The sequence below is a fragment of the Acidobacteriota bacterium genome (genome assembly GCA_016716905.1).
Taxonomy (GTDB): domain Bacteria; phylum Acidobacteriota; class Vicinamibacteria; order Vicinamibacterales; family SCN-69-37; genus SYFT01.
Map to the genome: position 1 here is coordinate 1436545 of JADJUS010000022.1, position 57177 is coordinate 1493721.

At 65.4% G+C, this 57177-nt stretch carries 52 protein-coding genes and 3 pseudogenes (2 of these 55 cut by a window edge); 16 read left to right on the top strand and 39 right to left on the bottom strand.

Features of this window, described 5'->3' with window-relative positions; genetic code table 11:
• Positions 1-689: pseudogene (locus IPL75_22300) on the bottom strand (2-oxoglutarate dehydrogenase E1 component) (it extends 2154 nt beyond the left edge of the window).
• Positions 690-845: 156 nt separating this feature from the next.
• On the opposite strand from IPL75_22300, the gene IPL75_22305 reads away from it, so the two are divergent.
• A complete protein-coding gene (locus tag IPL75_22305) occupies positions 846-1139 on the top strand; it encodes a hypothetical protein (protein ID MBK9242928.1) in 294 nt (97 codons plus the stop codon).
• An 18-nt stretch (positions 1140-1157) separates the two neighbouring features.
• Here IPL75_22305 and IPL75_22310 read toward each other — a convergent pair whose 3' ends face one another.
• Positions 1158-3563 (bottom strand): ABC transporter permease, encoded by a 2406-nt coding sequence (locus IPL75_22310; GenBank protein MBK9242929.1) that lies wholly within the window; start codon positions 3561-3563, stop codon positions 1158-1160.
• A 75-nt stretch (positions 3564-3638) separates the two neighbouring features.
• On the opposite strand from IPL75_22310, the gene IPL75_22315 reads away from it, so the two are divergent.
• The 3 genes from IPL75_22315 (at position 3639) to IPL75_22325 (ending at position 7414) form a co-directional block, all read left to right on the top strand.
• Positions 3639-4220: a hypothetical protein gene (locus tag IPL75_22315; GenBank protein MBK9242930.1), complete on the top strand. Its 582-nt coding sequence runs from the start codon at positions 3639-3641 to the stop codon at positions 4218-4220.
• Positions 4221-4386: 166 nt separating this feature from the next.
• Positions 4387-4725 carry a helix-turn-helix transcriptional regulator gene (locus IPL75_22320; GenBank protein ID MBK9242931.1) on the top strand — a complete coding sequence of 113 codons (339 nt, stop codon included), beginning with the start codon at positions 4387-4389 and terminating at the stop codon, positions 4723-4725.
• Positions 4718-7414 (top strand): ABC transporter permease, encoded by a 2697-nt coding sequence (locus IPL75_22325; GenBank protein MBK9242932.1) that lies wholly within the window; start codon positions 4718-4720, stop codon positions 7412-7414. The genes IPL75_22320 and IPL75_22325 overlap by 8 nt, the downstream gene beginning before the upstream one ends.
• A gap of 86 nt (positions 7415-7500) precedes the next feature.
• Here the strand turns inward: IPL75_22325 and IPL75_22330 are convergent, their stop codons facing one another.
• The 7 genes from IPL75_22330 to IPL75_22360 form a co-directional block, all read right to left on the bottom strand.
• The gene (locus IPL75_22330; protein ID MBK9242933.1) at positions 7501-8424 is read right to left on the bottom strand and encodes a proline dehydrogenase family protein; all 924 of its coding nucleotides are present in this window, start codon (positions 8422-8424) and stop codon (positions 7501-7503) included.
• A gap of 32 nt (positions 8425-8456) precedes the next feature.
• A complete protein-coding gene (locus tag IPL75_22335) occupies positions 8457-8873 on the bottom strand; it encodes a c-type cytochrome (protein ID MBK9242934.1) in 417 nt (138 codons plus the stop codon).
• Positions 8874-8945: 72 nt separating this feature from the next.
• Entirely contained in the window at positions 8946-11348 is a 2403-nt protein-coding gene (locus IPL75_22340; protein MBK9242935.1) for a DNA topoisomerase IV subunit A, read from the bottom strand.
• Positions 11349-11677: 329 nt separating this feature from the next.
• A complete protein-coding gene (locus tag IPL75_22345) occupies positions 11678-13129 on the bottom strand; it encodes a PQQ-binding-like beta-propeller repeat protein (protein ID MBK9242936.1) in 1452 nt (483 codons plus the stop codon).
• Positions 13130-13149: 20 nt separating this feature from the next.
• Positions 13150-15795, bottom strand: coding sequence for an ABC transporter permease (locus IPL75_22350; protein ID MBK9242937.1), 2646 nt, complete (start codon positions 15793-15795; stop codon positions 13150-13152).
• Positions 15792-16118, bottom strand: coding sequence for a helix-turn-helix transcriptional regulator (locus IPL75_22355; GenBank protein MBK9242938.1), 327 nt, complete (start codon positions 16116-16118; stop codon positions 15792-15794). The genes IPL75_22350 and IPL75_22355 overlap by 4 nt, the downstream gene beginning before the upstream one ends.
• A 403-nt stretch (positions 16119-16521) precedes the next feature.
• On the bottom strand, positions 16522-17598 hold the full coding sequence (locus tag IPL75_22360) for a PD40 domain-containing protein (GenBank protein MBK9242939.1): 1077 nt from the start codon (positions 17596-17598) through the stop codon (positions 16522-16524).
• 54 nt (positions 17599-17652) lie between these two features.
• On the opposite strand from IPL75_22360, the gene dinB reads away from it, so the two are divergent.
• From dinB to IPL75_22380, 4 genes are all read left to right on the top strand, one after another.
• Positions 17653-18732, top strand: a complete 1080-nt coding sequence (gene dinB, locus IPL75_22365; GenBank protein MBK9242940.1) for a DNA polymerase IV — start codon at positions 17653-17655, stop codon at positions 18730-18732.
• 16 nt (positions 18733-18748) lie between these two features.
• Positions 18749-19636 carry a CopD family protein gene (locus tag IPL75_22370; GenBank protein MBK9242941.1) on the top strand — a complete coding sequence of 296 codons (888 nt, stop codon included), beginning with the start codon at positions 18749-18751 and terminating at the stop codon, positions 19634-19636.
• 41 nt (positions 19637-19677) lie between these two features.
• The gene (locus IPL75_22375; protein MBK9242942.1) at positions 19678-20178 is read left to right on the top strand and encodes a winged helix-turn-helix domain-containing protein; all 501 of its coding nucleotides are present in this window, start codon (positions 19678-19680) and stop codon (positions 20176-20178) included.
• A gap of 100 nt (positions 20179-20278) precedes the next feature.
• Positions 20279-20986: a class I SAM-dependent methyltransferase gene (locus IPL75_22380; GenBank protein ID MBK9242943.1), complete on the top strand. Its 708-nt coding sequence runs from the start codon at positions 20279-20281 to the stop codon at positions 20984-20986.
• Here IPL75_22380 and IPL75_22385 read toward each other — a convergent pair.
• The 7 genes from IPL75_22385 to IPL75_22415 form a co-directional block, all read right to left on the bottom strand.
• Positions 20934-22226 (bottom strand): type II toxin-antitoxin system HipA family toxin, encoded by a 1293-nt coding sequence (locus tag IPL75_22385; GenBank protein ID MBK9242944.1) that lies wholly within the window; start codon positions 22224-22226, stop codon positions 20934-20936. The genes IPL75_22380 and IPL75_22385 overlap by 53 nt on opposite strands.
• 1 nt (position 22227) lies before the next feature.
• On the bottom strand, positions 22228-22542 hold the full coding sequence (locus IPL75_22390) for a helix-turn-helix domain-containing protein (GenBank protein ID MBK9242945.1): 315 nt from the start codon (positions 22540-22542) through the stop codon (positions 22228-22230).
• 65 nt (positions 22543-22607) lie between these two features.
• Positions 22608-24314 (bottom strand): hypothetical protein, encoded by a 1707-nt coding sequence (locus tag IPL75_22395; GenBank protein ID MBK9242946.1) that lies wholly within the window; start codon positions 24312-24314, stop codon positions 22608-22610.
• Positions 24315-24347: 33 nt separating this feature from the next.
• Positions 24348-25379: a family 43 glycosylhydrolase gene (locus IPL75_22400; protein MBK9242947.1), complete on the bottom strand. Its 1032-nt coding sequence runs from the start codon at positions 25377-25379 to the stop codon at positions 24348-24350.
• 71 nt (positions 25380-25450) lie between these two features.
• Positions 25451-25990 carry a pre-peptidase C-terminal domain-containing protein gene (locus IPL75_22405; protein MBK9242948.1) on the bottom strand — a complete coding sequence of 180 codons (540 nt, stop codon included), beginning with the start codon at positions 25988-25990 and terminating at the stop codon, positions 25451-25453.
• Positions 25991-26048: 58 nt separating this feature from the next.
• Positions 26049-26891 (bottom strand): glycosyltransferase family 2 protein, encoded by an 843-nt coding sequence (locus IPL75_22410; GenBank protein MBK9242949.1) that lies wholly within the window; start codon positions 26889-26891, stop codon positions 26049-26051.
• Entirely contained in the window at positions 26869-27873 is a 1005-nt protein-coding gene (locus IPL75_22415) for a glycosyltransferase family 4 protein (GenBank protein ID MBK9242950.1), read from the bottom strand. Before IPL75_22415 ends, IPL75_22410 begins: the two co-directional genes overlap by 23 nt.
• Before the next feature lie 19 nt (positions 27874-27892).
• Here IPL75_22415 and IPL75_22420 point away from each other — a divergent pair, with 19 nt between their 5' ends.
• Positions 27893-28927 carry a hypothetical protein gene (locus tag IPL75_22420; GenBank protein MBK9242951.1) on the top strand — a complete coding sequence of 345 codons (1035 nt, stop codon included), beginning with the start codon at positions 27893-27895 and terminating at the stop codon, positions 28925-28927.
• A complete protein-coding gene (locus tag IPL75_22425) occupies positions 28920-30203 on the top strand; it encodes a glycosyltransferase (GenBank protein ID MBK9242952.1) in 1284 nt (427 codons plus the stop codon). The genes IPL75_22420 and IPL75_22425 overlap by 8 nt, the downstream gene beginning before the upstream one ends.
• Here the strand turns inward: IPL75_22425 and IPL75_22430 are convergent.
• From IPL75_22430 to IPL75_22440, 3 genes are read right to left on the bottom strand one after another with little or no spacing between them, the layout of a single operon-like run.
• Positions 30139-30903 carry a glycosyltransferase family 2 protein gene (locus tag IPL75_22430; protein MBK9242953.1) on the bottom strand — a complete coding sequence of 255 codons (765 nt, stop codon included), beginning with the start codon at positions 30901-30903 and terminating at the stop codon, positions 30139-30141. The genes IPL75_22425 and IPL75_22430 overlap by 65 nt on opposite strands.
• A 4-nt stretch (positions 30904-30907) precedes the next feature.
• Complete coding sequence (locus IPL75_22435; GenBank protein ID MBK9242954.1) at positions 30908-31840, bottom strand: glycosyltransferase family 2 protein; 933 nt, start codon at positions 31838-31840, stop codon at positions 30908-30910.
• Complete coding sequence (locus IPL75_22440) at positions 31798-32436, bottom strand: class I SAM-dependent methyltransferase (protein MBK9242955.1); 639 nt, start codon at positions 32434-32436, stop codon at positions 31798-31800. The genes IPL75_22435 and IPL75_22440 overlap by 43 nt, the downstream gene beginning before the upstream one ends.
• A 26-nt stretch (positions 32437-32462) precedes the next feature.
• Here IPL75_22440 and IPL75_22445 point away from each other — a divergent pair, with 26 nt between their 5' ends.
• The gene (locus IPL75_22445; GenBank protein ID MBK9242956.1) at positions 32463-32756 is read left to right on the top strand and encodes a Nif11-like leader peptide family RiPP precursor; all 294 of its coding nucleotides are present in this window, start codon (positions 32463-32465) and stop codon (positions 32754-32756) included.
• On the opposite strand, the gene IPL75_22450 is transcribed toward IPL75_22445, so the two are convergent.
• From IPL75_22450 to IPL75_22495, 10 genes are all read right to left on the bottom strand, one after another.
• Complete coding sequence (locus IPL75_22450) at positions 32745-34052, bottom strand: glycosyltransferase (GenBank protein ID MBK9242957.1); 1308 nt, start codon at positions 34050-34052, stop codon at positions 32745-32747. The two genes, IPL75_22445 and IPL75_22450, sit on opposite strands and share 12 nt — an antisense overlap.
• Positions 34049-34636, bottom strand: coding sequence for a class I SAM-dependent methyltransferase (locus IPL75_22455; GenBank protein MBK9242958.1), 588 nt, complete (start codon positions 34634-34636; stop codon positions 34049-34051). The genes IPL75_22450 and IPL75_22455 overlap by 4 nt, the downstream gene beginning before the upstream one ends.
• Positions 34637-35164 carry a hypothetical protein gene (locus tag IPL75_22460; GenBank protein MBK9242959.1) on the bottom strand — a complete coding sequence of 176 codons (528 nt, stop codon included), beginning with the start codon at positions 35162-35164 and terminating at the stop codon, positions 34637-34639.
• Positions 35137-35718, bottom strand: coding sequence for a CDP-alcohol phosphatidyltransferase family protein (locus IPL75_22465; GenBank protein MBK9242960.1), 582 nt, complete (start codon positions 35716-35718; stop codon positions 35137-35139). The genes IPL75_22460 and IPL75_22465 overlap by 28 nt, the downstream gene beginning before the upstream one ends.
• A 26-nt stretch (positions 35719-35744) precedes the next feature.
• Positions 35745-37085 carry a hypothetical protein gene (locus IPL75_22470; GenBank protein ID MBK9242961.1) on the bottom strand — a complete coding sequence of 447 codons (1341 nt, stop codon included), beginning with the start codon at positions 37083-37085 and terminating at the stop codon, positions 35745-35747.
• Positions 37082-37915 carry a glycosyltransferase gene (locus tag IPL75_22475; GenBank protein MBK9242962.1) on the bottom strand — a complete coding sequence of 278 codons (834 nt, stop codon included), beginning with the start codon at positions 37913-37915 and terminating at the stop codon, positions 37082-37084. Before IPL75_22475 ends, IPL75_22470 begins: the two co-directional genes overlap by 4 nt.
• Before the next feature lie 92 nt (positions 37916-38007).
• Positions 38008-39990: a von Willebrand factor type A domain-containing protein gene (locus IPL75_22480; protein MBK9242963.1), complete on the bottom strand. Its 1983-nt coding sequence runs from the start codon at positions 39988-39990 to the stop codon at positions 38008-38010.
• A 47-nt stretch (positions 39991-40037) separates the two neighbouring features.
• Positions 40038-40553, bottom strand: coding sequence for a hypothetical protein (locus IPL75_22485; protein ID MBK9242964.1), 516 nt, complete (start codon positions 40551-40553; stop codon positions 40038-40040).
• Between the two features lie 252 nt (positions 40554-40805).
• A complete protein-coding gene (locus tag IPL75_22490) occupies positions 40806-41141 on the bottom strand; it encodes a zf-HC2 domain-containing protein (protein MBK9242965.1) in 336 nt (111 codons plus the stop codon).
• Positions 41131-41643 carry a sigma-70 family RNA polymerase sigma factor gene (locus tag IPL75_22495; protein MBK9242966.1) on the bottom strand — a complete coding sequence of 171 codons (513 nt, stop codon included), beginning with the start codon at positions 41641-41643 and terminating at the stop codon, positions 41131-41133. Before IPL75_22495 ends, IPL75_22490 begins: the two co-directional genes overlap by 11 nt.
• An 80-nt stretch (positions 41644-41723) precedes the next feature.
• Here IPL75_22495 and IPL75_22500 point away from each other — a divergent pair, with 80 nt between their 5' ends.
• Positions 41724-42416, top strand: coding sequence for a hypothetical protein (locus IPL75_22500; GenBank protein MBK9242967.1), 693 nt, complete (start codon positions 41724-41726; stop codon positions 42414-42416).
• 26 nt (positions 42417-42442) lie between these two features.
• Here the strand turns inward: IPL75_22500 and IPL75_22505 are convergent, their stop codons facing one another.
• Positions 42443-43051 (bottom strand): discoidin domain-containing protein, encoded by a 609-nt coding sequence (locus IPL75_22505; protein ID MBK9242968.1) that lies wholly within the window; start codon positions 43049-43051, stop codon positions 42443-42445.
• A gap of 322 nt (positions 43052-43373) precedes the next feature.
• On the opposite strand from IPL75_22505, the gene IPL75_22510 reads away from it, so the two are divergent.
• On the top strand, positions 43374-43634 hold the full coding sequence (locus IPL75_22510; protein ID MBK9242969.1) for a thrombospondin type 3 repeat-containing protein: 261 nt from the start codon (positions 43374-43376) through the stop codon (positions 43632-43634).
• 244 nt (positions 43635-43878) lie between these two features.
• Positions 43879-44748: pseudogene (locus IPL75_22515) on the top strand (M23 family metallopeptidase).
• 1295 nt (positions 44749-46043) lie between these two features.
• On the opposite strand, the gene IPL75_22520 reads toward IPL75_22515, so the two are convergent.
• Both IPL75_22520 and IPL75_22525 read right to left on the bottom strand, forming a co-directional pair.
• Positions 46044-46403 carry a PIN domain-containing protein gene (locus tag IPL75_22520; protein ID MBK9242970.1) on the bottom strand — a complete coding sequence of 120 codons (360 nt, stop codon included), beginning with the start codon at positions 46401-46403 and terminating at the stop codon, positions 46044-46046.
• Positions 46404-46414: 11 nt separating this feature from the next.
• The gene (locus IPL75_22525; protein ID MBK9242971.1) at positions 46415-46633 is read right to left on the bottom strand and encodes a ribbon-helix-helix protein, CopG family; all 219 of its coding nucleotides are present in this window, start codon (positions 46631-46633) and stop codon (positions 46415-46417) included.
• Positions 46634-46757: 124 nt separating this feature from the next.
• Between IPL75_22525 and IPL75_22530 the strand changes: the two genes are divergently transcribed.
• The gene (locus tag IPL75_22530; protein MBK9242972.1) at positions 46758-47165 is read left to right on the top strand and encodes a BlaI/MecI/CopY family transcriptional regulator; all 408 of its coding nucleotides are present in this window, start codon (positions 46758-46760) and stop codon (positions 47163-47165) included.
• On the top strand, positions 47162-48223 hold the full coding sequence (locus tag IPL75_22535) for a M56 family metallopeptidase (GenBank protein MBK9242973.1): 1062 nt from the start codon (positions 47162-47164) through the stop codon (positions 48221-48223). Before IPL75_22530 ends, IPL75_22535 begins: the two co-directional genes overlap by 4 nt.
• A gap of 156 nt (positions 48224-48379) precedes the next feature.
• On the opposite strand, the gene IPL75_22540 is transcribed toward IPL75_22535, so the two are convergent.
• The 7 genes and pseudogenes from IPL75_22540 to IPL75_22570 form a co-directional block, all read right to left on the bottom strand.
• A complete protein-coding gene (locus IPL75_22540) occupies positions 48380-48739 on the bottom strand; it encodes a hypothetical protein (GenBank protein ID MBK9242974.1) in 360 nt (119 codons plus the stop codon).
• Between the two features lie 114 nt (positions 48740-48853).
• Positions 48854-51322, bottom strand: a complete 2469-nt coding sequence (locus tag IPL75_22545; protein MBK9242975.1) for an ABC transporter permease — start codon at positions 51320-51322, stop codon at positions 48854-48856.
• A 228-nt stretch (positions 51323-51550) separates the two neighbouring features.
• Positions 51551-51874: an SRPBCC family protein gene (locus IPL75_22550; GenBank protein ID MBK9242976.1), complete on the bottom strand. Its 324-nt coding sequence runs from the start codon at positions 51872-51874 to the stop codon at positions 51551-51553.
• Positions 51875-51885: 11 nt separating this feature from the next.
• Positions 51886-53829, bottom strand: coding sequence for an ABC transporter ATP-binding protein (locus IPL75_22555; GenBank protein MBK9242977.1), 1944 nt, complete (start codon positions 53827-53829; stop codon positions 51886-51888).
• Positions 53830-53870: 41 nt separating this feature from the next.
• Positions 53871-54904: pseudogene (locus tag IPL75_22560) on the bottom strand (IS30 family transposase).
• A 221-nt stretch (positions 54905-55125) separates the two neighbouring features.
• The gene (locus tag IPL75_22565; protein MBK9242978.1) at positions 55126-56394 is read right to left on the bottom strand and encodes a PD40 domain-containing protein; all 1269 of its coding nucleotides are present in this window, start codon (positions 56392-56394) and stop codon (positions 55126-55128) included.
• Positions 56310-57177, bottom strand: partial view of a PD40 domain-containing protein gene (locus tag IPL75_22570; protein MBK9242979.1) — the 3' portion only. It continues 62 nt past the right edge of the window; the window shows 868 of its 930 coding nt (coding positions 63-930); the start codon falls outside the window, past its right edge; the stop codon is at positions 56310-56312. The genes IPL75_22565 and IPL75_22570 overlap by 85 nt, the downstream gene beginning before the upstream one ends.

A 57177-nucleotide genomic window follows, 5' to 3' on the forward strand; every position in this document is an offset into this window, starting at 1 on the left:
CACCAGTGTGTCGAGTCCTTCGATCGAAAAGCGGGTCTTGCCTGGAAACGTCCGGTGCAGGAACCGTTCAAATGCCTCGACGTCGGTGAGGCGCTCAAGCAGGGCAAGCGGATCGATCGGATCGGCCGGCGCGTGATAGCGGCCGGTCTCCACGGCTTCGCGCAACCACTGCCGCTCCTGTGGCACGAAGATGTGCGCGATGTCATAGCCGGTGGTGGAGCAGTAGATCTGCCGCAGTCGCTCCACCACATCCCACATCGTCTCTGCGCCGTCCGCGATGTGACCGCGCATGAGCGAGGCCGGCATCGCGCGGAGGTCGGCTTCGGTGACGCCGTGTGTCTCGGGCAGCAGGGCCGGATCGCCCAGAGGCCGCCCGCCGAGCGGATCGATCTGCGCGGCCAGGTGACCGTACCGCCGGATGGACTGGGCCAGATTGATGGCGCCCACCAGCTTCGCTGGGTCCGGAGTCCAGGGTCCAGGGTCGGGGGGGGGGGGGGCGCGGAGGTGGGTTCTGGGGTCCCGGGGGCCAGGGGTCCTGGGTCCAGAGTGCTGGGTCCAGAGTCCGGCCAAGTGGCGAAAAGGTCGCGGGCAGACTGGTCAACCGACTCGGGATTTTCGCGCCAGCGGTCGAATAGCTCGAGGACGTAGCCCTCGTTCACGCCCGTGAAGTCGTTCTTCGCAGAAGCCATGTGGTGTTTCCACCCGTCAACACCATGCGCTGGACGTGACTGGGGCAGGAATCTCCGATGTTATCACCGCCGAATGACCCCGAGACCCCAGGACTCCTGGACCTCGACTCGTCATGTTAAAGTCTCCCCCGTTCAACAACCCCGAAGGAGGCGTTCATGGTCATTACGAAAGTCAACGCGGTGTCGGTGGCGAAGGTCGCGGCGGTTCTGTACGCGGGTCTGGGTCTGCTGTTCGGTGCGATGTTTTCCCTGATTGGGATGATTGGGCTGACGAGCGCCATGGGCGACACTGAAGGCGGGGCGTTTATGGGGCTGCTCTTCGGCGCCGGCGCCATCATCGTCATGCCAATCGTCTACGGCATCTTCGGGTTCATCGGCTCGTTCATCATGGCGCTGTTGTTCAACCTGGCGGTCGGGATGACCGGCGGCATCGAGATCGAGACCCGGTAGCGGGCTCCGCAGGTTCTTTCAGTCGGCGCGGAGCGCGGTCACCGGGTCCACGCGCATGGCGCGTGATGCGGGTACCCACACGGCCACAACGGCCACAAGCAGGACGGTCGCGGTCACGCCCACGTACGTTTGCGGGTCTTGAGCTGTCACGCCATACAGCACCGACGCCGAGGCTATCGCCAGTCCCCAGGCCAACACCAGGCCAATGCCGACTCCGATCAGTGTGACCTTCAGCCCTTCGCCAAGCACCATCGAGCGAATTTCCCCGGGCGCAGCACCCAGGGCGAGTCGCACGCCGAACTCCTGGCGGCGCTGGCCAACCGTGAAGGAGATCACGCCATAGAGCCCCGCTGCGGCCAGCAGAAGCGCGAGCCCGGCGAACGACACAAAGATGAAATTGATGATGCCGCTGCTCGACGTCTCTTCATCCACGATCTGCGTCAGTGGCTTCGGCTCGGTGATCGCGATGCCGGCGTCGAGGCGCCGCAACACGGCCCTGACATCAGCCAGTCGCGCCGTGGGCGCGTCGGACGCCACCACCGCCGTCAAGGCTGCGCTCGGCGCCTGCTCGAACGGAACAAAGATCTGCGGCGTGCCATCGGTGATTTGCGAGTCGCGCGTGCCTTCAACCACGCCGACGATGGTGACGGCGCTGGCGGCCGCATTGCCGCCGGACAACTGCACCGTGCGGCCAACAGCCGTCTGCGGATCGTTGAAGTACTTTGTCGCCGCCAGCCTTGACACGACGGCCACGGGCTGCCGATCGCCGCGGTCTCCGTCGTTCAAGAGGCGGCCGGCCACAAGTGCAATACCGCTCGTTTCGAAGAACGACGGCGTGACTGCAAACCAGGATGCCCACGGATGTTCACCTTCCGGCGATCCGTCATTGAGTGTGCCGGTAAACGTGCGCGTGACGTCCGGATCGAAGACCGGCAGGTGGCTGCTCAACGCCGCACCGGTGGCCCCGGGAAGCGCTTTTAGCTCAGTGGACACCCTCTGCACGAACTCTCGCCTCGCATCGTCATTCGGATAGCGGTCCTTCGGAAGGTCGAACTTGAACGTGAGCAGGCGGTCAACGTCCATGCCGAGTTGCGTCTGCCTGAAGTTCAACATCGACTGCACCGCCAGAGCCGACACCACCAGCAATGAGAGTGCCATCGCCACCTGCGACACGATGAGGAAGCTGCCGCTTCGCCGCCCCGAGCGCGTGCCGAGGACGCGGCCGCCACGCAGCGTCTCGCCGTTCGCCTGACGACTCTGGGTGAACGCCGGCCACAGGCTGAACATCAGCGGCGTGATGACCGAAAGTGCGCCGTTGAAGACGAGCACGTACCTATCGACTTCCAGCGTCTTGAAGAACTGCTCGAACGCGATCGCATTGATCACACGTAGTCCGAGCATCGCCAGCAGCAATCCAAGGCCGCCGCCCATCAGGCCAAGCACCAGGCTCTCGGACACGAGTGGGCGCACAAGTTGCAATCGCGACGCGCCCATCGCCTGTCGCACAGCCAAATCCTGCCGGCGTCCGACGAGCCGGGCGCGCACGAGATTGGCGAGACTGGCACAGGCGATCAGCAACACAAAGAACACGACCACGCCCATCAGGCCCAGGATGACCCACGTATCACTCGTAGTCATGGCAGAGCGGGAATCAAGGACGGTCACGTCCCAGTCGGAATTCGTGGTCGGATAGGCCTTTGCGAGGCGTGCGGCCAGTTCCTTCATCTCCGCGCCGGCCGACGCGAGTGTGGCCCCTGGAGCCAGCGTGCCGACCACGCTCAAGACACGCTCATCGCGCGGACGAGCGGCGTCGATGGGCAGCGGAACCCAGAGATCGATGAGCGCAAGGTTGCCGATCTCAATTTCAGGCGACATGACGCCGACGATGGTCAGCGTCTGGCCATCAAGCATGAGCGTGCGGTTGATGACGCCGGTGTCGCCGTTGAATGCAGCCCGCCAGAACTGGTGGCTGAGCACGCCCACCGGCGGGCGACCCACCGCGTCCTCTCCATCGAGGAAGAACCGTCCCTGATGGGGCACCAGGCCCCACACAGTGGGCAGGTTCGTCGTTACGCGCATGAGGCTGACCCGGCGCGCATCACCGTGTCCCACCAGTGTGCCGGCGGTGACTTCACGCGCGGCCATCGACGAGAACGACCTGGCCGATTCGCGGAAGTCGAGGAAGTCCGGCATCGAGGTACGGCCAACCGAAATACCGCGCGGGCCATTGGTCTGTCGGAGCCATCCGAGGCTGTCGGGGTCACCGATCGGCAACGGTCGCACGACGAGGGGACTGGCCAGGCTGAAGAGCAGTGTGTTGGCCCCAATGGCCAGGGCGATGGTGACGATGGCGACGACGCTGTAGCCGGGGGAACGAAAGGCGGTGCGGACGCCGATGCGAAGATCGCGCAGTAGACCGTTCATATCAGGACACCTTGGTTAGCACACACCCGAGAATAGACGGCGGGTACCGGGTCGGGTTCCGGTATTGTGAGGGGTATGGAAGCCCTGCGGTCATTCCGGCGCAATGCGGTGCATGTCCGCAAGGCGCTGGAGTTCATGGCTCAGGAGCCGGGACAGGTGGGCGTCGAACGGGGGTACTTGCAGGACGCGGGCCTGATGGAGCGCTACAAACGGCTCTCGATTCCTGTGCGGCGCGCCCTGAACGTCACCGATCGCGCCTCGTTTTCGCAGGCATTGGAGGCACTGGCCGGGCACGACGGGCTTGGGCGCATCAGGACGGCCTGGGAAAAGTTGCAGGCCGAACTCGACAGCACGGTGGGCCTGGGCGGTGGCAAGGTACCGCGCCGCCAGATTCTTTCCGACTGGCTCGACGCCGCGGCGTTTTACGACACACTCGAACGCGACCGGGCCTACGACCGGCTCATCGACCAGTGGGGCAAGGCCGCCGAAGGCATCGGCGCCCAACTGACCGAACAGGCCGCAGAAGTCATCATCCAACTCGACGAAGCCGCGGCCGCCGCGCTCGGAGAACCCGTCATCCTTCCGCCCCCGCCCAAGACCCCACCCCCTCCTCCCGACCCGGACGAGAAGTGGTGGAAGAGACTCCTGAGGATTTAGTCGGGGTCCTGGGGTCCCGGGGTCCGGGATCGCAGTTCCTCAGTTCGCCAGTTCCCCAGTTCCCCAGTTCCCCAGTTCCTAATTTCCCAACTACGCCCGGCAGCGGCCGCCAACCGATCGGCGGCCGATGCCGTCATAGTCTGCGTCGCTACATATAGGCACGCGTATGACATTTTTCAGTCCCGAACTCAAAAAGGGCAGCACCGAGATGCTGGTCCTGTCGCTCATCGAAGCCCGGCCTCGGCACGGGTATGAGATCGGCAAACTCATCGAGGCGCGCTCAAATGGCCGCATCACCTTCGCGCTGCCCACGCTGTACCCGACGCTGTTGCGTATGGAAGGCCGTGGCTGGATTAAGGGCCGGTGGGTGGAGAAACCAGGCGAACGTGAACGCTGTTTTTACCGGCTGACGCCGGAAGGCCGCCGCATTCTGGCGGCGCAGCGCGCGACCTGGCTTGAGTTTGTGGCTGCGGTCAACGACGTCATGGATGCCGGCGATGCGTGACTGGCAGGCGTATGTCCGCGCGCACTTGAACCTGCCCGCGCACTCACCCGAGCGCCAGGCGCGCATCATCCGCGAACTGGGCACGCAGATGGAAGACTTCTATCGCGATGCCCTCGCCGGAGGCCTGACCGAACAGGAAGCTGATATCCACGCGCGTTCGCAGGTGACCGATTGGGAGCGGATTGCGCGCGACGTGAGTCGCGCGGACCGCGTCTATCGGGAGCCCGGATTCGTGCGGCTGGCCAACGCAATGGACGGATCACCCGGGCCGACAGGAGGAGTACTGCAGATGTTTTCCAATGTGATTCGTGACGTTCGCTTTGGCTTGCGTCAGTTGTGGAAGGCGCCGGGATTCTCGGTAGTGGCCATCCTGACCCTGGGCCTGGGCATCGGCTCGAGCAGCGCGATTTTTTCAGTGGTCAACGGCGTCCTGTTGCGGCCCCTGCCGTATCCGGAGCCCGACGCCCTGGTCCGGGTGCATGAGTTGGTGCCTCAGTACGGCCGGTTCTCAGTGGCGCCGGCCAACTTCCTCGATTGGCGGACTCAGAATAAATCGTTCGAGCGCATCGCGGCGTACTCCGGCACCAGCGGCACACTCATCTGGGACGATGGCCCGGAGCGCGTGCAGGGCGCAAGCGTGTCGTGGGACCTGATGGAACTGTTGAAGGTCAGGCCCGCGCTCGGTCCCGGGTTCGAAGAGAAACACGACCGTCCCGGCGGCAACGATGTGCTGATTCTCAGTCACGGCCTCTGGCTGAGGCGCTTTGGCGGCGACCCGGCGGTGATCGGCACGTCGATCACCTTCAGCGGCACGCCCGCGACCATTGTCGGCGTCATGCCGGAGGGCTTCTACTTTCCTTCACGCACGGCGGAGTTCTGGCGACCGATCGCGATCAACCCGTCAGACCCGCCGAGAGGCGCGCATTTCCTTGGCGTGGTGGCACGCCTGAAGGAGGGCGTGACGACCGATCAGGCCGGCGCGGAAATGAAGGGCATCGCTGAACAGCTCGCGAAGCAGTATCCCAACAACAGTGCCAATGAGTCCGCGGAGATCGTGAGCCTGCTCGAGCAGGTCGTGGGTACGATCCGGCCGGCCTTGATGACCTTGCTTGCGGCCGTCGGGGTCGTGGTGTTGATCGTGTGCGCCAACATCGCCAACCTCTTGCTGGTGCGCGCGTCGATGCGCGAAAAGGAAGTGGCGATTCGCACCGCACTCGGCGCCGGCCGCTCGCGACTGGCGATGCAGATGCTGGCTGAAAGCCTTGTGCTCTCGTTGACGGGTGGCGCCCTCGGCCTGCTGCTGGCCTACCTCGCTATTCCCGCGATCCAGACACTCAGCGCAGGCAGCATTCCTCGCGTGGCCGATGTGTCGATCGATGGCTCCGTGCTGGGGTTCACGCTGGTGGCCTCCCTGCTGACCGGTGTGATCTTTGGTCTGGTTCCGGCCTGGCAGGCCTCACGCGCCGGCGCCGGCTCGGCGCTGAAAGAGGGTGGCCGCTCATCGGTGGGCTCGAGTGGCAAGTGGATGCGCAACGCGTTGCTGGTCGCCGAGGTTGCGCTCTCACTGGTGTTGCTGGTGGGCGCGGCTCTGCTTCTGCGCAGTTTCTCGAAGCTGACGAACGTGGACCCCGGGTTCAACCCACAGGGCGTGCTGGCCTTCCAGGTCTCACTGCCTGCGGCCTCGTACGCCGACGACGGAAAGGTCCTGCAGTACTACGACAGGCTGCTGGAACGTCTCGCCGCCACGCCCTCAGTCACGTCGGCGGCGGCGGTCCAGTCACTGCCGATTCGGGGAAGTTATGTGCTCTCGGTCGTCATCCACGGCCAGCCCACGCCCGCACCTGGCGAGGAACCGTCGGCGAACTACCGAGCCATCACGCCCGACTACTTCGCCACGATGGGCATCCCCGTGCTTCGTGGACGTGCGTTCACACGTCAGGACGCCACAACAGGCGCACGAGTCACGATCGTTGACGAAGCGTTCGCCCGGCGGCACTACCCGGGCGAAGAAGCCATTGGGCGCCGAATCGACATCGGGAACGGCACCGACAACGCCGAGATCATCGGCATTGTCGGCAACGTGAACTACACCGGACTCGACGCACTACCGACGCCGACGATGTACATGTCCACCGCGCAGGATTCCTTCAATACCTTGTGGGTGATGGCGCGGACGGAGGGCGACCCGAATGCGCTCTCAGGAACGGTCCGGCAAATCGTGCGCGACCTGGACGGCCGATTGCCCGCCTATTCGATGACGCCGCTGGCCGAGGTGGTGTCTGAGTCGGTGGCCCAGCAGCGGTTCTCGATGCTGCTGATCCTGCTGTTCGGCGGCGTGGCGTTGTTCCTGTCGGCCGTGGGGCTGTACGGCGTGGTGGCCTACACCGTGAGCCTGCGCACACGCGAGATTGGACTCCGGATGGCGGTTGGCGCCAGTCCCTCAGACGTGCTCAGGATGATCGTCGGCGGCGGAATGAAGCTGGCGCTGCTTGGCGTCGCGCTCGGCGTGGGCGGCGCGCTGGCACTGTCGCAACTGGTGAAGGCGATGCTGTTCGAAGTGGAGCCCTCAGACCCGGCCAGCTACGCGGCCACAGCCGCGCTGCTTCTGGTGGTGGCGGCGCTGGCCTGTTACATCCCGGCCCGCCGAGCCATGCGCGTGGACCCGATGGTGACGCTGCAGCAGGAATAGCGAAAACGACCTCTGGAAAACGACCTCTGAGGTAGTTTCCCGTGAGCCAGAGGAAACTACCTCAGAGGTCGTTTTCGCGAGCTTTGCTACCTCTTGAACATGTTCCTGACGACGAACCAGACGTTGGCGGGGCGCTCGGCCAGACGACGCATGTACCAGGGGAACCAGTATTCGCCGTAGCTGATGAGGCAGCGGGTGCGGACACCATTGGCCGCCAGTTGCTGCTGGCGCGCCGTCTGAATGCCAAACAGCATGGCGAACTCGTAACGGTTGGACGCCACCTTGCGGTCGGCAATGACCTTCAGCAACCGCTCCTGCAGGGCGATATCGTGGGTGGCGATGTGCAGCAACGCGCCCGGCTTGAACGCGTCTTCCTGCAGCAGGCGCGCGCAGATCTTGAAGTAGTTCTCGTCCACATCGGACTTCTGCGGAAACGCCACCTCCGCCGGCTCAAGGTATGCGCCCTTGACCATGCGAATGGCTGACCCGAGCGCCACCAGTTCCTCAATGTCTTTTTCGGTGCGGAACAGATAGGCCTGGATGGCGATGCCAATATTCGGCGTCCGCTGGCGCAGGCGCTTGAACAGGGCGATTGTGCCGTCCACGTACGGCGAGCTCTCCATGTCGAGCCAGAAAAACGTCTTCGTCTGCTCGCAGCGATCGATCAGGCGCAGGCAGTGTTTCACGCACACTTCCGGGTCCTGGTCGTAGCCGAGCTGCGTCGGCTTGACCGAGATCTGCGAGTCAATACCTGCGGCGGTGATCAAATCGATCACCTTCAGGTAATGCTCGCAGACCTCGTCGGCCTCACTGATGTGCGCGATGTTCTCGCCCAACCGGGTCAGGATCGTATTCAGCCGCGCAGGCTTGAGGGCTTTGGCGGCCTCAACCGCATCCTCAATCCGTTCACCCGGCATGAACTTCGAGACCGATCGGCGCACAAATCCGGTGCGCATCGCGTTCTCGCGAATCCAGGCGTTGGTTGATGCCCACAACAGGGCTTTTCGCATCACGCTCATGTTCTTGAATCGCTAATCTGGTTTTAGAATCCGCCGGCGCCGGCTGGCGGGGCCGCGAGGGGTTTCAGCGCGCCGCGGTGGCACGAGTAACACGTCGCCTTGCTCGGCTCGCCCGGCTTGACGCCAAGGTGATCGGCATTGATCGCATTCGCCATCTTCAGCATCTTGCGCGCCGTGGCCTTGGCCGGCAGGTCATCCTTGAACCGCTCCTGAGGAGTACCAACGTGGCAGTGCGTGCACTGCACGCCGAGCGCGACGGTGAACGTCCGCATCAGCGCGATCACGTCCTGGCGGGCCATGTCCTTCGGCAGCACCTGCAGGTTCTGCAACGGCGCGGCCTGGCCGCCGCCCTGTCCGCCACCCTGGGCCGACGTCTTCGTTACCGCCACCGCCATCACACAGACGCACATCAGACCCGCTGCCAGCAAAGAACGCATCATGCTTCCTCCAGAAAAAGTTTGACCAGAAGGGCCGTTTGCTGGCCCCGGGGCAAATTGTAAGTCACAAACCGCTCAATTTCGGTCAAGGGGCGCTGGAACTTCGGGAGGAGTCGGCACCACACGCACAAACTGGCCGCGCTGCAGCAACTCCCGGCCCTTGCCTCCCCGGCCCGTGACCTCGTACTTGGTGGTACTGATCGTCTGCTCGGCGCCCCGGGTGGTCTCCACCGTCATCAGGTCGCGGTCGCCCCGCGAGGCCATGAACCCCAACACGCGGTCGTCGTCCTTGTTGAGCTTGATGAGAATGACGCCTCGGCCTGGGCCCGACAGCAGGTTGATGTCCTCGAGTTTGCAGAGCATCGCGCGGGCTTCTCGCGTGGCCGCGATCACGGTCTCGCCACCCGTCACCCGCTCGACGCCGACGATCTCGGCTCCGTCGGCAGCGCGGGCATAACGACGGCCGGACCGGGTACTGGGTTCGGCATACGGCTCAAACGAAAACCGCAGGCTGTATCCATCCGACGACACCGCCAGGGCATGCGACGGCGGCGCGGTCTCGGCGTTCTTCGATGTGATCACGCCCACGACTCTGGGATCGAGACTGACCGACCCCACAATCCGCTCCCCATCCTTGAACTTGAAGAACCGCTGGATGGGCTCGCCGTGGCCCGTGGACGCGGGAATGTCGATGATCCGCGAGGTGTAGGCCACGCCAAGGTTGGTAAAGAACACCACCGATGCCCGCGTACTGCCCGGCAGCACCGCCAGTACCTGATCGCCCTCGCGCACGCGCGTGGACGCCACGTCCTTCACTTCCTTCTGCCGCTTCACCCACCCGTCCCGGGTCACGATGACGACGTTGTCTTCATCGATGATGAAGTCGTCGGCGGTGTACTCAGGCTCATCCACTTCGCCTGTGATTTCGCTGCGGCGCGGGTCTGTTTTCGGATCGCTGTAGGTTTTCTTCACCAGCTCGATGTCCGCACGCACGATCTGCCACAGGTCTGTGTCGCGCCTCAGCAACCCGCTGATCTCTTTCGCACGTTTCCGCTTCTCGGCCAGTTCCTGCTGAATCACCAGGATCTCAAGCCGGGCGAGGCGGTAAATCTTCAGTTCGAGGATCGCGTCGGTCTGTTCGGCGTCCAGTCCGTACTTGGCGATGATCTGCGAAGCAGCGTCGGCCTTGCCCTCAGACTTGCGGACAATGCGGAGGATGTCGTCGAGGGCGTCAAAGACCTTCGCGAAGCCTTCCAGAATGTGGATGCGCTTGCCGAGGGCCGCCAATTCGTGGCTGAGCCGCGCGCGCACCACCTCAAGCCGGAAGTGCAGGAAGTGCCAGAGGATGGCGTGCAGTCCCACGCGATCGGGCTTGCCCACGGCCGGGTTCTCGGTCGGGATCAGGCACGTGAGGTTGACCGGGAAGTTGGATTGGAGCGGCGTGTTCTTGTAGAGATACGCCATCACCATCTGCTCATCGGCATCGCGCTTCAACTCGAGCGCAATCCGCACATCGTCTGTCGAAAGATCCCGGACGTCCACCAGATGGGGCAGCTTGCGCGAGAGCGCCACGTCGGCGATGCGCTCGATGAGCGTGGCCTTGCTCATCGCGTACGGCACGCTGGTGATGAAGATCGTCTTGCCCGTGCGGGTTTCGGGACCTTTTTGCCAGGTGGCACGCATCCGGATGCTGCCCGAGCCGGTTTCGTAGATCTCCCGGATCTCGGCCGGGGTGTTCAGGATCTGGCCGCCGGTCGGAAAGTCCGGGCCTTTGATGTATTTGCAGAGCTGCGCGCTGGTCAGTTCCAGGTCGGCGTCGATCATCTTCACGAGCGCGGTACAGACCTCGCCCAGGTGATGCGGCGGAATATTGGTGGCCATGCCAACGGCGATGCCTGTGGCGCCGTTGACCAGAAGGTTCGGGATTCGGGCCGGCAGGACGACCGGCTCTTCGCGCGTGCCGTCATAGTTCGGACGGAACGGGACGGTGTCCTGATCGATTTCCTGCAGCATCTCATCGGAGATGCGGGTCAGCCGGCACTCGGTGTACCGCATCGCGGCGGCGTTATCACCGTCGAGCGAGCCGAAATTTCCCGAGCCGTCCACCAGCGGGTAACGCAGGGAAAACGGCTGCGCCATGCGCACCAGCGTTTCGTAGAGCGCGCTGTCTCCGTGGGGGTGATAGTTGCCCATCACGTCGCCCACCACCTTCGCGCACTTGCGATGCTTGGCGTCGGCCGTCAGGTTCTGCTGCCACATCGTGTAGAGGATGCGGCGCTGCACGGGCTTGAGCCCGTCACGGACGTCCGGCAACGCGCGCGATGTGATCACAGAGAGCGCGTAATTGAGATACCGCGTCTGCGCAGCATCGTGCAAGGCGACGGGCTCGTCGCCACCCGACGGCGGTCGCGTGATTACCGTGTTATCAGTCGGGGGTGCATCGAATAGTGAAGGAGACTTGGGCGAACGCTTGGCCACGAAGAGATATTAAGACCTCTGAGGTCGATTCGTACAGATCAAGCGAAACGACCTCAGAGGTCCTTGTTTCTTGACGCTATTGAGGAATGAGGATTGAGCGATTGAGGATCGGGATTTTACGGATGGCTGATTGCTGAAGGTCGATGGGAATTTCGGGATGGTCGGGTCCATCGCACCATCAGCGATCAGCCATCCCACCATCAGACCATCCGTCAATCGCCATCCTCGATCCGAGATCAGCGATCCGTGCCATCCCGATCCTCAATCGCTCAATCCTCAACCCTCAATTTCCACCAGAAGCGTCCGGGGGTCGTGAGGCGCAAATTGTTCTATTTCGTGCCGAACGCGTACAGCGCTTCGACGGTACGAATGTAGATCTTGCCGTCAGCAAACGCGGGCGTCGTGTAGGTGTCTTCGCCCAGATCGTTCACGACGAGCGGCGTCAGGTCGCCGCCCGGAGGCAGTACGGTGACGGCACCGCGCTCACTCACGAAATACAAGTGGCCACCGGCGGCAACCGGCGACGAGTAGTACGCGCCCAGGGCACCAGTGAGACGGCCTTGCTTGATCAAGGCGCCGGTTTCGGGATTCAGCGTGGTGACGATGCCGCCGTCATTCACCATGTAGAGCACATTCTGGAACACGATCGGCGATGGCAGTTGCGGCACGGCGCGCTGGTACTTCCAGAGCACGGCCTTCTCGGTCGTGTCTCCCGACCCGCCGAGGCGAATGGCCAGCATGCCGTTCTCGGAATCAAGCGCAGCGCGGTAGTACTCCCACTCGTCCTTGGTCAGGCTGCCATTCAGGTTCAGATCGGCCACCGTGAACCAGAACGCCGCGGAGTACTTTGGAAACTCGGGCTGTGTGATCACGCCGTCCTTGTTGGCATCGGCAATGGGCCACACCTCGTCGGAGGGCGGCACGTTGACCTTGCGACCGGGATCGTTCTCAGGCGCGCCATAACCGTTGATATAGATGATGTCGCCGTGGACCACCGGAGTGGACTTGATCTCAAACGACAAGCCCCGCACCCACCATCGCCGCTCGCCGGTCATCACGTCATATGCCGTCAGCAGGAACGATCCGGGCAGCAGCAACTGGTCGCGCCCGTCGGGTGCTCGCCAGAGGATCGGCGTGGCGTGACCACTCTTGGCTTCGGGCCGGGGCGTGCGCCACAGTTCCTTGCCGGTCCGTTTGTCGAGTGACAACAGGAACGACCCGATGCTCTGATCCACCGCCAGGAGCAACTGGTTGCCGACGATGATCGGGGAGGCACCCATGCCGTAGATGTTGTCGAAGGGCCCGAGCGGCTTCTTCCACAGTTCCTTGCCGGCGGCGTCATACGCCAGCAGGCCGTAGTCTGGGAAGAACACATACACGCGGTCGTTCTCCAGCGCCGGACTTGGCGACGCCGGGTTGTTCCGCTTGTCGAGGATGCGGGTCTTGGTCTCAGGCGCCTGCCGCTCCCAGAGCAACGTGCCCGCCTGACGATCGATCGCCATCGTGAACAGCGCATCTCCGCGGAATGCCGTCAGGTAGATGCGATCGCCCCAGATGATGGGCGACGAGTGGCCCTGCGGCAGCGGCAGCCGCCACAACATGTTCTTTGTCTTGTTGAACTCGGTCGGAAAACCCGAGCCCGTCGCGTGGCCTGAGCCGTTCGGACCTCTAAATCTTGTCCACTCGGTCGGGGACTGTTGAGCAGACACGACGGTGACAGCCGTCAGCACAGCAACTGCGGCGAGCGCCTGAGCGACTCGCCTTGCGAAGAGAGTGTACATAGGGCGAAGTATACGCCGGGTCACTCGGTCCGAAGGACCTCGATCGGGTTGACCGAAACCGCACGACGCGCCGGCACAATTGCCGCACCCACTCCAGCCAGCACGAGCACCGTGGTCACGAACGCCAACACCCAGGGATCGGTGGGAGCGGTGTTGAAGAGCAGCGACGCCGCAGCGAAACCCGCGCCAATGCCGCCGGCCACTCCCAGGGCGGCGCCCCATCCCACTAAGCGCGCGGCCTGTCCCACCACCAGCCCCATCACTTGTCGTCGGCTACCGCCGAGCGCGATCCGAATGCCCATCTCACGGTGGCGGCTCACCACCCAATGCGAGATGAGGCCATAGACGCCAATGACGGCCGCGATGAGCGCGCCCACGGCAAACACACCCACCAGAATCATGGCCAGGCGTTGAGGGAATACTTCAATCGCCATCAACTCCTCCATCGTCTGCACCATGTACACCGGCTGATTCGGATCGACCGCCGCCAGTGTGCGACGCACCTGGGGAAGCAGGGCCGTTGCGTCTCCTGATGCACGCAGCATCAGGAAATACTGGTTGTTCCCCTGCCCTGCCTGCTCCATCGTCGCGAATATTTCGGGACGGACAGCTCCAAGAAGGGATTGGTTCGCCGAGTCAGCGAGCACACCCACCACATCAACCGGCGTGCGACTTTCTCCGACACGAAGCCTGCCGGTGGCCGCGCCGTTGAGGTACCGGCGCGAGAACGATTCGTTGACCAGCACCACGCCGGGCGTGCCTGCTACGTCGCGGTCCGATAACGGCCGCCCCGCTCGCAACGGCGTCTTGAGCACGTCGGATCGATGCGGACTGCCAACCGTGAAGAGCGTGGACACCGGCTTCGCGCTGTCGGCGCCGGCGCTCTCGATCGTGACTGGAACGGTGAAGCCGGTCATGGTGGGCAGTTGATTCGCGGCTGCCGCACTCGTCACACCGGGAATAGCCTCAAGCCTGGTGACGAGGTTGGTGAAGAAGGCCTCTGAAGCGGAGCCGGGATATCGTCTCGCGTCGATCGTCAATCGCATCGTCAACATGTTGGCTGCGTCGAAGCCTGGTTCGATGGCGCTGATTCTGCCGTAGCTGCGGAAGAAGAGGCTTGCGGCGACGAGGAGCGTGACCGCGAGTGCCACTTCACTGACGATGAGGAGGCGGCGACCGCGCTGCCGTGCGGGATTGGCGGTGGCGCGGGTGGAGTCGGCCAGCGACCCGGATTCCGACGAGCGCATGTGCCAGGCGGGAATCACCATGGTGAAGACAGCCGCCGCGATGCCGGCCAACACGCAATACAGGACCGCTGTGCTGTCCCACCGCAGGTCGAAGCCCAGTTGGGTGGCCTGTGCCGGCAACACCGCCGGAAGCCGACCAAGCGTGAAGTACGCGAGGCCTACGCCGGCCGCCGCGCCCGCGCACGCCAGGCCCAGACTCTCGAACATCAACAGACCCACGAGTCGCGCGGGGCTCGCGCCGAGGGCTCGCCTCACAGCGAACTCACGCTGGCGCGTGGCGAGGCGGGCCAGCATCAGGCTTGCGACATTCGCGCACGCCACCAGGAGCACGATGATGCCGGCGCCGAGGAGGACGGCGCCCGCAGGCAGGAGATCGCCGACGACCGCCTCGCTCCAGGGGGCGGCGGCGAGGCGCCAGTCGGCGTACTCGGGAAACTCGGTTGCGTAGTTGGCCTTCGCCCGAGCCGAGACGGTGGCGAGCGCGAGGTCCACATCCTTGAGCGTCGCGCCTTCGCGCAAACGGGCCACTACCGAGACCGGGCGCATGTTCCGCCTGAACTGGGACGGATCGATTCCCCAGGGAATCCACAAGTCCGTGCCGATAAGAGGCGATCCGGCGCCAAGTACGCCGACGATGGTGGTGGGGTCGGTATTCACCCTGACGGTGGCGCCGATGATGCCGGGATCCCCACCGAACAGGCGCAGCCAGATGCGATGCGTGATGATGGCCACTTTCGGTCCGCCCGGGGCCAGTTCTGCGTCCGTGAACCCGCGGCCCAGCGTCATCGGCACGCCCAGCGCAGGGATCGGGTCATGGAGGATCAGTGCCGTGAAGAACCGCTCCGCGACGGTGCCGTTCGAGAGCACGCGATTGCCCAGGTCAAAGGCGCCGAGCTTTTCGATGACGGGTATCGCGCTGAAGTCTTCAACTTCGCCGGGCGAATGTTGTTCGATGAAGTTGGGGTCGGTCCCCAGCGTCGGAAATGCGCCGCTGATGGAGATCAGGCGCGATGGTTCCGGATAGCTGAAGGGATTCAGGACCAGTCCGTTGACCATCCCGAACACCACGCCGTTGGCGGCGATGGCCAGTGCCAGTGACAGGACGGCAATGGCGAGGTAGCCCGGTTGTCGAAGCAACTGCCAAAGGCCGAACCGCAGGTCGTGCAGCATCGCGGACATGAATGACTCCTTGGTCGGGTGTGAAGGCACGGGACGAGCGGTTGTGCCGAGCGGCCAATGCCAGAGGGCGGCCGCGGCTTGACGCCAGTAGCGCCGTCGCGCACGGCGGTGGCCGAACCGAGTGATGTTGGCCTGGAATTGTTCGTCGAGGTCGCCGAGCAGATGTTCTCGAAGCGGATGGGGTGCCCAGTGTTCGACCAGGTACTCTGCGATGCGCGGTGGCCGAACGGCGGGAGTCATCCTTCGAACTCCCGCCCAAGCCCGGCGGTCATCCGGCGAATGGCGGCGAGCGAGGACTTCAGAGCGCGGTGGCCTGGAGCCAGGAGGCGATAGTGCTTTTTGCGGCGGCCGCCGCGTTCGGCGGTCGGCTCACCGATGCGGCTGGCGACGTAGCCCTTGTCTTGCAGGCGTTCGAGTGTTTTGTAGACCGCGGCCAGGGATACGTCGCGACCGGTTCGGTCCACCAGGTCCTGGCAGATCGAAACGCCGTACCCATCTGTCCCCTGACGCACGAGGGCCAGCAAGACCAACTGTTCGAATTCGCCTAGCACCGGCTCCGTCATGGCCGATATCTTAGACGAAGTCTGTCATATCTGGTTCCGCGGGCAATTCAAACGCCCCGGAACTTCGATCGCTGCCGGGGGGGGGGGGGGGGGGGGGGGGGGGGGGGGGGGGGGGGGGGGGGGGGGGGGGGGGGGGGGGGGGGGGGGGGGGGGGGGGGGGGGGGGGGGGGGGGGGGGGGGGGGGGGGGGCGGGGGCCCCCGGGGGGGGCGGGGGGGGGGGGGGGCGGCCGCGCGGGGGGGGGCCGCCGCCCCCCGGGGGGGCCCCCGGGGGGCCGGGGGGGGCGGGGGCCCGGGGGGGGGGGGGGGGCGGGGGCGGGGGGGCCGCCGGGCGGGGCCCCGGGCCCCGGCGCCCCCCCGCCGGGGGCGGCGGGCCGGGCGCGCGGCCGGGGGGGGGGGTAGTGCCTTACCACTTCCAGTCGGCGATAAAGACGTTGGTGTCGCCTTCTTTGGCGCCGAAGCGGTTGGAGGCAAAGATCAGCTTGGTGCCGTCGGGCGAAAACATCGGGAAACCGTCGAACGTGTCGTTGAACGTGACCTGTTCCAGGCCGGTGCCGTCCACGTTGACCAGGAAGATGTCGAAGTTGCGTCCACGCGGGTCGTGGTAGTTCGAGGCGAAGATGATCTTTTTGCCGTCGGGCGAGAAAAACGGCGCGAAGCTCGCCTTGCCGAGATTGGTCACCTGCTTCGGATTGCTGCCGTCCCGGTTCATCGTGAACAGTTCGACCGACGTCGGCTTCCACAGCGCCTTCTTGAGCAGTGAGAAGTATTCGTCGAGTTCCGCGCCTGGCGCCGGGTGACGACCGCGCCACACGATCTGCTTGCCGTCGGCCGACACAAACGGGCCGCCATCCGGGCCCGGCATGTTGGTCAGGCGCTTGACGTTTGATCCGTCGCCATTCATGGAGTACACCTCCATGTCGCCGTCGCGCACGCTCGTGAACACGATGCCGCCGTCGCGCGCGATGGTGGCCTCGGCGTCGTAGCCCGGCGTTTTGGTGAGCTGGACCGGATTCGATCCATCAATGTTCGCCTTGAAGATGTCGTAGCTGTCGTAGACGGCCCACACGTAGCCGTTTTCCATCCCCGGCCGCGGCGGGCACTCGCGTCCGCCCAGATGTGTGGAGCCATAGAGGACGGACTTGTTGTCGGGGTAGACGTACGCGCACGTAGTGGCGCCCTGGCCGTTGCTGACCTGGCGGCGATCGGTGCCATCCAGGCGCATCGTGTAGATCTGATCGCACTGCTGCGCGCCATCCATGCTCTGGAAGCTGATGCGGCTGCCATCGGCTGAGAAGTACGCCTCGGCGTTCTGGCCGCTCTTGGTGAGCTGCTTGATGTTGGTCAGGTGCGGCTCCGGTTTTGCCGGGCCAGGCACCGGGCCAGGGGTGCTGACTCCGCGCTGGGCCGAGGTGGCCAGCAGGGCGGCCGGGATGGCCAGAACAACCGCCAGACGAGTGAGTGCCGATGACGTCGCGTTCATGAGCAAATCATAACAAGACCGGGCGGGCCGGGCGGGCAATACTTGCCGGACGGCATGACGCGGCGCATTATCCACGTGGACATGGACGCGTTCTACGCGTCCGTGGAACAGCGCGATCGGCCCGACCTCAAGGGCCGGCCGGTGGCTGTGGGCGGCAGCCCCGACTCCCGAGGCGTGGTCGCCGCGTCGAGCTACGAAGCCCGGAAGTTTGGCGTGCGGTCCGCCATCCCGATGTCGCGGGCGGTGCGGTTGTGCCCCCATCTGGTGATCATCCGGCCCAACTTCCAGAAGTACCGCGCGGTTTCGCAGCAGGTGTTTGAGATTTTCCGGTCGGTCACACCACTCGTGGAAGGCCTCTCGCTCGACGAGGCGTACCTCGATGTCACCACCAACAGTTTTGGCGAGTCCCTGGGCATGAACGTGGCCCGGCGCATCAAGAACCTGATCAAAGACACCACCGGCCTCACCGCCTCGGCCGGCGTGGCGCCCAATAAGTTCCTGGCCAAGATCGCGTCGGCCTGGCGCAAACCCGATGGCCTCACCGTCATCGCACCCGAACGTGTCGAAGCCTTCCTGCAACAGCTGCCCGTGGATGCCCTGTGGGGCGTGGGCCCCGTCACGGCCGCTCGGCTGCGCGAACGGGGCATCCACAAACTGACCGACGTCCGCGCCGCGGATCCGTCGGTGTTGCACGAGGCCGTGGGCAATCTGACGGATTGGCTGCTCAAACTCGCGGCGGGACACGACGACCGGCCGGTGTCACCGAATCGTCCGGCGAAGTCCTCGTCGAGTGAATGCACATATGCCGAAGACCTGACCGACCTCTCGCGCATCCGCGACGAAATCTCGGAGATGGCCCGGGAGGTGGGTGACTGGCTCGAAAAGCGCGACCTCACGGCGCGCACAGTCACCATCAAGGTGCGATATGAAGACTTCACCACCATCACACGCAGCCACAGCGCCGCGGCCACTCGTGATGTGGAGAACATCGTGCGGCGCGCGCTCGCCCTGCTCGACAAGACCGAAGCCGGCCGCAGGCCCGTCCGGCTGCTGGGCGCGGGCGTCCACAATCTTGTGGGCCTCGCGGACCCGGACAACGACGACCGCTGGCCGCTCTTCCTGAAAGGCGAATAAGCTATCGCTCACGCGCATGGAGTGGCTCTCGTACGGAAGCATGTTCGTCTGGTATGCGTCGATCATCGTCGTGGTCGGCGCCACCGGGGCATGCCGGGTGTTCTCACGCGCGGCGAACGACGACGGAATCTCGCCGCGGTGGGCACGGGCGTCGCTGCGGTTGGCGCGCATCGTGATGCCGCTGATGCTGCTGGCTGTTGCGACGCGCCTTTGTGTGCAGACGTGGCAATCATTCGGCATCGATCAACCGTTGCTGGCGTTTGCCGGCATCATCATCAATGAAACGCCGTGGGGCACCGGCTGGTTCTGGCAGATGTGCGCCGGTGTGGCGGCCTGGCTTGTCATCGGCGTCCTGCCACCCGCGCGCTGGCCCGTGCTGGTGGCCGCCGCACTCGCAACCGGACTCACCGTGGGGCTCACCGGGCATGCCGCCGGGGCAACCGAGTACGGCACGATGCTCGTTGTGGCCCACGGCGCGCATGTCGTGGCGGCCGGACTGTGGCTGGGCACACTCGGCGTCGTAATTGCGGTCGCGCGTCAGGCGGCCGCGACGGCCGCTGAGACCGCCGCGTTCGCGCGCGCGATCGATCGTTTCTCGCCCCAGGCGATCCCGTCGGTCGTGCTCCTCGTGGTGTCTGGCGTGGTTGCCGGCTGGCAGCACGTCAACGATCTGGAAGGGCTGTTGACGCCCTACGGGTTTGTGCTAATCGCTAAAGTGGTGGCATTTGGCGCGGCGGCGCTGTGTGGTTTCTACAACTGGCGCGTGGTGCGGCCGACCCTGGGCACACACGCGGATGCTGTGCGCCACCTGCGCGGAATGGCGAAACTCGAGCTGGCCTTCGGCGTGGTCGCACTGGTGCTCACCAGCCTCCTCACCAGCATGCCCATGCCCGACCACGAGTAGGCTGTCGAACCGACCCCGGGGCTGGGCCGTCCAAGCCCAGCATGGAATCGTCTGATATCCGGCGTTTTGATGCATTCGAGTTGAACCTGCGCACTGGCGAGTTGCGGCGCGATGGCCGGTCGGTGCCTTTGCAGCGCCAGCCGGCCCTGGTGCTGGCGGCCTTGGTGTCCCGCGCAGGCACGCTCGTGTCCAGACAAGACCTGAAAGACACCGTATGGACGGGGCACACCTACGTCGATTTTGATCGCGGCCTGAACTACTGCGTCCGTCATCTCCGCGCGGCCCTCGACGACGATGCGAAGACGCCAAGGTTTATTGAGACGGTGGCGAGGCAGGGCTATCGGTTCGTGGCGCCAGTGAGTGTGGGCGAAACAGACGCGCGCATCCCTCACCGCGCAGCGTGGTTGAAGCCGCGGATGCTGGCTGCTGCCGCACTTGCGGCTGTGGTCCTGTTGACCGTGTGGGTCGAGAGCGGACCCGGCTCCAATCACCACGCCACGGCGGCGGCCGCCGCCCGGGTCCTCCACAACTTGCTGTTTTAGTCGCCAATTCACATCTTCCTCACCTCGGCCTGACGTCATTTGCCGAGCCGCACCCGTCAGTCAGCGTTGTGGTTCCAGACGGAGCCAGAGGAGGCTGACTGTGACGTGGCTCAAGAGAATTGCGATCGGTGTTGGCGTAGGGGCGGTCGTCGTTGGGGTGTGGCTGTATGTGTCGTTTGGCGCGTTCCTGCCTTGGCGGGAGGAGGAGGAAGCCGCACGACTGGCTGAGTTGACCCACGTCGCCCCAGGCCAGACCGTGGCAGAGATTGGCGCGGGCTCGGGGCGCTTTACTGTGGCGCTCGCTCGCAAGGTTGGCCCAGGCGGTCGAGTCCTGTCGACCGAACTCAACGCCGAACGGCGACGCGACATCCGGGATCGTGTGGCGCAGGCCAGCCTGGCAAACGTGACGATCGTCGAAGCGACGCCGGACTCAACGGGACTGCCGGACGACTGCTGTGATCTGATCTTCATGCGCAGTGTCTACCACCATGTCCGCGGGCCCGAGGCGTTCGTCGCGAGTCTGGCGCGCGCGGTCAAGGCGACAGGCCTGGTCGCGATCATCGACTTTGAGCCACACGGCCTGTGGTTGCACGACAGTGCGCCCGACGTCGGCAGCCGCCGGCCGGGACATGGTGTGGCGCGGGTCGATGTCGCCACCGAGATGCGAGCAGCGGGCTTCCGGGTGCGTCACGATATTCCGGCATGGAGCGGACCGCTCTGGCTGGTGCTGTTCGAGCGGGTCACGCCGGCGGTGGCTACGCGGGCAGTCCGTGGTGCAGCCGCACCCGTTTCGCTTCCGGCGCGCTGACGCTGGCCGCGCGCGCGAAGTCGGGCCATGCGGCGACTGCTTCCCTGACCTGTTGAATCACGCGCGGCGCCGTCCCAACACCTGCGCGCTCGGCCGCCACCATCAGGTCGTCCTGCGAAATGCCGGCGAACTTGCCGTTGACCGACATCAGGTGCTGATACGTCCACTCACCGTTCGGGTTGAACGCATGGGTCACGTCGTACACCGGCGCCAGTTCCCATGTACCGCCGTCGCGCAGGAGGAATGACGTGTTCTTCGGATGGTCGTCGCAGTTGGCCGCCATCACGTTGAACGCCGTGCGCCGGAATGCCTCCTCCATCGCGTCGTAACCCAGCCGCAACCCCTCGATGACCTGGAAGAACTGGCTGACGTCGTGAGTGGCGCGCTGCCTATAGTCCAGATGCGCAAGGCCGCACAGCGTCTGCAGGTGATGTTTCCGGTTGCCGTCGCGGTCGAAGCGCCTGGTCATGAAGTGCGCGCGACCATTTTCCTCAAGCAGGCGGCAGTCCGCCATGGTGAGGCCGGCGGCGCGCGCCATCAGGTGGTACGCGTATTCAATGCGCCCGTAGTCGCGGCTCACGCCGAGCCGTTCGTCCGGACCCACGCCGTCGAACTTGATGAGCCAATGCTCGAACCCGTCCGCCACGGTGAACTGCCCGGCGCGAATTTCCTGTGTGGATGGGTTCCACGCCACCACGGCCTTCGCTCGCGCACCACCGGCCGACGTCCCCACTTGAATAATCTGCGCGATTGCCGCCTCGGCGTGCGCATCGGAATCGATCTCGCCCGACACCGCGCGCCTGGCACTCTCCACCAGCTCCGACATCTCGATCGCCGTCGATGCTGCCGACGCCCTGGGCCCACGCACCGGCCTGAACTCCAGCGCGCCGAGGCTGCGCGCGCCCATATAGGCCAGCCGATCGAGTGACGTGATCTGGGCCCGCTGCACGCCTTCGCGCGCCATCCAGGCGTCAATCAACGCGTTGCCAAAGTCATCCGGCAACGCATCGGCCAGCAGACCGGGCAGGCGCCGATACGTGGCCTCGGGCAAACTGGGAAACACAAACGGTCCGCTGGCGGCCGACGCCAGCGGCATGGTCAGCGGCGCAAGCTCGATGCCCGATCGCAGGAACGCCGGCTGGTACTCAAACGCATAAAACCCCAGCGACGGATCCAGCGCGACAGCCCCGGCAGACTTCCCCCAGATTCGGACCTCGACGATGGAGACCGGAGCGTACACGTCACGCTCCGTCTTGTGGAACGACTGCCGACTTCCGGCGCGACGCCCGGCGCCGGGGCGCCTTGGTCCGAAGCATCTGGATGGGACTGATCGACACGGCAGGCGCCAATGTGCCGAGCCAATCCACGCGACCGAGCACCCGAAGGGTCCGCGTCAGCGAGTGCAGCGTGGCCCCCTTGCCGCTCTCGAGATTCTTGACGGCGTTCAGCGCGATTCCCGCCCGCTCTGCGACCTGTTGCTGGGTCAGGTCCTGCCGAAGCCGCAGCGCGCGAACCTGGCGACCCAGTTCAACCTCGGCGGCTCTGGCATGATCCATATACACATATTAGACCTAAATACGTATATTATCAACTAAAATACAGTGTATGGTCTCAAAAAGGGCTATTTAACCACAGTTATTCGGGCCTTAAAGACCGGATAGACCACCGGGCGTTCGTGTGCTCCCAGGGCGCGAAGCACCGAGTCCATGACGCCCCAACCGACAAAGCCATCGCGCGCTTGCGGCTCCAGGTAATAAAACGCCGCGTTCGCCATGGGCTGGGCCATGTCCACCTGGAATGACCCGGCTGGGAATTCCTTCGTGATGATCGGAGAAAACGATCCGTCGAGCGTGGTCATGTCATACCCCGCGCGCCGCACCGGGTACATGCGATCGATCGTGAATTGCTCGCCTTCGACGCGCACGGCGGTGTCGAGGGTGGTCACACGAATGTTGTGGGCACGGAGTTTCGCGGCGATCTCACTCAAGCTCGCCGGAAGAAAGTACGCGCGCGGCACCGTGGCCGATCGCGTACCCACCGGCTTTGTGAGGTCATCCACGTTCGGCACCACTTCGGGGGGACCTGACGCAGTCCCCGGTTTGGTGCTCATCAGGCTCGTGCCCGGTCTGTACTGCGCTTCGTTCGTCCGGTAGGAAAGCAAATCGATCTTGCCGGCTGATTGATACTCCCCGTCCAGAAAGTTCCTGAGTGTTCCGCGTTCCGCTCCCGCCAACACCGCCGCCACAGTCTCATCGTCGGCCTTCTTCACCACAGCCTGCATCTCCTTCGCGTGCGCGCTCGTGTACTGCAGCAGCGCGATGAGATACGCGTACTGCGCATAGATGCGGCGCTCGAACGTGGGCTGTCCCGGGGTTTCGGTGATGATGGCGAACCGGTTGCGCAGGCCGTAGTCGTTGACGACGAATTTTGCTTCCACGGTCCAGGCTGCGCGGTCATGGCTCCACGCGGTGGGCGGCCAGGTGTTGGGCGTGGCGAGCGCGTGCGTGAATACCTCGAGGCCGAAGTCGCGCCGCACCTGATTGCGCACGGCGGGAAACAACGTCTGCGTCATGTAGTCGCGCGGCCCCGGCGCGGCCGCGGGCACGGTGGTGGTGCCATAGGTATTCGCGTAGCCGTGATTGACGCGACTCATCAGATGTCCGTCAAGGAACAGCAGTGGATCCCAATCGTTCAGCGTGCGGTACAGTCCGTTGCCTTCAACCGTCGTCAGTTTCACGGCATCGCGATTGAGGTCAAGACCTTCCGAGTTTTCGCGCACACCCAGGATGTGCGGAGTTTCGCTGCCCAGGCCGCCGTCCTGCGTCACGATCGTGTCGGTGCCGTCTACGTTATAGATGGGCGCCACCATCACGATCACGTTGTCGAGAATGGCCTTGTGTTTGCCCGCCGCCAGATCACGCGCCACCATCAACATCGCCTCGGCGGCTTCCGACTCGGGCGGATGAATGTTGCCCAGCAGGAATACCACCGGTTTGCCTGAGGCTCTCGCCTGCTGCGGAGACGTCACCCTCGGGTTCGCCAGGACCATCGCCGGCGCGACCTTTCGCAACGGACTGGTGAACATCCGCACCACGTGCACGTTCTCGCTCTTGAGTTTCAGCGCCGCAATCCACTCATGCATCTGCTCGGTGGACATCGTCCTCGTGTAGTTCGTGCGTTCGGGGACGGTGAGCAAATCGGCCGGCCACTTGCCGGTCCATCCCGCGGGCACTTCGTCGCCCCAGAAGATCTTCGGCTGCTGGGCGATGACGGTACCGGCAACAAACAGGAGCGGGAGAAGCGTGTACAGGCGACGGGAAGATTTCATCTGGTCAGGTGTCCTTTTGTGCGCCGTGGCGGCCTACCGGGAAGGGTCCCGAAGAACGCCCGTGTTGGTGATCACCACCGGCTCGATCGCGCCGTTGGCATCGAAGCGAAGTTCGTCGATGCACACCACGCGGTGGTTGCGGTCGGTCTGGCCGAGCGGCCGCCGGTGATAGACGATGTAGTACTTGCCGGACACGGGGGCGCGGAGCACGGAATGGTGCCCTGCGCCGGTGGCCACGGCTGGATCCTGCTGAAGGATCTTCGCCACCCGTTCAAACGGGCCGAGCGGTGACGAGGCCACGGCATAGGCCACGGCGTAGTTTGGGCCCGTCCACCCGCCTTCCGACCACATGAAGTAGTACTTCCCGTCCTTCACGAACATCCACGAGCCTTCCACGTAGCCCTGCGGCGTGATTTCCTTGAACGTGGTGCCGTCGGCGTGCGGCACAAGTCCCGTCAGGTCGTCATTGAGCTTCGCGATGTTGCAGTGACGCCAGCCCCCGTAGATGAGATACAGCGAGCCGTCACGGTCCTCGAACACAAATGGATCGATCGGCTGGGCACCGTTGTGGAATTTGTCCACGAGCGGTTTCTTCAGATGATCTTCGAACGGCCCTTCGGGTTTCCGCGAGCGCGCCACACCGATACCGCCCAGTTGCTGATCGTTCTGGATGTCGTTCGCGCTGAAGAACAGGTAGTACCAGTCGCCCTTGCGGACAATCGACGGCGCCCAGACGGCGCGTCGCGCCCACGTGATGTTGACCGAGTCAAGAACGCGCGGGTGTTTGGTCCACGTGACGAGATCGGTTGATGAAAACGCGTCGAGGTACAGCTGCTGATCGTACGGCGCCGAGTAGGTGGGATAGATCCAGTATTCGGGCTGGCCGGCGGCGTTCGTGAAGACGCGCGCCTCGGGATCCGCATACCACCCGCTCATGATTGGATTTCCCGATCGAGGCCCGCCTGTTCCCTGAAATGCGTCCAGAATTTTCCAGGGCGACAACAGGCTGGCTGCGGCACCAGCGGCGAGCGCGCGAGCGGTGAAACGGCGACGGGTGATGGGCATGTGCGAGATCAGAACCCGCCCTTGCCTTCGGCGTCAACTGATCGGCAATCGGCCCATGGACGCTCGGCCGTCTACTTGCACTCAAATCCGGACGCGAGCGAGGCCTGATCCTGGACCGACTGCACGCCGGTCTGAAACGCAATGGATGACGTGAGTTCGACGCGATACGTGCCGGTGGCGCCGCAGCTCACGCCCCAATCGCGCGTGACGGCCAGACGATAGGTGCCTGCCTGGGTCGCCGTGATGCCGACCTTCTGCTCGCCCCCGGTGAAGAGACTGCAGTTGGCGGCCACCGTGCATCGAAGTTCCTTGGTCGTTCCCGTGAGGAGGTTGGTGCCGCCAAGCGCCGTTCCAGGAGCGTACAGCGCAATCTGCGATGCCGAACCAGCCTCGACGTTGCTGACGCGAACCGTCAGCACCGACCCGGCCGCGACGGTGAAGTCGAACACATCCTGGCAATTCACGCCGGTCGCGCACGTCCAGCCGAAGTTGCCGGAGAAGCTGGTGGTGCCGGTCGCGGGGGGCGTCGGCGTGGTGGGCGTGGTCGAGGATTTTGAACAGCCGAGCGCGAGTGAAACCGCCGCCACAACGCACAACGAACGAAGACTCAAGAAACGGGAATAGGCCAAGCGAAACCTCCGAGAAATATGGCCGATAGCATAACGCGTTTCACCTCCGCCGAGCCAGGCTCGTAAGCCTGGCCACACGGCCGGCCACCAGTTGCATTCGCCGCCCAGCTATTTCGGCCACGCGTGCGGCCACGTCTTTTTGCGCTTCGTTCAAAGTCACCTCAGCTTGATCCGCCGAACGCGAGAACTTCCGCGTGTACTGCCGGTCGAACGAGTTCCCCGGCCAGCGGTTGAACTTCACCGTGAAGACCGAAACGTCCACGCCCAGCAGGAATGTGCGCAGGAGCCGGTTGTACAGGACGTCGTCGCACCCGTAGATCTCAACCTCCCGCTCCTCGTGGAACCCGCCGATCAGGTTATGCGCATGCGACCGTACGCACAGGTTCTGCGTGAGGCCCGCGTTGATTCGCGGTTCCCAGTCGGCGTGCACCGGATCTGAGAGCTCCGCCTGAGTCTTGACGAAGTCGGCTCGTGGCGTGGCAGCCAGTGCCTCGAGACACGTGGTCACATGGTCCTGCAGATATTCGTCGTCGTGGTCGAGAAACAGATACGCATCGGTCGTCACCGCGGCGGCGGCGCGATTCCTGGCGCACGCCCGGCCAGCGTTGGTGGCGTGCCTCGTCAACACGACATCAATGTCGTTGCAGCCCAGGCCAAAGCGGGCAATCAACCCGGCCGTGTCGTCGGCAGAGGCGTCGTCAACGATGGAGATCGCGAAGCGCTCGGGTTGGTTTGCGAGACTCAGCCGGCGACGAATGCTCAGCGCAATGCTCTCGAGCGTATTCGCGATGGTCCTGCTGGCGTTAAACGCCGGGACGATGACGGCGGCGGTGTAGCGCGGCCCGACTGTTCCGGTGGCGTCAGTCGTGTCGATGAAGGGCATCGTGATAGTGACTCAGAATCTCATCGACGTACCGATCAGGTGAAAAGCGGGCACCCGCCGCCACCAGTTCGTCGCGTGAATGTGTGGGCTGGTCCAGTTCGCCAAGGATGCGATCGGCCCACAGGCTGCGGTCGTCGGGCAGCCAGGGATCGCGCAAACCATCGAGGGCCTCACGCAGCCCCTCGACGCGGGTCGCCAGCACCGGGGTGCCGGCGCGCAACGCTTCGACGGCCACCCGCGAAAATCCTTCGGAACGCGACGGCACCAGAACCAGCGCCATCGCCACCAGGTGATCGGCGATATCGGGCGCGTATCCGACCACGCCTATCCGACCGGCCGACGCCTTGGCGCGATCGGTCAGGGCGAGGCCGATAGGCCCGGATGCTCTGCCAACAAACAGCACATCCACGTCGGGCTTCGCGACCAGCACGCGATCGAGTGCGGGCAGGAGGTCCATCTGTCCCTTTCGCGCGCACGTCGGTCCCACCACCACGATGGTGCGCCGATCTGGTCGGGCCAATGGCGCGGATCGGACTGGCTCTGGAGCGCGCACGCCGTTGTAAATCACATGGGGCTGGGCGAACGCCGTAAACCTCGAAGCGGTCGCGTTGGAATTGCAGAGAATGCGGTCGCACAGGCGCGCCACCTTCTGGTCCCTGGGATCGGGATTGGGGATCAGGGCGTGAAAGATTACAGGCTTTTGAGTGCGTGCGAGCAGTGCCGTCACAGCGCCGTGGACACCGAATGTGTGAATCAGGTCGCACTCCCACGCGAGTCCACGGATGTCCTGGGCCGCCCAATCCGTGCGCGGAGAGACCGCACACTGCGGAATATCGCCAAAGAGCGGAGTGGTTCCTGGCACGGCCAGGACCGGTGCGTGATTTCGCGCGACAAGATCCTGGTAGAGCATTCGAAGGCCAACCTCACCGCCGCCAACGACGGTGGCAAAGTTGGCGACGAGCAACGGCCGCAGTCCCCTCATGCGCGGTTCGTATGTTAGCGTGCCCGTAGTGATTGCCATCGACCTTGTGTGTCACCTCAATGGGGACTCGGCGAGCGTGGCCCGGGGCCTTGCGATGGTGCGAAGGCGGTTGCAGGCCGCCAGCAGCGGCGGGCCGCCTCCAGTCGTCGGCCTGCGTGGCCCGTCGGACGCGCAACTGCGACTGGTGCAATCGCTGGTCGTCACGGGATTGCGACTCAAGGTCAGGATCGTTTCCCACCTGCGTGTCGCTGAAGTCCCGCTGTCTTCCTGTGCGACACGCGTCTGCCAGGCGGCCGATCGTGTGGTCGTCGAGTCGTCATTCGGCGCGCGGGCAGTCCAGTACGCGTTGCGCCACTCTGGCATGGCCCACCTCCCTCCCGTGGTCATCGTTCCTCCTGCGGTTGCACCTGCAGACGCGCGAGCGCCCCTGTCGGGACGTCACGCCCTGCGCATCGGCACGCGGGCCTCGCACAGTGGCGATGCGGACGCCTTCGAAGCTCTCGAAATTTTTCGCGCGTTCGCCAAAGGGTTGTACTGGATTTGCCATGATTGCCATCGTCTCAGCCCGTTCGTGATTGGCGAACACCTGGAACCGATCGTGGCCGCCGCTTGTCCCGCGTGTGGCAGCGTCAACGGCGCCCGGGGCGAGGTGCTGGCAGACGCGCGGCTCGTGATCGGCGGCCGGCCACTGCACGACCAACCCGTCGCTGATCGGCCCGCCCTTTGGACGCTGAGGACCGCAGCGACAGCCCTTGGGATCGCCGACCAGATCATTTGGGATGATCCGGATCTGACGATTGCGCCTGACGCGCTCCTGCTTCCGCACCAGCACGCGGACCTTTCGTTTGCAGTGCTCGATGGCTGCTCCGCCGGCATCGTCACGTTGACCACGGACTTTGGCGCAGCCGGCGGGTTGCCGCCGGGAGTGGTTCGTCTGGTTCCGCCGGGTCAGATGGAGTTTGCACCCAATGGGCACTGGGTGGCTCCCATGGATGTGGGCAGTGCTATCAGCGTACTTCGGTCCCTGTCTGTCCCGCAGGCTCACGATGCGTAAGTTGATTCTCGCGTGCGATCATCCGGATTTTCATACAGGATTCGCCACGGTCGGCCGGGCTGTCGCCCACGGCCTGCGCGCCACCGGTGAGTGGGCGATCGAACTCCTGCCGCTGTCAACTGACGAACCCCTTGATTCTTCCGTGCTCACGGCCAACCCGCCCGGCGGTGAAGGGCGGAGTCGCACTCTCCTGTGTATCGGATCACCACGCCAGCAGACGCGGCTGCTCGACACGCTCGATGGGGAGAGACTGCGCCCCCTGGTGCATGTGGTGTCGTACCTTGCGGTGGACCACGCACCCGTATCGCCGCTCCTCGGGCGGCTCTATGGCCGGCTGGACACCATCGTGCCGTACACGCGTTTTGCGGCCGAAGCGCTCCGTCGGGCGTTCCCGGAAATCTCGCCACGGCTTGCGGCGCCCATTCCGCACGGCATCGACGTGGATCTGTTTGGCGCGTCAGACTTTGCGGAACGCCGGGCCACGCGAATGCGCGTGTTCGGCGTCACCGACGATCGGACGATGGTGATCGGGTTTTTTGGTCGCAACGTCGGTCACAAACACCCGGAGCTCGCCCTCAGGATCTTCGAGGCGTTCGCCCACGGCCACTTCGGCCGATGCCTGCACTGTATGCGCGTGACGCCGTTCGATCGGGATCCGATTGATGGCTCAGCGCGCGTACGGTCGTCGTGTGCCCACTGCGGCAAAGACGGGCTCAGTCGCGTGGATGTGCCTGACTCGCGTTTGTACCTGCACACCGAGAGTGGCGCAGAACACGCCGGGTATCGCAATGGCGTGTGGAACCTCCACCGCCTTGCGCGCCATCTGGACATCCAGTCACACATCGTTCTCGACCGGTCACTGCTGCCAGGCCTGGGCGTTGACGCGGCTGAATTGGTGCGCCGGATGGGCGCGTGTGACATCCACCTCTTGTCATCGGACGCCGGGGGGTGGGAACTGACGGTACTCGAGACCGCCGCGTGCGGCGTCCCCAACGTCATCACCGATGTCGGCGGGGCGCCCGAATATGCGAGGCCATTTTCAGAGGTCGTGGCGCCCTCAGTGCGCGCACTTCAGCCGGACCGCTCCCACGCGCACATGGACATCGGCGCGGCGATCGACGCCCTGCTCAGACTGACCACTGATCCGGTCCGTCGGGCCGCGATGGGCCAGATCGCCGTGGCGACGGCGCGACACTACCGGTGGTCGAACATCATTCCCCTCTGGGATCGCGTGTTGCGCCACTCGACACCGGGCACAGCGGCAACAGACGATTGAGCCAGGCTGCCGCTTCAGGGGACACGCGCCATTTCCCAGGTGCCTGACGATGCAGTTTGAAGTGCGCTTCATCGCAGGTGTTTGCGCCGTGGATAAAGCGGAAGTAGTAGTGCGGCGGATTCCTCCAGAGGTACCAGCGCTTCGTGCGCTTCAGCGCGTCTGCAAAGACTGAGTCCTCGCCTCTGGCGAGGTCGGGGAACCTCTGGGCCGGGTCGTTGTAGGCCATGAGCGTACCGGCGAAGCCGCCCGGGTTCCCGTGTTCAAACGCGGCGTCAATGCCAAACGCGTACTTGACCTGAGAGGCCATGAAACACCCGGCGACGCCCAGTTCGGTGAGCACGCGATGCTGGGCGGTCATCAGCCGCGGATGCCGCCAGTCATCGTCATCCCAAAACACCCAGAGCGCGCCATTGGGGATGGCGTCGAGTGCGATGTTTCGCAACTCACCAAGCGAGTGGCGCTGACTGGGCCGGATCGAGATGACGCGGTCCGGCGGCAGCCGGGCCGCATCCAAATCGAGATCGAAGTCGCCGTCGTTGACCACGACGAGGTAGCGGTTGCGGTAGGTCTGCAACCGGAAGTTCTCCAGGGCGAGCATCGCCCAGCCAGCGCGATGGAGTGATTTCCCGGTAATCATGGTCGCGTAGACCGGATCGCCCTGCGTATCGAACGACGAGGTGTCGAGGTTCGTCAATGTCACGGCATCACCGCATACGGCCGCGCGCCACGCAGACACGCAAAAAGAGAGGCAGCCAGATTTCGGGCGGGTCAACCGCTCTGGAGGCACGATACGCGCGCTCGGCTTGTTGCGCCATTGCCCAGATCCAGGGGCGCACTCCAGGGATGTGTGCGGAACCGTCGTCGAGGCGCCGCGCGGCGCCGCGGGAGGCGTAAATCTGCCCCAGGTACGAAAGAGTCATCCGTTCGGCGGGAACCAGGTGTTGCACGGCAGCGTCAGGCACCCACCAGCCGCGAATGCGGTCCGCAATCATCGCGCGCAAGACCGGTGTTTCCTCGCCGCCCAGTCGTCCTGTTCCACGCGGTCCGAGCCGGGGGTCAAACGGATATCGCCGCATGATGTGGGTGTGCACGACCAGGTTGCCGCTGTACGGCAGACAGCGGTCGTCAAAAAGGAACGGCATCTGTCCGAGGTCGCGGGCTCCGTAGACGCCGCTGATGCGCTGCCAATTCGCGGTCATCCAGTCTGGCGGGTCGTACGCAAACAGGGGCCGAATGGCGCCGCCATAAAAGCCGGCACCCGGCCATCGGGCCACCGCGCGCGCGTGCGCCTGCAGCCAGTCCCGATCCACCAGCACATCGTCATCGGTCCAGACAATCACATCTCCGCGCGCCTCGCGCACTGCGGTGTTGCGCGCATTGGCCACGCCACGTTCGGGCTCGGTCACGATGCGGATGGGCAGCATCGACGCGGCGGCCTGCACAACGCGTGCGGTGTCGTCACTGCTGCCGTTGTCCACGACCAGGACTTCAAGATCGAGACCCGAACGGTCTGCAGCCGCTAATGTCTGGAGCATTCGCTCCAGGGAGGCGCAACGGTTCCAGGTGCAGACGGCAACAGTAAACAGCATGGGAATCAGCGGATGCCGGCCGCGCGAAGGCGCCGGCGGCGCAGCCATCGAGCGTGCCCTTGACGAGTGTAGGTCAGCACTCCGATACCACCCCACGGACCCCAGCCTCGGTCCCCGCCATCGCTGACGAAGTCGAGGGTGGCGAAGTGCGGCGCCAGTTCCTTCCAGAGTCGATGGACACCCACTTCGGGCATCTGCGTGTGACGGATGATGTCGTGACACACAACCAGCCCGCCCTCGCGGACAAGGGGCGCATACCAGTGAAAATCCTGGCTCACACCGCCGTAACGGTGGTCGCCGTCAATAAACAACAGGTCCACCGGACGGTCGCCGAGCGCTGACTGAAGCGCCATTTTGGTGGATTCAAGATGGGAATCGCCCTGGAGGAAGCGGACAGACTGCTGCGCGCCCGGGTCGACGGCAGCAGCTACTCCGTCCGCGGCTTGCCGCAGGTCAATGCCCACGACCAGGGCATCCGCAGTGGCGAGGCGGCACCACAGCCAGAGGGTGCCTCCGCCAAGCGTGCCAATCTCAACAACCGTGTGAGGACGGGCGGCCTGGAGCAGAGAGACGAGCGGGGCCAGCTCATCGGCCTTCTGGAAGGCGCCGCGGCGGACGGCCGATTCAGCCAGATTGACACCCATCGGGAACGAGTCCTAGACTCTCTCGCATGAGCATCCAGGTTGCAAAGGAATTTCTGGTCAAGATTGCCACTGATGCGAAGGCAGCCGAAGAGGCGCAGGCGGCGCACGAGGAATCGCTGGTGGGCCTCGGCAAACGCATGGGCTTCGCGTTCAACGCAGCCGACCTTCGCGAGGCCATGACGGCGATCGATGAACTTGATGAACTCAGCGAGAGCGCGCTGGAAGGGGTGGCCGGTGGGCGCGGGCTGCCCACGAGTGGCGGGATCAAGCTCGGGATTCCGAAGATCTCTGGGTGGCGCGACGATAGCCTACTCTGGTAACCGGCACGAGGCGACGACCACCTCGGCCAGTCGACCTGCAAGCTGGCGCATCTCGAATCGCTCCAGCCAGGACGACTGGACGTTCGTCATCAGTTGACCGCGCTTCCACCTCGACCAGAGGTCCACAATGGCCATGGCGACGCCTTGGCAGTCAGTCGTCGCGATGCTGTGAGTCACGCCCGCTTCCCGCAGCAGGCGATCATTGGCTCCTCCGGGTGTGACCACCGCTAATATCGGCCGGCCTGCAGCCAGATATTCGTAGACCTTCCCCGAGACACAATCACTCTGGTCGTCACGGGTCTGCAACAGCAGCAAAACGTCGGCCTCCCGCATGCGTCGTCGGCTGTGGGCGACTGGCACTGTCGGCGTGGCGGTGACCCACGCATCCAGATCCAGGCTGGCGGCCGCCTCCCGCGCGCTCTCACAGCGGCCCACAAACTCCACGTGGATCGACGCCGCAACCTCAGGATGTGTGTCTACAACCAGCCTCAATGCCTGCAGAAATGCGTCGGGTGGACGATGGGCGTACAGGCTGCCGACAAACGCGATGGCCATCCGGCTGCGCGAGACCACAGGCCCCGGTGGCGCGATGGGCGCCGCTCGGTCGAAGCCGCTCGGAATGGTCAGGAAGCGCGTCGACAGATCGGGGTACAGCTCGGCCATGCGTTCGCGCGTCATATCGCTCGCAAACACCACCCGCGCGGCCTGCCCAAGTACGCGACACTCCCACCACAGTCCGGCCTGTCGCGCAGCCTCGTTCTCCCACGCCGCCAGGGCGCCATAGGTCAGGGGATCCCGATAGTCCAGAATGAGTGGCACGCCACTGATGCGGCTCGCCTCTGCCGCAATCTTGATCCAGGCGAATGGTGGCGCCGTCGCCCAGATCGCCGCAGCATCAGTCCGCTCGACCAGGTCGAGGCAGGCACCGAGCAAGGCCCACCCGGCATCAGAGAGGTCCGGCGTCTCTGATGCCCGTCGAAGGCGGCGCGTTATCGTTCGATGCTCGCGCGGCGCGAGTGGCAGCCGCAGGCGCCGTTGGCTCGAAGCCTCGTACCGCGACCAGGCGTCACTGGCTGGCCGATGCACTTCGATGCCCGACGCCACTGGGTCGAACTGCGCAGGATCGTTGAGATATCCAAACAGCGTCGGCGACGTGAGTACGGTCGGGTTGAGACCGAACTGCGGGAGGTAGGAAGCAAAGCCCACCGATCGCGCGCAACCGGGCGCCACCATCGGCGGAAAGTAACAGGCCATCATGAGGATCGGCCGATTGGGGCACGGCGCCGCCGGGGTCATATCGGGAGTGGCGAGGGACGCTTGCGGTAGATCTGGTTTTCGGAAATCTCCAGGTATGACGGATCCCGCTTGACCAGCAAATCAACCACCCACTTCACTTGCGGCGTGTGCATCTGCTCGTCGGTGTAGAGCTCTCGAACAATCGGGGTTCGATTCGGGTTGACGGTCGGGGAAGCGGCAATCGTCCAGTCGTAGTCGTCGAACACGACGTACCCACCAGGCTGAAGCAGCCGATCAATCAGGAGGAATGCGAGGGCATCATGCACCCAGGTGTGGGCGCCGTCGAGATAGACGAAGTCGAACAAGGGACGATCGTGTTCGCGCAACAGCTTCGCGAGAGGCCAGTTGTACGAATCGAGCCGGCGGCTGGAGCAACCACAGGCGATGACGTTTGAATAGCCGCGCTCGCGGAGTTGGGCGGCAACGGTGTCCACCTTCTCCTGGAAATCGAAGAGGTACAGGACGCCGTCGCCATCGAGCGTCTGCGCGACGCCGAGCGACGTGCGTCCTGTCCCAATGCCGATCTCCGCAATCGTGCGGCACTGTGTGGCAGCCACGAGGGCCGCCACATCAACCTGTCCCACCTATTTCGACAGCTTGAAATGCACGCCCGCGCTGACGACGGCGTTGTTCGCCGAGTCGTGCAACACGGTGTAAACGAACTGCGCAAACGCCTGCATGCGCCCGCTCGACTTGACCGTGGCGCCGACGATGTAGTTGAACCCGAGCGCGGATTCGTTGTCGAAGACGTTGCCGTCGTAGCTGATGCGTTCAAACGCGAGGCCGGTGCCCACATAGGGTTCGATGCGCGACGTACTGGCCACTTCCAGGCGCTTGATCACGTTGAAGTCCATCTGGAACCGCGTCGTCAGGTCGCGGACGAAGTAGGTAAAACGCGGATTGAGCTCCATGTTCTGGGTGCCGACGGCGCCGCGGGCGTCCGCGCCAATGACCAGGAACTCATCCCAGCTGCTTTCGTGTTCGCCGCCGATGAACGGACCCACCCGCCACTGTGCCGAGGCAGGAGCGGCAGATACCAACAGGGCCGCCACGGTCACACATCCAACGGCAAGCACCCGCACTGTCAATTTTCGTAGACCTTCGGAACGCATCTTTCCCTCCTTCGGGAATCCAGAGTCAACACTCGAAACACATGGGCTACATCATCTATCGGCCGATCGAGCTTCCACGTGATGGCAAGCTCCTCGACGCCCGACAGCACCAGCACGGCCACACTGATTTGTAGTGGAAAAAGTGTATCAAACCTGAGCCACGCGGCCAGGGCCGGCGGACAGAGCACCAGGGACGCGCGGGCCAGGCGTGTGTGATACGACGTGAGGCGTCCGAATTTGAACCACCCCGCGGCCATCGGGCCGGCGTAGGCACACACGGCTGCTGCCAGTAGTGGCCATTGGGCGACCAGATGCTGTGGGAAGAGCACCGCCACTCCCACCAGGCCTGCGGAATTGAACGCCAGGTCCGCCCGCGAATCGAGGCGGGCGCCGCGCGGCGACGCGGTCTTCAGCTGGCGCGACAGTGGACCATCGAGGGCGTCGGTGAGAAGCCCGAACGCCATGAGCCGCGCGAACCATGCCGTCTCACCCACCCACGCCGCCAGCAACGCCACCGGCGCCGCCGCCATGCGGCTGATGGTGATGGCGTTCACAAGTCTCTCCCGCCGAGTCGTGCCGATCATGGCCGGGTCCGCAACGCGCTCCGGAACCGCTCGCGATTCACCACCTGCTCACACGTCCACAACTCGCCGAGCCCCTGCAGTTCGGTGAGCAGGTCCGGGTACCAATCGATCCATTGCCGGGCGTAGCAGTCGTGCAGGCTGATGACGAGAATGTCGCGCTTCGCAATCTCGTCGCGCAGCCGCGCCATCCACTGCGCGCGCGTGAGTGCGCCGGTGTGCAGCGGCCAGTCATCGAGGTGCACGGGAATCTTCACAATGCCATTTTCGATCCTCGGCTCCTGGAACCTGAAACTGCTCGCCGACGAAAGGAGCCACTCAAAATTCCAGTAGGCCAGGGTGTAGTCCGAGAGATCGGCGGTAATCTTCGACTGCGGCGGCCGATAACCTTTCACCTGAAGGTCCACCTCGCGGGTGCGTGCCAGTTGCGTGGGGTCGCCAACCTTGTGGTCGTACGAATGAAAGGCCAGCGCATGGCCGTCGGCCGCCACAGCGGCCGCCGTGTCGCGAAACAGCAGGCCCAGCACCTGATAGGTGGTGCGCACATCGTGCGCGCGCTCCACGGCGAGCATGCGGTGGAACGCCTCGCGGCACTCGCTCTCGGTCACTTTGGTATCGACGTTCGACTCGATGTCGTGACAGATGCAGATCACCTTGCGACCGGTTGCAGGCGTGTCGGGCATGGCCGCATGGTTGAGCCGCGCGATCCGGTCGTGGTTGTCCTTCAGAGCCACAACCCAGTATTCGGCACGGTCGATGGCCACCCTGCGGCAGGAATAGTGTTCACCAACCGAGTCATAGATCTGGGTGAACAGTCCCGGATCGATGCGCTTCTTGGTTGCGCCGATGATGTGGTCAGCGGTTGGGGAATGGACGATGTCGAGACCGTGGTCGGCGGCAAAATCCAGGATGGCGTTGAAGAGGATCCGGTACCAGTAGCGAAAGCGCGTGTCGAGCCTGGCGCTGGCGGCCCGCTTCAGGCTGGGGCTGCGATAGATCTGCTGGCAGAGGTCCGACTGCAGATAGGTGACCACGCCGGTGCGGCCTTCGACAAAAAGGCCCGCTGCGGCGATAAGGCCCTTTCTTCCAAACTGCTGGCCGTGCCAGTTGACCGCCGGGTCCGTGAATAACGCGTCGGGAAAGCCGCCCAGCCAGTTGGAATACACGTTGAGCTGGATGTGCTGGCCTGAGGCGATCCGCCGGCGTGAGACGCCCCGCTTCTCAAGACACAGGTGTGTATCGGCATAGGGCTTGGGCAGGGCGATCACGTCGTGCGGGAAGTACTCACGCGCCCGGAAGCCGCGCTCGGTAAATTGCGCGCGCTCGGCCGCCACCTTCATTTAAGACCTCGGCGCCTCCGGGCGTCGCCGGCGGCAATCTCGGCCTGAGCCGCATGCACCGGGCGTCCGTACCAGGGCAGGTGAATGGCAAGGACGCGCGCTTTCTCATCGCCTCGAAGCCCGTGTTTCTCCAGAATCCGCTCCAACGTGCGTTTCGCCTGGTCCCGGTCACGAAGTGTCAGGCGCTCGCCGTCGTGATCGCGGTAGTTGTAGAGGCTCGCCGGGACAATGGCCACCGTGGCACCGCGCTCCAGCATCGTCCAGATCAGATCGAAGTCGTCGATACCGGGGTAGTCGCCGAGCGATTCGTCCAGGCCGCCGGCCTCCACGATGGCCGTCTTTCGGAACAGGAAGAAATGTTTCAGGTAACGGGCTCGTTCTTCAAGGGTGGTTCGCTTCTGAAACGTCTCGAGACTCGGAGGCGCACCAGGGGCCATGGCCGGCGTCCGGCCGTCTGCGAGAAACACGGTCAGGCCTGTCGACACGATGTCCACCTGATGAGGCAAACAGCGTTCGACCGCGCGCGGGTCCAGCCAATCATCAGAGAGCAGCAGGCCGACGCGATCCGCTGAGGCGAGTTGAATGCCGTGGTTGATGGCGGCGGCAAAGCCACCTTGCACCGGCTCAGGCTCGATGCGCAGACCAGGATGCTCGGCAGCGAGTGAGGCGAGGAGCCTGGTGTTCGACTCGCGCGCGCGGGTCGAATACACCACGATCACCTCGCACGGAGCCGTTTGCGCGAGAGCCGACCGCACGCTCTGCTCAAGCCAACTGTCGACCTGATCGAGCAGCGGCACCACGATTGTCGCGCCAAATCGTTGGGAGGACACCGGAACGGGAGCGTAGCCCATGTGCGTCGCGTGTGCAAAACGACCTCTGAGGTAACGACCTCAGAGGTCGTTTTGCGAACGCGCCAATCACCTCACCGCGTGCGCTGCAACCGCGCGAGGCCGCGCGCGGTTTCCACCAGTTCCGCAAACCCCGCCTTGTCGGTGGCGAGCGCGGGCGAGACGGTGATTGCGTTTACGCGGCGCACCAACGCGTCCCAGCGGCCGGCATCAGTCGTGCCCCTGCGCAACATGAGACCAAACTCCGCAACCGCCGCCGCGAACGGCAGGTGCCGCACCGGGCCACCCGACCGCACCGACTGCTCGATGAGCGCGCTCACGTCTCCATCCGGCTGCTTGTAACGCGCCTTTACGGTCAGCCAGTCGCCGCTGGTGTTGGCCGGGCGGGACGGACGATCGATCACCGCGGGGTTCGCCTGGTACTTCAGCGGGTCCACGCTGGGCCGGCCCTCTGAGTCACCAGCACCCTCCCACTCCACTCCGACCGGCACCACTTCGTACAGCACGGTCACCGTATGGCCGGCGCCCATTTCCCCGCCGTCCTTGCGGTCATTGTTGAAGTCTTTGTCTGCAAGCAACCGGTTCTCGTAGCCGATGAGCCTCCACGACGCGACCATTGCGGGGTTGAACTCCACCTGGAACTTCACGTCCTTCGCCACGGTCTCGAGCGTGGAATCGGTTTCGTGAAGGAGCACGCGACGCGCCTCCTGCAGCGAATCCAGGTACACGTAGTGGCCGTTGCCCTTGTTGGCCATCTGCTCGAGCGCTGAATCATTCAGGTTGCCCTGGCCGACTCCGAAGATCGAAAGGAACACACCCGACTCGCGCTCGCGCTCGATGAGGCGCACAAGGTCACGCTCGTTGGTTACACCGACATTGAAGTCGCCATCGGTGGCCAGCATCACGCGATTGACGCCGCCCGGGATGAACGCTTCCCGCGCAAGGCGATACGCGGTGACGATGCCCTGCGCGCCGTTGGTGGATCCGCTCGCGTTCAGGTTCGCGATCGCGCGCTGGATGACGTCGCGTCGACGGACCGGCGTGGACGCGAGCGCCACGCCGCTCGATCCCGCATAAGTGACGATGGCGAGGCGGTCGTCAGGGTTGAGGGAGTCCACAAACAAGCCAAGGGCGGTCCTGAGCATGGGCAGGCGATCGGCCGGCGCCATCGAACCCGACACGTCGATAAGCAGCACGATGCTGCGGCCTTCTCGCGTTTGCGGCGCGGCCGCCCGGGCGCGGGCACCGACGAGCACGAGTTTGTGCGAGGGCGCCCACGGGCAGTCGGCCACTTCAGTGGTCAGCGCCATAGGCCGGCCATTACGTGGCTGCGCGTAGTCGGGATGGAAGTAGTTGAGCAGCTCCTCGACGCGCACGGCATCAGACGGCGGCAACTGGCCCGACGACAGGAATCGGCGCACGTTGGCGTACGACGCGGTGTCCACGTCGGCGCCGAACGTGGAGAGGGGCTGGGTCCTGGTGTCCTGGAACCGGTTGGGATCGATCGGCGCGTAGCGCTCGCGGTCTTCGAAGTAGATCTGCCCGGTCACCACGCGTTCATACATGCGCTGGGGTGCGACGCCGCCGCCACCCGCACGTCCTGCCGCAACGCCACCCGAGATGGGTGTCCTCTGCGACGTCGCGACGGTCGGGTAAGGAGGAGGGGCCGGAAGAGACTGCCCCAAGGCGTCCACGGTCTTGGCGGCTGCGGTGACTTCCACCGCTGGCGCCATCACGAGCGGCAGTTTGACCGCCGCGACACCGGCTGCGACTCGGAACTCGCGCACCAGCGTCGGCGCGCTTCGATGCGTGGCCCGCACGCGATAGTCGCCGGGCGCAACATTCTGGAACGTGAATCGCCCTTCGGCGTCGGACGTCGTGCGGCTGACGACGACCGCCTGGCGTTCGAGCGTGATGGACGCACCGGCAAGGGGCGACAGGGCGCCATCAACAACCGTGCCGGTGACGAGCGTTCCGGATGGCTGCGCGCCTGGCGCGGCCACAAGGAACAGGAGAACAAGCGCACACAACGGAAGAACGAAAAGTCGTCGAATCATCACTCACCTCGCCCTTAGAACGAGGTGGGTCAGAAACCTTGCAGCGGTCAGTCGTTGGGAGGTCCGGCGACCCAGGTCAGGCCGGCATCAGAGGTCGAAAATGTCCGGCCGTCTTCGGCCGTGACCACAGCGCGCAGGGCGTCGATGGCCTGGACGGATCTCAGGTGGACCCGATGCGGGAATGCCACCCGCTCGAAAGTGAGACCGTTCCTGGAGAGAAACACGGCGCCGTCACGGCCGACCAGCCAGCACAGGTTCTGCGACGAGGCCGAACCTGCGGTCAGCACAAACGGCTGGCCGGCAGGAAGACTCGCGACGGTCCAGGTGATGCCGCCATCCACCGACCGTTGCACGCCGGTTCCACCGAGAATCCGCCACCGCGCGGGCTTGAGCACACCACCGCCGCGGCCACCCGCCACACCGCTTGTGGCCATTCGAGAGGCAGAGGCGAGCGGATCGGGCGCGATGAACTCGATCGTCACGGAGTCCAGGCTGACGCGTTCTGCCATCGCGGGGATGGCGATCGAGGTCGGTCTTGTCGGCGCGGCGGTCTGTTGCGCCACGCCTCCCAGTGTGGGCGCAGCCGCCGTCACCTGAACAGGCGGGGGCGGGGGAGCCGCCGGAAGTGGGGCCGGCGGCAACACCACCGGGCGGCGGTGGCGGCGGCTTCCGCAGGGCGCACCGGCCGCGACCTGAGGGAGAGGCGCCGGTCTAGGCGCCCGCTCCGATCGGCGTGCTTCAGCCTGCTTTGATGGCGCGGCCTGACGCGTCCGGTCAGGCGCCTGGCGGCGGAGGCGCCGTCGGCGGCGCGGGAATCAGGGCGGGGCCGCAGGCGCCAGTTCGCTCGACGCCACGGTCGCTGTCGGCGTCGGGACAGATGGGGGCCGGTTCGTCCAGACCACGAGCGTCACAGAAGCGGCCACGGCCAGACCTGCGGCACCCAGACGCACCGCGGGGCGCGACCAGAACGGAAGCACCACAGCGGCCTGAGGCTGGCTTCGCACAAACGCCGCCAACACCTCCTGGCAGCGCTCACAGTTGGACAGATGCAGTTCCACCGCTGCCGCTTCAGCGGCCGGCAGGCCGCGGTCGGCCCACGCCGCCAGCGTTTCGGCGTCGACGCAGTGTTCGCGTGTGGCGTCAGTGGTCACTGGGATCCCTCTCATTCTGAACGATCCGGCCAGGGGATCTTGCAAGCATCCCTCCCAGGTCCAAATCCCCGGCATCGTTCATCACGGTGCGCAGGCAATCCGTCAACGCAGGCGCGGCGAACCCATGGGTCTCGCGCATTGACACCTCGACCGCCGCCCGAAGGTCGCGCCGAATGCGCGTCAGGTGCCTCGAGGCGGTGGCTTCGTGTTCACCAAACATCTTGCCGATGGCCGACAGCGTCAGATCCTGGACGTAGTAACAGCCGAGTCGCAATCGATCGCGCGGCTCGAGCCGGGCGATCGCGTCGGCCAACGCCAACCGAACTGCGGCTCGACACCCGGACTCCTCCGGATCCGGCGCGGCTGGTGGCGCCAGCCGGATCGCCCTGCCCTGCGGCGGGGCATCGTCATCTGGCAGCGGTACCAGTTGGTCGGAACTCCCGCACGAACCGCTCCCATGCCGCCTCGTCACCGGCGGCACACGCGGCCGCCAGTGCGACATCGGCCTGATGGTCGGATTCGGGCGCGCCGGAACTCACGTGCGTATTGTGACGCCAGACCCGTCTGTTATAGTCGCGGGCCATGAAGTCTTCCGCGATTGTGCCCGTGCTCTTTGTGTTGTCGCTTGGATTCGCCTCCCCGGCAGTTGCGCAAACCGACAGCCCGCCCTGGTATGCCGGTGTTGGCGTGGGCCGGCTGAACACCGACTTCCGGCCGTACTACACCTACTACGCCGGCGGCACGCCGGACGAGTACCACAATGAGGGGCATGGCCTGGACGTCGAGTTCGTTGCGGGCCGGCGCGTTCACAACTCGAAGCGCTGGTCGCTTGCCCTGCAGGCGAGCGCGGGCATCAATACATTCAAGTGGTCACTTGATATCCCGGCCGAACCGGCGGCGCTTGAGTACTCGCTTCCCTACCGGATGGCGGTCAGCCTGGTGCCGGAACTGCACCTGGGCCGCGTGTCGGTCTACGCCGACATCGGCGGCGGCCTGGGGCGGGTGCATCAGGTGAAGACCACGCCGGATGCGACCGTATCGAGATACGACTACGACGAGATGCGGCCGACGTTGAACATCGGCGGCGGTATCAAAGTCAGCGCCTCCCGCAAGGTCGCGCTGTTCGCGCACGTCGGCCACGTCAGGCACTTCGGTGTTGAATTCGATTCCTTCAGCAATATGACGGGCATGCTCCCGGTGGTGAGCAAGGTGGAGCACGTCACGGACTCCCCACGTGGCACCGGGTTCAGGGTCGGGTTGATCACGCGCTTTTAGGTCACGGTTTATCAGCGCCCGGGGCGCTAGCAGCCCCGGAAGCCGACTTCCCACCAGGCCACCCAGCTGTCGCTCACCGTCGTGGTGATGCGCACACGCTGCGCAGTCTGCATGGTGCCGAACGTCTGGGTGATGAGCTGGTTGTTGGTCGTGATACCGGTCCAGCTGAATGCCGGCGCGCCGTCGAATGTGATGTCGTGGTTGGTGAAACTGACTGCCGGCAACTGGTCCGGCAGGCCGGTCATCACCGAGAACCGCTGCGGTGAGCCAAAGTCCACTTCGAGCCACGCCACCGGCCAATAGCCGGCATTCCAGTTTGTCAGGGGATCCAGGTCGAACGCGAGCGCTGGGACGTAGTCTTCCAGGGCGTTGTTGGCGCTGAACGTCGCGCCCGCGGGCAGGCTGAAGACCCGCGTCGCGTCGCCATGCCTGAGGTGCGCGGGGACCGCGCTACCGGCAACGCTGATGGCGTGGACGCTGCCATCGCCGCTGACGTGGCATACGTCAACCTTCGCCGCCTGGGCCTCGAGGGCGGCCGAAGCGCCGACGGGCGACGGAGCGGAGGGACTGCCAGGCTGAGCACAGGCACCGGCAAACAGGGGCAGGAGAACAACCAGTACGCGCGAGACCTTCATGAAACTCCTTTGTCGAAGCGCCGCGGCCAGCAGCCAATGCTGGCGGGCGGCGGCGGTTGACGTGGTGCGGGCAGTCTAGACGCCGAGGTGATGTACGTCAATGCGGCCCTGCGCCTTGACCCGCGCCAGCACCTGCACCCGCGAAACAGGGTGTTCATCCCCGGAGGATGAACACCCTGTTGGCCTGCTGACAACGAACTCAACTGATAGGGAATGTTGAGCGGGCGGCACACGAGGTAATCTTGCCGCTTTCCACACCGCTGATAAGTCCGTTGCGCCTCCAGTTATTGGCCAACTGAGTCACGGCCCGGACAAACGCGCCATGATCGGTGGCTCCTGCTGCAGCCTGGGCAATCAAGTCATTAAACGTTGCGCCATTGGCCAGCGTTTTTTCGGGATTGCCTTTGCCAACCTTGATGGCGGCGGCGCTGACGCCGACGGCGATGGCGCCACCGACGACGTTGACAACTGCCCCGCCACTGCCAACAGTGACCAGGCAGATGCTGATGGCGACGGCGTGGGCGACGTGTGTGACCCGGATGATGACAACGACGGCGTGAACGACGCCCAGGTCCTCAGGTGATAGATATTGAAATCACGCCGGATGCAACCGCGCGCCACCATCTACCCGAGCGGGAAACGTGTTGTGGGGATGCGGCGAAAGTGCATGACGGCCCAGACGCTGTGTAGCCGATGGCCCCAGAGCCGGGAGAACAATCGGCAAGAGCGCAGCAAACGCCTTCGGGTGCCCACCCAGACCACACCTTCAGCCGCTCACCCCCTTCAGGTGTTTCCCACAGGAGGGCGCCTTGCGAGACAATCGGCGCATGTGGTGGCGCGTCTCCATAAGTGTGCTGGTCGGCCTTGGCCTGGTCACCGGAGAGGTCGCTCCCGCGCCCGTCGCAGCGGCGCCGACGCTCACGATCACACACACGGCCCGCTCGCTGCAGCCCGGCGAGCTCGTCCTGCTGACCATCGTCTCAGACGTGGCGCTCTCGACGCTGGAAGCACGGGCATGTGATCGCACTGAGCGTGTGCAGCCGCTGCCGCCCACGGCCGCGAGACCTCATGCCTGGCGTGCGCTGATCGGTATCGACCTCGACGTTCGGCCCGGCGCCTACCGGGTGTCGGTGTCCGGCGGCAGCGACGCTGGGACAACAATCACCGAGCACACACTGCGGGTCGCCACCAAGGCGTTCCGCACGCGACGGCTCTCGGTGGATCCGGACTTCGTGAATCCGCCGGAGAGTGAAGCGGCGCGCATCACAAGGGAGACCGCCACGATCGAGGCCGCGTGGGAAGGGAGCAACGGGCCGGATCCTGCGCCTGGCCTGTCGTTTGTCGCGCCGGTGCCCCACAAGGCCAACTCCGCGTTCGGCACGCGCAGTGTATTTAATGGCGAAGTGCGCAACGCACACAGCGGCGCTGATTTTCTCAGCCCAACCGGCACGCCCATCAAGGCACCCGCGCCAGGCACGGTCGTCCTCGCGGAAGACTTGTACTTCTCTGGCGGCGCGGTCATCGTCGATCACGGTCTGGGTATCGTGTCGCTGTTCGCGCATATGTCGAAGATCGTCGCGACCCCTGGTGCTGATGTGGCGCAGGGCGAGGTGCTGGGTCTGGTGGGGGCCACCGGGCGAGTGACGGGCGCGCATCTGCACTGGACGGTTCGCGTGAATGGAGCGCGCGTAGACCCACTCGCTCGTTGCGCTACTGCGAAGGCCGCAATCTCGGCCTTGAGGAGCAGGCGGGTGAATTCAGGGGGGGGTGGCAACGCCCCGGGGGGGGGGGGGGGGCAAGAAATGGGCGGGGGGCCGGAACCCGGGGGGGGGGGGGGGGGGGGGGGGGGGGGGGGGGGGGGGAGGGGGGGGGGGGGGGGGGGGGGGGGGCGGCGGGCCGGCGGGCCCCCCGGGGGGGGGGGGGGGGGGGGGGCGCCCCCCCCCCCCCCCCCGCCCGCCCCCCCGGGGGCGGGGGGGGGGGGGGGGGGGGGGGGGGGGGGGGGGGGGGGGGGGGCGGGGGGGGTTTCGGCCCGGGGCCCGCCGGCCCCCCCCCCCCCCGCCGCGGGGCGGCCCCGGGGGGGGGGGGGGGGGGGGGCCCCCGCGGCCCCCCCCGCCCCCCGGCGGGGGGGGGGGGGCGCCGGGGGCGCCCGGGGGGGCCGGCGCGGGGGGCCCCCCGCCCCGCGGCCCCGGGGGCCCCCGGGGGCGGGGGGGGGGGGGGGGGGGCGGGGGGGGGGGGGGGGTGTGGGGGGGCGGCGCCCCACCCCGGGGACCCGGGGGCCCCGGCCCCCCCCGGGGGGGGGGTCCGCGGGTCCTTGCCGGGGCCCCCCCCCCCCCCCCCCCGCGCCCCCGGGGCGGCCCGGCGGGCGGGGGGGGGGCCCCCCCCCCCCGCCCCCCGGCCCCCCCGGGCGCGCCGCGCCGGGGGGGGGCGGGGGGGGGGGGGGGGGGGGGGGGGCGGGGGGGCCGGGCCGGCCCGGCCCGGGGGGGGGGGGGCGCCCCCGCCCGCCCCCCCCCCCCCCGCCCCCCCCCGGCCGCCCGGGCCCGGGGGGGGGGGGGGGGGGGGGGGGGGGGGCGCGGGGCCCCCCCCCGGGCGCCCCCCCCCCCCCCCCCCCCCCCCGCCGCCCCCGCCCCCCCCGGGGCGCGGGCGCGCCCCCCCGGGGGGGGGGGGGGGGGGGGCCCCCCGCGGCGCCCACCCCCCCCCCCCCAAAGGCCGGGTTTCTGGGGGCCCCCGGCCCCGGGGGGGCGGCGCCCAAAAAAAAAAACCAGGGGGGGGCCCCCCCCCCTTTCCCCGGGGGGGGGCCCCCCCCCCCCCCGGGGCCGGCGAAACCCCCCGGCGGGGGGAGGGGCCCCCCCCCCGACCCCCCCGGGGGAAAGGGGGGGGGGGGGGGGGGGGGGGGGGGGGGGGGGGGGGGGGGGGGGGGGGGCCCGAGCTACGTACCGGAAACTTCCCCAGTTCCTCAGTTCCTCAGTTCCTAACTTCCCCAGTTCCCCAGTTCCTAATACGGAATCCGCACGGCGGGATCTCCCGCCGGGAAGTCTTTTGTATTGCGGGTCACGAGCGGCGCCGACTCCAACTGCGCGGTGGCCCAGATGATCGCTTCGGGGAGCCGCACGCGCGTACGTCGGCGAATCTCGATCGCCCGCCTCGCCACCTGCCGAGTGATCTCAATCACACGGAACTCCCGCAAAAACAGGTCGATGACGTCCGCTTCGGCTTCGGATCTCGATCCGATCTGCAGTTCCATCCAGGTGACGATGCTGATGCCGCGGCGGGTGTAGCGGTCAAATTCCTGTTGAGCCTCCTCGCGGCCGACGAGGTAGTCGATCAGGATGTTGGTGTCGAAGACCGCTTCGATGTGGGGCTTCACTAGACCCACTCGTTTCGGAGCCGTTCCTGCTGTGCCAGCGCGTCTTCGGTCCGGTCACGCCACAACCCGAACGCCCCTGCGGCACCGGCCTTCGCCTGTTCGGCAAGCATGGCCGTGACGGCGCGCCGGATCGCCTCGGCCCGCGAGACGTTTTCTCTCCGGCAATGGGCATCAAGGTGTGCCAGTTGGTCCTGGGGAAGCTCGATAATCGTCCGCATGATGACGTCATCATATCACGTCATCATCAGTTGCGGCCAGGACTCCCGTGGGGGCCCGTACGTCCATTCGGAAAGACCGATCTGCGTTTCTGAGTGACGAAAGTCTTCGTGTAATATCGCGCCAATGCCTCCGAGTGACGTGCCGCTGCCCACCTCAAGCGAACTCGAGATCCTGCGCGTGATCTGGAAGCGCGGACCCAGCACCGTGCGCGAGGTCTACCGCACGATGGAACAGGATCGCGAGATCGGGTACTCCACCGTCCTCAAATTCATGCAGATCATGACCGAGAAGGGGTCCCTGGTCAGGGACGAAACCGTTCGTCCGCAGGTCTACCGGGCAGCCCGGCCTGAACGTCATGTCCAACAGGGCATCGTCCGCGATCTGGTCAGCCGGGCGTTCGGCGGCTCGTCGGCCAGCCTGGCGATGCAGGCACTCTCCGACAAGAAGGCGTCGCCAGATGAGCGCCGGCAGATTCGCGAGCTGCTCGACGCGATGGATGGCGGCTCAAAGAAGGAAAGGAAAACGAAATGAGCCTGACGGTTCTCGGATGGGCGGTCATCCACTCGTTGTGGCAGTGCACACTCCTGGCGGGAGTTGCCGCCTTGATCCTGAGCATCCTGCCCGACTCGAGGGCACGGGTCCGCCACCTGGTGGCGTTCGCCGGCCTGGTTGCCATGGTTGCGCTGCCGCTCGCCACTGCGCTCGCCTCCGCTGACCCCATGGGCGAAAGCATCCGCCGCCCGGTGATGCTCGCCATTGATGACGCCGTCGGCCTTCCGGCGGTGGTCGAGGTGCGAGCCTTCGTGGTTCCCGCGGCAGCCGCACTGTGGCTCGGTGGCCTGATCCTCTACGCCGTGAAAATTGGACGCGAGTGGCGTCGCGCGCAACAGCTCCAGCGACTCGACCTCGACGAAGCTGGTGAGCCGCTCGAGTCCGTAGTAGCCGAACTTCGCTCGCAACTCTCGCTGCGAACCAGCGTCGATGTGCGCCGTTCGCGCCGCGCCACCGTGCCGATGGTGCTCGGCTGGATACGACCGACCATTCTGCTGCCCGTCGGCACCGCAGCCTCACTCGCGCCGCGACAGTTGCGCGCAATCCTCGCCCACGAACTCGCCCATGTCCGCCGGCGAGACTATCTTGCGAACCTCATCCAGATGGCCGCGGAAACGGTGCTCTTCCACCATCCCGCCGCACACTGGATCTCGCGCCGCATCCGCACCGAGCGCGAGTACTGCTGCGACGACGTGGCCGTCGGCGTGGGATCGGACCCGGCTGATTACGCTCGAGCGCTCGCGGCGTTGGACGATGCGCGCGATGATTGCCGCCTGGCCGTGGCGGCGGCATCTGGCACGCTCCTCGATCGAATCCAACGCATCGTGGGCCACCCACGGCCGATGTTGACGCCGATGCGCGGAATTGCGGTGCTGGCCACCGCATCGCTGGTGGCGGCAATCATGATCGCGCTGACGGCGGTGGTCCCGCCAGACCTGCCTCTGGATGTGAAGATGCGGTCCAGGATGCCTGGCCCTGCCTCAGGAGGGCCGCCTCCGGCTGATGCCGTGAGCCTTCCACGGACGCCGCAACGTTAGTGTGACGTCACGTAGGGCGCGCTGGGTCTCAAGCGCGCCGTGATTCGCGGCCTTGAGACCCAGGCCGCGCTACGAAGACAAGCCGCGCGCTACGAAGGCTCCCACCGTACGTAGCTCGGCCTGTTCCTCAAGGCCGAGGGGGGGCGCACCACCACCCTACTCCCACAGCGGCTTGCCGGTTGCGTCGCGCAGTGTCAGCGTCTTCGCTCCGACTTTGACCGAGCGCGGCTGCATCGCGGGATTTCCGTTGTACTTGTATCCGGACAATCCGACAACTTGCACGGTGGCGCCCTTGGTGAACGCCACTCCCTGTTTCTGCACCCAGGCCTCGGGGCCGAGAATCACGCCCAGCGGCGCGCCATTCACGGTGAGCATCAGGATGACTCGCGTCCCATCGGGCACCTCGATCGTCTCGGTTCCGGTGACCGTGCCTGAGACCGTGACCTCCTTCGATGGGTCGTAGGGCGGCGGGCCGCCCTGCCGGCGCTCTTGCGCACCGAGTGTTGAAGTCACCATAAGAGCAAGCGCAAGGAAAAACGACCTCTGAGGTCGTTTTGAGTACCAACCAGCGGAAACGACCTCAGAGGTCTTACGAGCTTTCAGCATGTGTATTCTCCAGTTCAATGAGCGTCAGTCGTGACGAAGCGCGGCGAGGGCGCTGACGCGAGTCGCTCTCCACGCGGGAATGAGGACGGCGACGAGACCAATGGCCGAAAGCAGCAGGGCCACGGTCACGAGAGCCACCGGGTCTGCGGGCGTCACTTCGTGCAGAAGCCCTGTGAGTGACTGGGCCAGCCACATCGCAGCCAGCAGGCCCGCAGCCAGGCCCGTGAACACCACCAGCACACCATCGCGCATGATCACGCGAAGCACCTGCGCGGGCGTGGCGCCCAGCGCCATGTGTACGCCAATTTCGCGCGTGCGACGACTGGCGCTGTAGGCCATGACGCCGTACACGCCGACGGCCGCCATCACGAGGGCCACCAGAGCGAAGAGCCCAAGTGCCGTGGCGCTGAATCTCGGTCCTGCCACAAGCCCGGCCACCTCTTCGTCCAGCGTCCGAACATTAAAGATGGGCATCTCAGGATCAAGCGATGACACCATCGCGCGCACCTGACCCGGCTGTGCGGCGGCGCCGGTACCGCGGAAGACCAACGTCACGGTGGCCATCCACGACAGCACATCCTTCGACTGGCGCAGCGGGATGTAGGCGGCCGGGTCCGATGTGACACCCTGCGAAGCCTGCCCCGCGGGCATCACATCGCGCACGACACCAATCACACGACGGCTGCCCGACTCGGAATAGAGCATCGCGCCAATCGGATCGCGGCCGGGAAAGTGGAGTCGCGCCAGGCGTTGCGACAACACCATCACCAACTCAGACCCTTCGGTGTCTTTGTCAGTGAACGTCCGGCCCGAGAGCAGCTGAAGGCCGGCGGCCTCCAGGAATCCCGCGCTCACCATGCGCACTTCCGCGACCTGCAATGTGAACGGATCCGCGAACATCGAGGTGCCGATCGGGTCATACGCAAAGCGGCCGGTGGGCTGCCGGTTCGGCATGGAGGTGGTCAGGCCCACGTGGCTCACGCCTTGAAGGCCTCGCGCTCGTTCGATCAGTCGTTCGTGGAATGCCAGGCGGGCATCGGGGCTCGGATACCGCGCGAGCGGCAGCGTGACCTGCACCGCGAGGGCGTTGTGCGGGTCGAAGCCCTGATCCACAAGCACGAGGCTGACGAACGAACGTAGCAACAGGCCGGCGCCGACGAGCAACACCACGGTGAGCGCCAACTCTGCGGCAGCCAACGCGTTCAGTTTCCGGCGCGCCACAACCACTGGAACGAGGCTGGATTCCGTCGCTGCGCGCGCCAGGGTACGGATACCGTCGAGGGTGATGACCCGTCCCGCCGACAACACGCCAAACGCGGCACTGGCCACCACCACCAGCGCCGCCGTGAAGCTGAGCACAAGTGGATCGAGGCCGGCTTCCTCAAGCCGGGGCAGATCGGGTGGCGCGATGTGAACGAGTGCCGCGAGCGCCAGTTTGCCCACGATGAGCCCAGCCATGCCACCGAGGATCGCGAGGGTCGTGCCTTCCACGAAGAGTTGCCGCACCAGTCGGCCGCGGCCGGCACCAAGAGCCAGTCGAATCGAAAATTCGCGCGCGCGGCCCGCGCCTCGCGTCAGTAGAAGCAACGCGATGTTGACTGTCGCAATGACCGACACCAGTCCGACTGCGGCCAGCAGCACCCACAACACGCGCCCGTACTTGCCCACCATCTGATCCTGCAGGGTGCGAGCCAACAGCGTGGACTGGACTCTCGGGTCTCCGCCATCGGTCAGGTGGCGCATGCCCTCGGTGACCGCTGCATCGACAATGATGCCGGGCCGCAGCCGCGCGATGGCAGGCAACACCATCCCGCGCCCCCCTCCGATCTCCAGTAGTTGGGGCACCCAGAACGCGGTTTCTGGTGTCGGAAACGCGAAGGCTTCTGGCATCACGCCTGTGACGAGGAACGAGTCGCCATCGAGCGTGATCGATGTGCCGACGATCGAGGTGTTGGCGCCGAAGTACCGCTGCCAGGTGGTGTGGCTTAGCACGATCTGCCTGACATCGCGTGTGCCGGCATCAAACGGCCGGCCGGCCGCCGGCGCCGTGCCAAGAAGGGCGAACAAATTGGGCGTGGCCGACAGTCCGATGAGCCTCACCGGGCCTTCAGGCGTTGTCAGCGTCTTGGCGGAGTCGTTGAAGAGCGCCATCTCTTCGAGCGTGACCGTGTCTGCGGCCCACTGGAGCGCCTCGGACACCGGCAGCGCATCAAAGCCCACGCTGCCACGCGGGCTTTGCGACTCCATGCGGAATCGCACGATGCGGTCGGCGTCTGCGTACGGCAGGGGCCGCAGCAGCACGGCGTGCACAGCCGAGAAGATCGCCGTGGGCGCGCCAATTCCTAACGCCAGCGTAAGGAGGGCCACCACGGCAAACCCGCGCTGGCGGGCCAATTGCCGCAGGGCAAGCGCGATGTCGCGAAGGACGTCGTGAACTAGCGCGGAAAGTGCCATCAGGAAGTCGTCACGGAGTTTGACGTAACTCTTCGTCAAAAGTCACGAAGTTTTTCGTCACACGCGTCATGCGTCCGATGACGGACGCTTGAAGCGTTGTCGGGGTCCCGGAGTCCCGGGGTCCCGAAGTCGGTCTTCGGAGGCCGGGTCTTTAGACCCGGCAACTACTTTTCTATGAGCGCCTTGAGCCGCGCCAGATCCGCCTGAAGGCCCGACTGGAGCGGGCCGGTCACCATCGACTCGGGAATGAACGGCATGTCTTTAAGTTCACCCGTGTTCTGGACCTGCACGCGAGAGCCCGCCCGATCGCTGAATGCCGATGCGGGCGGATCCCACAAACGGGCCATCCACGATCTTGAACGCCAGCACGTGGGGAAAGTGCACGGTCTCCACCTCGGTGGTCCACGTCAGCGGCTGGCCCATGAACTTGCCGTGGTGCCGCACGCGCGCACCCGGCGCCAGCGCGGGATCGAGCACCTCCACCCGCTCCACCGCGCTCATCCATTCCGCATAACGCTGCGGGTCGAACATCACGCCCGCGATAGTGGCAGGGGACGCGGCAATTTCAATTTCGGCACGAACATCAATCATGGTGACAGTACCTATATCACCGGCGCGGTGTCTGCGCGCGCTTCCGCCTCGTCCTGCTGCTGTTGCTGCATCTGCCGCACCACCATGGCCGCGTATTCGCCGCCGGCGGCCATCAACTGCTCGTGTGTGCCGCGCTCCACGATGCGGCCGTCCGCCATCAGCAGGATCATGTCGGCCCGCCGAATCGTGGACAGCCGATGCGCGATGATGAACGTCGTTCTCCCTGCCAGCAGCGACGCCATGGCCGCCTGAATGAGTTGCTCGCTCTCGGTATCCAGATTGCTCGTCGCCTCGTCCAGAATGAGAATCTGTGGCGAGGCCAGGATGGCGCGCGCGATCGCGAGGCGCTGTTGCTGTCCACCCGACAGTTTCACGCCTCGCTCCCCCACAAACGTGTCGTAGCCACCAGGCATCTTTGCGATGAACTCGTGCGCGTTCGCCCTGCGCGCGGCGTCCTCCACTTCTTCGGCGGTCGCATTGTGCCGTCCGTAGGCGATGTTGTCGCGCACGGACCCGTCGAAGAGAAAGACGTCCTGCTGGACGATGGCGAGCAGTCGGCGATAGGAGCGGAGTGTGAAATCGCGGATGTCGGTGCCGTTCACGAGGATGCGGCCGCGCGTGGGGTCGTGAAACCGCGCCACCAGATCCGTCACTGTGGTCTTGCCTGCTCCACTGCGGCCAACCAGCGCCACCACCGAACCGCCAGGCACGGTGACGTCGAACGCGCGCACCACCGGCTGACCTTCCCGGTACTCAAACTCCACGTCGTCGAACTGGACGCCCGTCACCAGTTCCGGCGCGTGGCGTGCATCGATGCGGTCTGGCTTGTCGTTCTCCATCGCGAGCACGTCGAACACGCGTTCCATGGCCGCCAGCGACCGCTGCAACTCGGAGAATGAATTGACGATGTTCCAGACGGGGTTGAGGAGCAGGAACGTGAACCACTGGAACGCCATGATGTCGCCGATGGACGCGCCACCCTGCAGGTACAAGTAGCCGCCATACCAGATGATCACGACGTTGACGCCCGACACGAGCAGGCCCCAGGAGCCCCACAAGACGAGTTCGCGTCGCTGAGCGAACATCTCTTTGCGAAGCACAGCGTGCCGGCCCAGCAGGTACAACAACAGCTCACGAGTCTCGCGGCCGAAGGCGCGAACCACTCGGATGCCGGAAAACGTTTCGCCGACGCGACCGTCGATTTCCTCCACGTCCTTCCGCACCACGCGGTAGATGGGCCGCACACGTTTCGAGAACACGAAGCTCACCAGCATGGCGCCGGGAATGATCGCTATCGCGGTCAGGGCCAGCCGCCAGTTGAGGGCCATGAGGATGCTCACCGCCACGATCAGCCGGAACACCGAGATGGCGGGCGACATGATTGCGAGTTGAAGAAGGCCCGTCGTGGTGTCGACGTCACCGGTCAGGCGCGACAGGATGCCGCCGGTCTTCATCTCCCACAGTTTGGGGAGCGGCAGGTGCAGGAGGCGGTCGAACAGCGCCCGCCTGAGCGACAGCATGATCCGGGAGTTCAGCAGGCGCTGCCGGTAGTCCTTGAACACGCCGATCAGGCTCGACGCGATGACGAGCGCCAGGAATCCAGCGCCGCCCAGGTTCAGCCGCGTCAGTCGCGACGCGTTGTCGAGCGTGGTGTCGAGCAGGACGTCGTCGATGATGAACCGCATGAACAGCGGCTCCACCATCTGCAGCACGGCAACCAGCAGCGACAGGAAGACCACCAGTGCCACGGCGGAGCGGTGGGGCCACAACCGACGAACGTAGGCGCGCAGGTTCTGGCGCCGCTTCGCGTTTTTCTCTGCAGACGGTGCTCCAGACGCGCCGCCTTCCCCCGCCGGCTCATCGTCACTTTGATCGAGCGTGCCGAGCCGGTACGCCTGACGGAAATCCTGATACCGCTGCTTCGAAGCGCGACGGGGGTTGGGGGGCGTGGCCATGAAGGGAAGCAGCTACTTTAAGGTACGTAGCTCGGTTCGATTCACGCGGTCGATGCAACGGCCGCCGCTAGTCTATCCGCAGGCGTTTCATAATCGAGCGTTTTGCGCGGACGCGTATTGAGCCGATCCGCAATCCGGTTGAGTTTCGCCTGGCTGAAGGTGCGCAGGTCCGTGCCCTCGGGAAAGCCTGCCGGAGCAGCCCATTGGTGTTTTCGTTGGTTCCGCGCTGCCACGGGCTCTGCGGATCGCAGAAATACACTTGCACGTTGGTGGCCATCGTGAATTGCCGATGGGCCGCCATCTCCGATCCCCGATCCCAGGTGAGCGAGCGTCGCAGCTGTGGCGGTAGCTGCCGAATGTGACGCGCGAGGGTGCGCGCGACGCTGGGCGCATCGATCTGCGGCGTGCGCACCAGCATCACGAACCGCGAGTGCCGTTCGACCAGCGTGGCAATGTGGGAGTGGTGCGCCCCGCGGAGCAGATCGCCTTCCCAGTGACCCGGGACGGCGCGATCGGTCGCCTCGGCCGGCCGCTCCCGAATCGAGACCAGATCCGCAATGCGCGAGTGCGTCAGGGCGGGCCGGCGCCGGGGGCGTCGCAACGCCCCCGCGCGTCGTAAATGCTGCACGAGGGCGCGCTTGAGGACGCCGCGGGCCTGGACAAACAGACTGCGATAAATCGTCTCGTGTGAGACTTGCATCTCGGGATTATCACGGTAGCGTCGCCGCAACCACGCGGCAATCTGCTGCGGCGACCAATCCTGCGTCAAGGCGGCCGCGACGACCGCGCGTAAGCGCGGCTGCTGGGCCAACCGACAGGGCTTCGGGCGCCGGGCCCGCCGCCACGCCGCGTGGTCGGCGGTGGCCGCGCGATACCGCGTGCGTCCGCCATGCCGATGCACTTCGCGGCTGATGGTCGACGTCGGACGGTGCAGCCGTCGGCCGATGGCCGCGAAGCTGTCGTGGGCCGCCACCCCACGCGAAATCTCCTCGCGCTCCGCCGCCGTCAGCGTCCGCGGGGCGCGACGCCGGGGACGCGGCGGGATGCCGCCCCACTCGCGAATCACGCTATGGATCGTTTGGCCCGACGCGCCGACCGCCGCCCCCATCGCCGCGTCGTTTCGCCCCGTTGTCGCCGCGCCCAGATCTCTGCTTTCAGGACTTCGCTCATGTCGAATGCTTGCACGCTCCACCTCCGTGGACCGTTGCAATCACCGCTTGAATTCACCCGGGCTGCTCCTCAAGCCCGAGTGTCGCCTCGGCCTTGAGGACCAGGCGAGCTACGTACTGCCGTCAACTATCGATTCACGCCGAGCTTGCCTCGCAGCTCCTCGGCAAAATTGACGATGAAGACAAACGGAGGCCGGTTGGCGCCCTGGTCCAGCGCGGTAGTTGTCGCGTCGCCTTTGATCGCGATGAACCGTTTGCCGTCGCGCGAGACGTCCCAGGACGGAGCGATAGGAGAGACCAGAATCCCTCGAAGGTCGAACAGCTTCACGGGAGGGCCATGGCTGAAGACCGGAGTTGTGGCGACGGCCGCGACATACAGCTCACCGGCCCCTTGCCCGGCAACCGGTCTCTGGTAAAACAGTTCCTTGCCGTCGGAAGACCATGCGGGTTTGACGCCACCGGTGGTGGAAATCTGCCGGGTCCCCGCGTTCACGTCTGGGAACTGCGAAACAAAGACCTGGAATTCGCCGGACTTCGACGATTCGTAGGCGATAAAACGGCCATCGGGCGAGACGGTTCCATTCCGCTCTTCGACTGGCGTCGCGACGAGTGGCGTCCTCTGGCGCGTGTCCATCGTCATCATCGCGAGGTCGTTGCTGTTGTTCATTCCATATTCGGTGAACAGCAACTGGTTGGCGCCGGCAAAACCGGTGGGGGCGTGATTGGTGGCTGCGGTCGTCAGCTGGTCCACCGTTCCAGAGTTGTCGGCGGCTTGCGAGAACAGTTGATAGTCCGGCCCTGCACGATTGCTTCGAAACACGATGCGGCGGCTGTCGGGCGTCCAGACCGGTGCGCCGTCGCTGGCGTTGTCCAGTGTCAGCTTCTCCAGGGTCTCATCCTTGAATCGCCACACCCAAATGTCGGAGTTGAGGACACTGTTGATCTGGACGGCCACGCTCGTGTTGTCTGGTGAGAGGTGCAACGCGGCATATTCCTGAAGGGGTGCATTGTTGATGGGGGTTTCCTGGCCTTTCCGATCCAGCCAGATCAGGGAACGCCTGGCACCTTCCACGCTGTAGGAACCTGGCGCGTACGTGAGGGCACCGGTCTCTGACACGGCGAACTGCGCGGAACCGTTCGGGCCCATGGTGACACGGTCGGCCACCGGCACCGCATCTCCCCGGACTTCCAATGTCTTCAGATCAAACCGAACCGCACGAAGCGTGCCTGCCACGCCATACACGAGGTAGCCGGGCCCGCCCCGAGCACCGCCGAGGGGCGCGACGTATTCCGCCTGGCTGCCGCCTCGAATCAGGATCTTCTGCTCACCGGTGTTGAGATCGAGCACGGCGACCTCCGAGTTCTCGGCCGCCGCCGAGACGATGGTGAAGAGCACGGCTCAGCCACCGGCAGCAGAGTGGGAAAGAGGTGATCGCCCAGGCCAGCGCCGGGCTTTGTCAGTTCCTTGGGTTCCTGTCCTCCTCCGGATGGTACCGAGAGCAAGCCGATGGTTGTGCCGGCGGTGGCGAACACAATCGTGTCATCGGCACCCCAGGTGGCCCCGCGCGGTGGAGCCGTGAGCTTGCAGATCGTCACGGCGGGTCCGCCCGTAATCGAGACCTTCTTCAGCTCGGTCGCGCCCTGTGAAAACCCGATCCACTTTCCGTCGTATGAAAAAAACGGCTGGCGCGCGCCCGTGATGCCCGGGATCGGTTCTGCTTCGATACTGTCGATCGCTCGCACCACAAGCTTGCCGTCCGGGGCTGACACATACACCACGCGTGTGCCGTCTGGCGAAATCGCCAGGCTCCGCTCGAATGTGGCGGAGGCGTACGCCAGCGCCGCGGGAGGCACGATCGAGAGGTGCATCGCCTGCGCAGGCGGTGCGGCCTTCCACGGCGCCCACATCACCAGAGCAGTCACGAGTGAAATGGTGGTGACGGCCGCGATGGCCCAGGGGACGGCGGCGCTGCGAGCTGGCACAGGCGCAGCAGCCGCACTCGCGACGCTCACCACCGACGTGTCAGGCGCGCCCGCTTCGATCTTCGCAATCTCGACGCGCGCCTCACCGATGTCGCGCAGGCGCTGCTTCACGTCGCGATCGAGGCACCTTTCGAGCAGGCGCTTCAGTCGTGGCGGCGTGTCGGCGGGCAGCGCGGCCCAATCCACATCCTGCCGC

Bases quoted from the DNA above. Each gene is read 5' to 3' on its own strand.
- IPL75_22305 (MBK9242928.1), top strand. From the start codon at position 846: ATGGTCATTACGAAAGTCAACGCGGTGTCGGTGGCGAAGGTCGCGGCG.
- IPL75_22310 (MBK9242929.1), bottom strand. From the start codon at position 3,563: ATGAACGGTCTACTGCGCGATCTTCGCATCGGCGTCCGCACCGCCTTT.
- IPL75_22315 (MBK9242930.1), top strand. From the start codon at position 3,639: ATGGAAGCCCTGCGGTCATTCCGGCGCAATGCGGTGCATGTCCGCAAG.
- IPL75_22320 (MBK9242931.1), top strand. From the start codon at position 4,387: ATGACATTTTTCAGTCCCGAACTCAAAAAGGGCAGCACCGAGATGCTG.
- IPL75_22325 (MBK9242932.1), top strand. From the start codon at position 4,718: ATGCGTGACTGGCAGGCGTATGTCCGCGCGCACTTGAACCTGCCCGCG.
- IPL75_22330 (MBK9242933.1), bottom strand. From the start codon at position 8,424: ATGCGAAAAGCCCTGTTGTGGGCATCAACCAACGCCTGGATTCGCGAG.
- IPL75_22335 (MBK9242934.1), bottom strand. From the start codon at position 8,873: ATGATGCGTTCTTTGCTGGCAGCGGGTCTGATGTGCGTCTGTGTGATG.
- IPL75_22345 (MBK9242936.1), bottom strand. From the start codon at position 13,129: ATGTACACTCTCTTCGCAAGGCGAGTCGCTCAGGCGCTCGCCGCAGTT.
- IPL75_22350 (MBK9242937.1), bottom strand. From the start codon at position 15,795: ATGACTCCCGCCGTTCGGCCACCGCGCATCGCAGAGTACCTGGTCGAA.
- IPL75_22355 (MBK9242938.1), bottom strand. From the start codon at position 16,118: ATGACGGAGCCGGTGCTAGGCGAATTCGAACAGTTGGTCTTGCTGGCC.
- IPL75_22360 (MBK9242939.1), bottom strand. From the start codon at position 17,598: ATGAACGCGACGTCATCGGCACTCACTCGTCTGGCGGTTGTTCTGGCC.
- dinB (MBK9242940.1), top strand. From the start codon at position 17,653: ATGACGCGGCGCATTATCCACGTGGACATGGACGCGTTCTACGCGTCC.
- IPL75_22370 (MBK9242941.1), top strand. From the start codon at position 18,749: ATGGAGTGGCTCTCGTACGGAAGCATGTTCGTCTGGTATGCGTCGATC.
- IPL75_22375 (MBK9242942.1), top strand. From the start codon at position 19,678: ATGGAATCGTCTGATATCCGGCGTTTTGATGCATTCGAGTTGAACCTG.
- IPL75_22390 (MBK9242945.1), bottom strand. From the start codon at position 22,542: ATGGATCATGCCAGAGCCGCCGAGGTTGAACTGGGTCGCCAGGTTCGC.
- IPL75_22395 (MBK9242946.1), bottom strand. From the start codon at position 24,314: ATGAAATCTTCCCGTCGCCTGTACACGCTTCTCCCGCTCCTGTTTGTT.
- IPL75_22400 (MBK9242947.1), bottom strand. From the start codon at position 25,379: ATGCCCATCACCCGTCGCCGTTTCACCGCTCGCGCGCTCGCCGCTGGT.
- IPL75_22410 (MBK9242949.1), bottom strand. From the start codon at position 26,891: ATGCCCTTCATCGACACGACTGACGCCACCGGAACAGTCGGGCCGCGC.
- IPL75_22415 (MBK9242950.1), bottom strand. From the start codon at position 27,873: ATGAGGGGACTGCGGCCGTTGCTCGTCGCCAACTTTGCCACCGTCGTT.
- IPL75_22425 (MBK9242952.1), top strand. From the start codon at position 28,920: ATGCGTAAGTTGATTCTCGCGTGCGATCATCCGGATTTTCATACAGGA.
- IPL75_22435 (MBK9242954.1), bottom strand. From the start codon at position 31,840: ATGGCTGCGCCGCCGGCGCCTTCGCGCGGCCGGCATCCGCTGATTCCC.
- IPL75_22440 (MBK9242955.1), bottom strand. From the start codon at position 32,436: ATGGGTGTCAATCTGGCTGAATCGGCCGTCCGCCGCGGCGCCTTCCAG.
- IPL75_22445 (MBK9242956.1), top strand. From the start codon at position 32,463: ATGAGCATCCAGGTTGCAAAGGAATTTCTGGTCAAGATTGCCACTGAT.
- IPL75_22450 (MBK9242957.1), bottom strand. From the start codon at position 34,052: ATGACCCCGGCGGCGCCGTGCCCCAATCGGCCGATCCTCATGATGGCC.
- IPL75_22460 (MBK9242959.1), bottom strand. From the start codon at position 35,164: ATGCGTTCCGAAGGTCTACGAAAATTGACAGTGCGGGTGCTTGCCGTT.
- IPL75_22470 (MBK9242961.1), bottom strand. From the start codon at position 37,085: ATGAAGGTGGCGGCCGAGCGCGCGCAATTTACCGAGCGCGGCTTCCGG.
- IPL75_22480 (MBK9242963.1), bottom strand. From the start codon at position 39,990: ATGATTCGACGACTTTTCGTTCTTCCGTTGTGTGCGCTTGTTCTCCTG.
- IPL75_22495 (MBK9242966.1), bottom strand. From the start codon at position 41,643: ATGTCGCACTGGCGGCCGCGTGTGCCGCCGGTGACGAGGCGGCATGGG.
- IPL75_22500 (MBK9242967.1), top strand. From the start codon at position 41,724: ATGAAGTCTTCCGCGATTGTGCCCGTGCTCTTTGTGTTGTCGCTTGGA.
- IPL75_22505 (MBK9242968.1), bottom strand. From the start codon at position 43,051: ATGAAGGTCTCGCGCGTACTGGTTGTTCTCCTGCCCCTGTTTGCCGGT.
- IPL75_22510 (MBK9242969.1), top strand. From the start codon at position 43,374: ATGATCGGTGGCTCCTGCTGCAGCCTGGGCAATCAAGTCATTAAACGT.
- IPL75_22525 (MBK9242971.1), bottom strand. From the start codon at position 46,633: ATGCGGACGATTATCGAGCTTCCCCAGGACCAACTGGCACACCTTGAT.
- IPL75_22530 (MBK9242972.1), top strand. From the start codon at position 46,758: ATGCCTCCGAGTGACGTGCCGCTGCCCACCTCAAGCGAACTCGAGATC.
- IPL75_22535 (MBK9242973.1), top strand. From the start codon at position 47,162: ATGAGCCTGACGGTTCTCGGATGGGCGGTCATCCACTCGTTGTGGCAG.
- IPL75_22540 (MBK9242974.1), bottom strand. From the start codon at position 48,739: ATGGTGACTTCAACACTCGGTGCGCAAGAGCGCCGGCAGGGCGGCCCG.
- IPL75_22550 (MBK9242976.1), bottom strand. From the start codon at position 51,874: ATGATTGATGTTCGTGCCGAAATTGAAATTGCCGCGTCCCCTGCCACT.
- IPL75_22555 (MBK9242977.1), bottom strand. From the start codon at position 53,829: ATGGCCACGCCCCCCAACCCCCGTCGCGCTTCGAAGCAGCGGTATCAG.